Origin of the sequence: Acidisoma sp. L85 (assembly GCF_009765865.1) — a bacterium.
GTDB lineage: Bacteria > Pseudomonadota > Alphaproteobacteria > Acetobacterales > Acetobacteraceae > Acidisoma.
Window position 1 is genome coordinate 23,439 of record NZ_LMUQ01000064.1, and the last position, 54,986, is coordinate 78,424.

General features: G+C 64.9%; 61 protein-coding genes and 1 riboswitch (1 of these 62 only partly in view). Of the genes, 38 read left to right on the forward strand and 23 right to left on the reverse strand.

All coding sequences use genetic code 11. From position 1 onward, the window contains the following. Positions 1-708: ABC transporter permease subunit (locus tag GSQ83_RS22000; protein WP_158805031.1), on the reverse strand; the 708-nt coding region annotated here is incomplete at its 3' end. 145 nt (positions 709-853) lie between these two features. Between GSQ83_RS22000 and GSQ83_RS22005 the strand changes: the two genes are divergently transcribed. From GSQ83_RS22005 to thiL, 6 genes are all read left to right on the forward strand, one after another. Then, positions 854-1,798, forward strand: a complete 945-nt coding sequence (locus tag GSQ83_RS22005) for an aliphatic sulfonate ABC transporter substrate-binding protein (protein ID WP_174246716.1) — start codon at positions 854-856, stop codon at positions 1,796-1,798. A gap of 105 nt (positions 1,799-1,903) precedes the next feature. Continuing rightward, entirely contained in the window at positions 1,904-2,521 is a 618-nt protein-coding gene (locus tag GSQ83_RS22010; protein WP_158805032.1) for a riboflavin synthase, read from the forward strand. Continuing rightward, positions 2,518-3,666, forward strand: coding sequence for a 3,4-dihydroxy-2-butanone-4-phosphate synthase (gene ribB / locus GSQ83_RS22015; RefSeq protein ID WP_158805033.1), 1,149 nt, complete (start codon positions 2,518-2,520; stop codon positions 3,664-3,666). The genes GSQ83_RS22010 and ribB overlap by 4 nt, the downstream gene beginning before the upstream one ends. Further along, entirely contained in the window at positions 3,663-4,142 is a 480-nt protein-coding gene (ribH, locus tag GSQ83_RS22020) for a 6,7-dimethyl-8-ribityllumazine synthase (RefSeq protein WP_158805034.1), read from the forward strand. Before ribB ends, ribH begins: the two co-directional genes overlap by 4 nt. Continuing rightward, entirely contained in the window at positions 4,142-4,639 is a 498-nt protein-coding gene (gene nusB / locus GSQ83_RS22025; RefSeq protein WP_158805035.1) for a transcription antitermination factor NusB, read from the forward strand. The genes ribH and nusB overlap by 1 nt, the downstream gene beginning before the upstream one ends. Positions 4,640-4,660: 21 nt before the next feature. Next, positions 4,661-5,653 carry a thiamine-phosphate kinase gene (gene thiL, locus GSQ83_RS22030; RefSeq protein ID WP_158805036.1) on the forward strand — a complete coding sequence of 331 codons (993 nt, stop codon included), beginning with the start codon at positions 4,661-4,663 and terminating at the stop codon, positions 5,651-5,653. A gap of 42 nt (positions 5,654-5,695) precedes the next feature. Here thiL and GSQ83_RS22035 read toward each other — a convergent pair whose 3' ends face one another. After that, on the reverse strand, positions 5,696-6,145 hold the full coding sequence (locus GSQ83_RS22035) for an outer membrane protein assembly factor BamE (RefSeq protein WP_158805037.1): 450 nt from the start codon (positions 6,143-6,145) through the stop codon (positions 5,696-5,698). Between the two features lie 210 nt (positions 6,146-6,355). Here GSQ83_RS22035 and GSQ83_RS22040 point away from each other — a divergent pair, with 210 nt between their 5' ends. The 7 genes from GSQ83_RS22040 (at position 6,356) to GSQ83_RS22070 (ending at position 12,194) form a co-directional block, all read left to right on the forward strand. Beyond that, positions 6,356-6,883, forward strand: a complete 528-nt coding sequence (locus tag GSQ83_RS22040) for a DUF177 domain-containing protein (protein WP_158805038.1) — start codon at positions 6,356-6,358, stop codon at positions 6,881-6,883. Positions 6,884-7,021: 138 nt separating this feature from the next. Next, positions 7,022-7,225 (forward strand): 50S ribosomal protein L32, encoded by a 204-nt coding sequence (gene rpmF, locus GSQ83_RS22045; RefSeq protein WP_158805039.1) that lies wholly within the window; start codon positions 7,022-7,024, stop codon positions 7,223-7,225. A 12-nt stretch (positions 7,226-7,237) separates the two neighbouring features. Continuing rightward, positions 7,238-8,362: a phosphate acyltransferase PlsX gene (gene plsX / locus GSQ83_RS22050; protein ID WP_158805040.1), complete on the forward strand. Its 1,125-nt coding sequence runs from the start codon at positions 7,238-7,240 to the stop codon at positions 8,360-8,362. A gap of 9 nt (positions 8,363-8,371) precedes the next feature. Continuing rightward, positions 8,372-9,367 carry a beta-ketoacyl-ACP synthase III gene (locus GSQ83_RS22055; protein ID WP_256367126.1) on the forward strand — a complete coding sequence of 332 codons (996 nt, stop codon included), beginning with the start codon at positions 8,372-8,374 and terminating at the stop codon, positions 9,365-9,367. Between the two features lie 115 nt (positions 9,368-9,482). After that, a complete protein-coding gene (locus GSQ83_RS22060; protein WP_158805041.1) occupies positions 9,483-9,797 on the forward strand; it encodes an integration host factor subunit alpha in 315 nt (104 codons plus the stop codon). After that, positions 9,794-10,387 carry a MerR family transcriptional regulator gene (locus GSQ83_RS22065; RefSeq protein WP_158805042.1) on the forward strand — a complete coding sequence of 198 codons (594 nt, stop codon included), beginning with the start codon at positions 9,794-9,796 and terminating at the stop codon, positions 10,385-10,387. The genes GSQ83_RS22060 and GSQ83_RS22065 overlap by 4 nt, the downstream gene beginning before the upstream one ends. A gap of 193 nt (positions 10,388-10,580) precedes the next feature. Further along, complete coding sequence (locus GSQ83_RS22070; RefSeq protein ID WP_158805043.1) at positions 10,581-12,194, forward strand: inorganic phosphate transporter; 1,614 nt, start codon at positions 10,581-10,583, stop codon at positions 12,192-12,194. Between the two features lie 68 nt (positions 12,195-12,262). Here GSQ83_RS22070 and GSQ83_RS22075 read toward each other — a convergent pair whose 3' ends face one another. Together GSQ83_RS22075 and GSQ83_RS22080 are read right to left on the reverse strand one after the other, a co-directional pair. Beyond that, positions 12,263-12,526 (reverse strand): hypothetical protein, encoded by a 264-nt coding sequence (locus GSQ83_RS22075; RefSeq protein ID WP_158805044.1) that lies wholly within the window; start codon positions 12,524-12,526, stop codon positions 12,263-12,265. Between the two features lie 165 nt (positions 12,527-12,691). After that, positions 12,692-12,901, reverse strand: a complete 210-nt coding sequence (locus GSQ83_RS22080; protein WP_158805045.1) for a hypothetical protein — start codon at positions 12,899-12,901, stop codon at positions 12,692-12,694. Positions 12,902-12,986: 85 nt separating this feature from the next. Between GSQ83_RS22080 and GSQ83_RS22085 the strand changes: the two genes are divergently transcribed. The 6 genes from GSQ83_RS22085 to GSQ83_RS22110 all read left to right on the forward strand — a co-directional run bounded on the left by GSQ83_RS22085 (position 12,987) and on the right by GSQ83_RS22110 (position 18,774). After that, positions 12,987-13,868: a TIGR01459 family HAD-type hydrolase gene (locus GSQ83_RS22085; RefSeq protein WP_158805046.1), complete on the forward strand. Its 882-nt coding sequence runs from the start codon at positions 12,987-12,989 to the stop codon at positions 13,866-13,868. Positions 13,869-13,870: 2 nt separating this feature from the next. Then, on the forward strand, positions 13,871-14,098 hold the full coding sequence (locus GSQ83_RS22090; protein WP_158805047.1) for a hypothetical protein: 228 nt from the start codon (positions 13,871-13,873) through the stop codon (positions 14,096-14,098). Positions 14,099-14,507: 409 nt separating this feature from the next. Continuing rightward, on the forward strand, positions 14,508-16,094 hold the full coding sequence (locus tag GSQ83_RS22095) for a glycosyltransferase (RefSeq protein ID WP_158805048.1): 1,587 nt from the start codon (positions 14,508-14,510) through the stop codon (positions 16,092-16,094). Next, positions 16,087-16,788, forward strand: a complete 702-nt coding sequence (locus tag GSQ83_RS22100) for a hypothetical protein (RefSeq protein ID WP_254065839.1) — start codon at positions 16,087-16,089, stop codon at positions 16,786-16,788. The genes GSQ83_RS22095 and GSQ83_RS22100 overlap by 8 nt, the downstream gene beginning before the upstream one ends. Beyond that, complete coding sequence (locus GSQ83_RS22105; RefSeq protein ID WP_158805050.1) at positions 16,781-17,833, forward strand: glycosyltransferase family 2 protein; 1,053 nt, start codon at positions 16,781-16,783, stop codon at positions 17,831-17,833. Before GSQ83_RS22100 ends, GSQ83_RS22105 begins: the two co-directional genes overlap by 8 nt. Next, the gene (locus tag GSQ83_RS22110) at positions 17,830-18,774 is read left to right on the forward strand and encodes a glycosyltransferase (RefSeq protein WP_158805051.1); all 945 of its coding nucleotides are present in this window, start codon (positions 17,830-17,832) and stop codon (positions 18,772-18,774) included. Before GSQ83_RS22105 ends, GSQ83_RS22110 begins: the two co-directional genes overlap by 4 nt. Here the strand turns inward: GSQ83_RS22110 and GSQ83_RS22115 are convergent. Then, positions 18,771-20,207, reverse strand: a complete 1,437-nt coding sequence (locus tag GSQ83_RS22115) for a hypothetical protein (protein WP_158805052.1) — start codon at positions 20,205-20,207, stop codon at positions 18,771-18,773. The genes GSQ83_RS22110 and GSQ83_RS22115 overlap by 4 nt on opposite strands. A 207-nt stretch (positions 20,208-20,414) precedes the next feature. Here GSQ83_RS22115 and GSQ83_RS22120 point away from each other — a divergent pair, with 207 nt between their 5' ends. Then, complete coding sequence (locus GSQ83_RS22120; RefSeq protein WP_158805053.1) at positions 20,415-21,785, forward strand: hypothetical protein; 1,371 nt, start codon at positions 20,415-20,417, stop codon at positions 21,783-21,785. A 73-nt stretch (positions 21,786-21,858) separates the two neighbouring features. After that, positions 21,859-22,613, forward strand: a protein-coding gene (locus GSQ83_RS22125) for an IS5 family transposase (RefSeq protein ID WP_254065840.1) whose coding sequence is annotated in 2 segments (ribosomal slippage) — positions 21,859-22,189 and positions 22,189-22,613 — 756 coding nt in all. Because the reading frame shifts where the segments join, the coding sequence is not laid out codon by codon here. A 9-nt stretch (positions 22,614-22,622) separates the two neighbouring features. On the opposite strand, the gene GSQ83_RS22130 is transcribed toward GSQ83_RS22125, so the two are convergent. The 5 genes from GSQ83_RS22130 to miaA all read right to left on the reverse strand — a co-directional run bounded on the left by GSQ83_RS22130 (position 22,623) and on the right by miaA (position 28,720). After that, on the reverse strand, positions 22,623-24,020 hold the full coding sequence (locus GSQ83_RS22130) for a hypothetical protein (RefSeq protein WP_158805054.1): 1,398 nt from the start codon (positions 24,018-24,020) through the stop codon (positions 22,623-22,625). A gap of 106 nt (positions 24,021-24,126) precedes the next feature. After that, a complete protein-coding gene (ilvC, locus tag GSQ83_RS22135) occupies positions 24,127-25,146 on the reverse strand; it encodes a ketol-acid reductoisomerase (protein ID WP_158805055.1) in 1,020 nt (339 codons plus the stop codon). A gap of 190 nt (positions 25,147-25,336) precedes the next feature. Beyond that, positions 25,337-25,852 carry an acetolactate synthase small subunit gene (gene ilvN, locus GSQ83_RS22140; protein ID WP_158805056.1) on the reverse strand — a complete coding sequence of 172 codons (516 nt, stop codon included), beginning with the start codon at positions 25,850-25,852 and terminating at the stop codon, positions 25,337-25,339. Then, the gene (locus GSQ83_RS22145; protein ID WP_158805057.1) at positions 25,852-27,666 is read right to left on the reverse strand and encodes an acetolactate synthase 3 large subunit; all 1,815 of its coding nucleotides are present in this window, start codon (positions 27,664-27,666) and stop codon (positions 25,852-25,854) included. The genes ilvN and GSQ83_RS22145 overlap by 1 nt, the downstream gene beginning before the upstream one ends. A gap of 64 nt (positions 27,667-27,730) precedes the next feature. Then, positions 27,731-28,720 (reverse strand): tRNA (adenosine(37)-N6)-dimethylallyltransferase MiaA, encoded by a 990-nt coding sequence (gene miaA, locus GSQ83_RS22150; RefSeq protein WP_371418053.1) that lies wholly within the window; start codon positions 28,718-28,720, stop codon positions 27,731-27,733. A 29-nt stretch (positions 28,721-28,749) separates the two neighbouring features. On the opposite strand from miaA, the gene serB reads away from it, so the two are divergent. The 4 genes from serB (at position 28,750) to GSQ83_RS22170 (ending at position 31,256) form a co-directional block, all read left to right on the forward strand. Then, complete coding sequence (gene serB / locus GSQ83_RS22155) at positions 28,750-29,625, forward strand: phosphoserine phosphatase SerB (protein WP_158805059.1); 876 nt, start codon at positions 28,750-28,752, stop codon at positions 29,623-29,625. 15 nt (positions 29,626-29,640) lie between these two features. Continuing rightward, complete coding sequence (locus GSQ83_RS22160) at positions 29,641-29,805, forward strand: hypothetical protein (protein WP_158805060.1); 165 nt, start codon at positions 29,641-29,643, stop codon at positions 29,803-29,805. 24 nt (positions 29,806-29,829) lie between these two features. Continuing rightward, on the forward strand, positions 29,830-30,552 hold the full coding sequence (locus GSQ83_RS22165) for a haloacid dehalogenase type II (protein WP_158805061.1): 723 nt from the start codon (positions 29,830-29,832) through the stop codon (positions 30,550-30,552). Between the two features lie 191 nt (positions 30,553-30,743). Next, on the forward strand, positions 30,744-31,256 hold the full coding sequence (locus GSQ83_RS22170) for a DUF1697 domain-containing protein (protein WP_158805062.1): 513 nt from the start codon (positions 30,744-30,746) through the stop codon (positions 31,254-31,256). A gap of 585 nt (positions 31,257-31,841) precedes the next feature. Here the strand turns inward: GSQ83_RS22170 and truA are convergent. Genes truA through def form a run of 3 tightly spaced genes read right to left on the reverse strand, consistent with a single transcriptional unit; the run spans position 31,842 to position 34,103 of the window. Beyond that, the gene (gene truA, locus GSQ83_RS22175; RefSeq protein WP_158805063.1) at positions 31,842-32,615 is read right to left on the reverse strand and encodes a tRNA pseudouridine(38-40) synthase TruA; all 774 of its coding nucleotides are present in this window, start codon (positions 32,613-32,615) and stop codon (positions 31,842-31,844) included. Further along, on the reverse strand, positions 32,612-33,526 hold the full coding sequence (gene fmt, locus GSQ83_RS22180; RefSeq protein ID WP_158805064.1) for a methionyl-tRNA formyltransferase: 915 nt from the start codon (positions 33,524-33,526) through the stop codon (positions 32,612-32,614). Before fmt ends, truA begins: the two co-directional genes overlap by 4 nt. A 43-nt stretch (positions 33,527-33,569) precedes the next feature. After that, positions 33,570-34,103, reverse strand: coding sequence for a peptide deformylase (def, locus tag GSQ83_RS22185; protein WP_158805065.1), 534 nt, complete (start codon positions 34,101-34,103; stop codon positions 33,570-33,572). Between the two features lie 173 nt (positions 34,104-34,276). Between def and GSQ83_RS22190 the strand changes: the two genes are divergently transcribed. Together GSQ83_RS22190 and GSQ83_RS22195 are read left to right on the forward strand one after the other, a co-directional pair. Then, positions 34,277-34,786, forward strand: coding sequence for an Hsp20 family protein (locus tag GSQ83_RS22190; protein WP_158805066.1), 510 nt, complete (start codon positions 34,277-34,279; stop codon positions 34,784-34,786). 46 nt (positions 34,787-34,832) lie between these two features. Further along, positions 34,833-35,084 carry a DUF1150 family protein gene (locus GSQ83_RS22195; protein WP_158805067.1) on the forward strand — a complete coding sequence of 84 codons (252 nt, stop codon included), beginning with the start codon at positions 34,833-34,835 and terminating at the stop codon, positions 35,082-35,084. Here GSQ83_RS22195 and GSQ83_RS22200 read toward each other — a convergent pair. Genes GSQ83_RS22200 through GSQ83_RS22215 form a run of 4 tightly spaced genes read right to left on the reverse strand, consistent with a single transcriptional unit; the run spans position 35,077 to position 37,654 of the window. Then, on the reverse strand, positions 35,077-35,691 hold the full coding sequence (locus GSQ83_RS22200) for a thiamine phosphate synthase (protein WP_216850485.1): 615 nt from the start codon (positions 35,689-35,691) through the stop codon (positions 35,077-35,079). The genes GSQ83_RS22195 and GSQ83_RS22200 overlap by 8 nt on opposite strands. Further along, positions 35,688-36,458, reverse strand: coding sequence for a thiazole synthase (locus GSQ83_RS22205; protein WP_158805068.1), 771 nt, complete (start codon positions 36,456-36,458; stop codon positions 35,688-35,690). The genes GSQ83_RS22200 and GSQ83_RS22205 overlap by 4 nt, the downstream gene beginning before the upstream one ends. Positions 36,459-36,462: 4 nt before the next feature. Further along, positions 36,463-36,660 (reverse strand): sulfur carrier protein ThiS, encoded by a 198-nt coding sequence (gene thiS, locus GSQ83_RS22210; RefSeq protein ID WP_158805069.1) that lies wholly within the window; start codon positions 36,658-36,660, stop codon positions 36,463-36,465. Beyond that, the gene (locus tag GSQ83_RS22215; RefSeq protein ID WP_216850502.1) at positions 36,629-37,654 is read right to left on the reverse strand and encodes an FAD-dependent oxidoreductase; all 1,026 of its coding nucleotides are present in this window, start codon (positions 37,652-37,654) and stop codon (positions 36,629-36,631) included. Before GSQ83_RS22215 ends, thiS begins: the two co-directional genes overlap by 32 nt. Before the next feature lie 34 nt (positions 37,655-37,688). Further along, positions 37,689-37,803: riboswitch (TPP riboswitch) on the reverse strand. A gap of 129 nt (positions 37,804-37,932) precedes the next feature. Here GSQ83_RS22215 and GSQ83_RS22220 point away from each other — a divergent pair. The 11 genes from GSQ83_RS22220 (at position 37,933) to GSQ83_RS22270 (ending at position 48,814) form a co-directional block, all read left to right on the forward strand. After that, entirely contained in the window at positions 37,933-38,763 is an 831-nt protein-coding gene (locus GSQ83_RS22220; RefSeq protein WP_158805070.1) for an FkbM family methyltransferase, read from the forward strand. Positions 38,764-38,858: 95 nt separating this feature from the next. Then, entirely contained in the window at positions 38,859-40,373 is a 1,515-nt protein-coding gene (locus GSQ83_RS22225; protein ID WP_158805071.1) for a replicative DNA helicase, read from the forward strand. A gap of 125 nt (positions 40,374-40,498) precedes the next feature. Further along, positions 40,499-41,791: an NAD(P)/FAD-dependent oxidoreductase gene (locus GSQ83_RS22230; protein WP_158805072.1), complete on the forward strand. Its 1,293-nt coding sequence runs from the start codon at positions 40,499-40,501 to the stop codon at positions 41,789-41,791. A gap of 4 nt (positions 41,792-41,795) precedes the next feature. Beyond that, positions 41,796-42,884 carry an alanine racemase gene (alr, locus tag GSQ83_RS22235; RefSeq protein WP_254065841.1) on the forward strand — a complete coding sequence of 363 codons (1,089 nt, stop codon included), beginning with the start codon at positions 41,796-41,798 and terminating at the stop codon, positions 42,882-42,884. Continuing rightward, positions 42,881-43,666 carry an ABC transporter permease gene (locus GSQ83_RS22240; RefSeq protein ID WP_158805074.1) on the forward strand — a complete coding sequence of 262 codons (786 nt, stop codon included), beginning with the start codon at positions 42,881-42,883 and terminating at the stop codon, positions 43,664-43,666. Before alr ends, GSQ83_RS22240 begins: the two co-directional genes overlap by 4 nt. Further along, positions 43,663-44,451, forward strand: a complete 789-nt coding sequence (locus GSQ83_RS22245; protein ID WP_158805075.1) for an ABC transporter ATP-binding protein — start codon at positions 43,663-43,665, stop codon at positions 44,449-44,451. The genes GSQ83_RS22240 and GSQ83_RS22245 overlap by 4 nt, the downstream gene beginning before the upstream one ends. A gap of 151 nt (positions 44,452-44,602) precedes the next feature. Next, on the forward strand, positions 44,603-46,024 hold the full coding sequence (radA, locus tag GSQ83_RS22250; RefSeq protein WP_158805076.1) for a DNA repair protein RadA: 1,422 nt from the start codon (positions 44,603-44,605) through the stop codon (positions 46,022-46,024). Beyond that, positions 46,021-46,599 carry a CvpA family protein gene (locus GSQ83_RS22255; RefSeq protein ID WP_158805077.1) on the forward strand — a complete coding sequence of 193 codons (579 nt, stop codon included), beginning with the start codon at positions 46,021-46,023 and terminating at the stop codon, positions 46,597-46,599. The genes radA and GSQ83_RS22255 overlap by 4 nt, the downstream gene beginning before the upstream one ends. Before the next feature lie 39 nt (positions 46,600-46,638). After that, positions 46,639-48,123, forward strand: a complete 1,485-nt coding sequence (gene purF / locus GSQ83_RS22260; RefSeq protein WP_158805078.1) for an amidophosphoribosyltransferase — start codon at positions 46,639-46,641, stop codon at positions 48,121-48,123. Positions 48,124-48,182: 59 nt separating this feature from the next. Further along, positions 48,183-48,422, forward strand: a complete 240-nt coding sequence (locus GSQ83_RS22265; RefSeq protein WP_158805079.1) for a type II toxin-antitoxin system VapB family antitoxin — start codon at positions 48,183-48,185, stop codon at positions 48,420-48,422. Beyond that, positions 48,419-48,814, forward strand: coding sequence for a type II toxin-antitoxin system VapC family toxin (locus GSQ83_RS22270; protein ID WP_158805080.1), 396 nt, complete (start codon positions 48,419-48,421; stop codon positions 48,812-48,814). Before GSQ83_RS22265 ends, GSQ83_RS22270 begins: the two co-directional genes overlap by 4 nt. Here GSQ83_RS22270 and GSQ83_RS22275 read toward each other — a convergent pair. The 6 genes from GSQ83_RS22275 to GSQ83_RS22300 all read right to left on the reverse strand — a co-directional run. Continuing rightward, a complete protein-coding gene (locus GSQ83_RS22275) occupies positions 48,806-49,798 on the reverse strand; it encodes a hypothetical protein (protein ID WP_158805081.1) in 993 nt (330 codons plus the stop codon). The genes GSQ83_RS22270 and GSQ83_RS22275 overlap by 9 nt on opposite strands. A gap of 128 nt (positions 49,799-49,926) precedes the next feature. Beyond that, positions 49,927-50,706 (reverse strand): class II aldolase/adducin family protein, encoded by a 780-nt coding sequence (locus GSQ83_RS22280; RefSeq protein WP_158805082.1) that lies wholly within the window; start codon positions 50,704-50,706, stop codon positions 49,927-49,929. Between the two features lie 15 nt (positions 50,707-50,721). Next, positions 50,722-51,132 carry a carboxymuconolactone decarboxylase family protein gene (locus tag GSQ83_RS22285; RefSeq protein WP_158805083.1) on the reverse strand — a complete coding sequence of 137 codons (411 nt, stop codon included), beginning with the start codon at positions 51,130-51,132 and terminating at the stop codon, positions 50,722-50,724. A 70-nt stretch (positions 51,133-51,202) separates the two neighbouring features. Then, positions 51,203-51,574 (reverse strand): VOC family protein, encoded by a 372-nt coding sequence (locus GSQ83_RS22290; RefSeq protein ID WP_158805084.1) that lies wholly within the window; start codon positions 51,572-51,574, stop codon positions 51,203-51,205. Between the two features lie 167 nt (positions 51,575-51,741). Further along, positions 51,742-54,288 carry a DNA ligase D gene (ligD, locus tag GSQ83_RS22295; RefSeq protein ID WP_158805085.1) on the reverse strand — a complete coding sequence of 849 codons (2,547 nt, stop codon included), beginning with the start codon at positions 54,286-54,288 and terminating at the stop codon, positions 51,742-51,744. Continuing rightward, positions 54,288-54,986, reverse strand: partial view of a Ku protein gene (locus GSQ83_RS22300; protein WP_158805086.1) — the 3' portion only. 231 nt of this gene lie beyond the right edge of the window; the window shows 699 of its 930 coding nt (coding positions 232-930); the start codon falls outside the window, past its right edge; it ends in the stop codon at positions 54,288-54,290. Before GSQ83_RS22300 ends, ligD begins: the two co-directional genes overlap by 1 nt.

Here is a 54,986-nt window from a genome sequence, read left to right on the forward strand (position 1 = left end):
CAGGAAGTCACGCGCATTCATGATGAGATACCCGATGCCACTGCTCGCATTGACCTGTTCGGCAACCACTAGCGTCAGCCAGCCGATGCCCACGGCATAGCGCAGCCCGGTCAGAAAGCCGGGCAGGGCGCCCGGTAGCACCACATTCCAGATAATTTCGGAGCGCGTAAGCTCCAAAGTTGTCGCGGCCTCGAGCACTTTGCGGTCGACGCCCCGGATGCCGGCGAAGAGGTTGAGGTAGATCGGGAAGACGGTGCCCAAGGCGATAAGCGCGATCTTCGGCGTCTCGCCAATGCCGAACCACAGGATGAACAACGGAATGAGCGCCAGATGGGGCAGGGTGCGCGCCATCTGCAAGGTAGCGTCAACGGTATCCTCACCGAGCCGCGAAAGCCCGGCGATCAAGGCGAAGATCGTGCCCAGCGCCACGCCGATCCCGAGGCCAACCGTGACCCGCACCAGCGACACGAGAAGGTTCGTGATAAGCTGCCCGGTGACGAGCAATTGCCAGAAGCTTTCCGCCACTGTGATGGGCGAAGGCATCAAACGCGTCTGGATTAGCCCGGCCGAGGCCAGACCCTGCCAGATCGCCAGGATCGCAACGGGTACCGCGACACGATGCGCACCGGTGCCCAACTGGCGTAGACCGCTCCAACGGAACGGCGCGCGGGACGTGGCGGAGCGCGAGGAGGAGAGGGCGAGGCTCATCGGACGGAGATGCTCCAACGGGAGGAGAAATCAAGAAAGCACGATTGACCGCGCCTGTATGGTTCAAATACCACAATTCTCACGCGGGTGCAGCATTAGCTGCCTCGCGCGGCTTGCAATCCCCGATTCAACTTAGGGTATCCCGATGATCCCGCGCCGCTCGCTTCTCACTCTCGCCCCTGCCGCCGCACTCGCCGGGTTGGTGGCCTCGCCCCGGCCAGCGGCTGCCGCAAGCGGCACCGTCCGCATCGGCTATCAGAAATACGGCACGCTCATCCTCCTCAAAGCCGCCGGTACCCTCGAAGCGTCGCTGGCGCCGCTCGGCTTTGGCGTGAGCTGGCACGAATTCCTGTCCGGCCCCCCGATGCTGGAGGCGATCAATGCCGGTGCCGTGGATTTCGGTATCACGGGCGAGACGCCGCCGGTCTTTGCCCAAGCCGCCGGCACGCCCTTTGTCTATGTCGCGGCCGATCCGCCGTCGCCCAGCGGCGAGGGCTTCGTCGTTCCCGGCTCCAGCACCGCGAAGTCGGTCGCGGATCTGCGCGGCAAGCGGATCGTCACCACGAAAGGCGCGAACGCCAATTATCTCCTCGTGGCGGGTCTCGATAAGGCGGGGCTGAAGCCGGGCGACGTCAAAATCGTCTATCTCGCCCCCCCCGACGCGCTGGCCGCTTTCCAGAGCGGCAGCGTCGATGCCTGGGTCGCCTGGGACCCTTTCTTCGCGACCGCTGAGCTGACGGGCGCGCGCCTTTTGGAAGACGGCACCGGCCTCGTGCCGAATCGCCAGTTCTTCCTGGCCGCCAAGAAATTCGCCGATGAGAGCCCAGCGGTGATCCATGCTTTGCTCAAAGCGGTGGGCGAGACCGAGGCCGCGGTGAAAGCGGATCCCGCCGCCGCAGCCGCCAAGATCGGACCGGTGACGGGTATTCCTGTGCCGATTCTCGTCCGTTCCTTGAGCCGTCTCGGTTATGGTGTGGGTCCGATCACGCCTGACATGATGGTCGATCAGCAGAAGATCGCCGATACCTTCTTCGGCCTTGGCCTTATCAAACAGAAGGTGACCGTGACGGATGCGGTCTGGAAAGGCTGACGGCGCGCCAATCAGCCCGGCTGTCGCACTGCATGGCTGCCGCGATCTTGAAAATGCCGGCGCGCGGTCGTTTCTGGCGGCTGCAGCCAGTCAGAGTTTGAAGCCATGTTCACGGGTATCATCACCGGCGTCGGGACGGTGTCCGAGATCGCCGCCATCGGCGAAGGCAACGACATGCGCCTGCGCCTCGCCGCACCCGAGGGCAATGCCGACTGGCAGGGCCTGCCGAACCTGGCGCTGGGCGCCTCCGTCTCCTGTTCCGGCTGCTGCCTCACCGTCGTCGAGAAAGGCGAGACCTGGTTCGCCGTCGATGTCTCGGCCGAGAGCCTGTCGAAGACCACGCTGGGCGGCTGGAAACCCGGGCGGCGCGTCAACCTCGAACGCGCGGTGCGGATGGGTGACGAATTGGGCGGCCATATCGTCTCCGGCCATGTCGATGGGCTGGGCGAGGTGCTGTCTGCGACAGCTGAACACGGCTCGACCCGCTGGCGGTTTCGCGTGCCAAAGGATATCGCGAGTTTCATCGCTCAGAAGGGCAGCGTCTGCGTCGATGGCGTCTCCTTGACCGTGAACGAGGTTCGGGGCGATGTGTTCGGCGTGAACATCATCCCCCATACGACGTCGGTCACGACCTTCGCGGATATGCGTGAAGGCGACGCCGTGAACATCGAAATCGACATGCTGGCGCGCTACGTGGCCCGGCTAGCGGAGGCCAGCGCATGAGCCTGATGGAAAGCCTCTCCCTGCACGACTACATCACGCCCGCCGCCGACCTCGTCGAGGAAGCGCGCGCCGGCCGCATGTTCATCCTGGTTGATGACGAGGATCGCGAGAACGAGGGCGATCTCGTTATCCCCGCGCAATTTGCGACGCCGGATGCCGTCAACTTCATGGCGCGCCACGCCCGAGGCCTGATCTGCCTCGCCATGACGCGCAGCCGGGTCGAGCAGCTCGGCCTGCCGTTCATGAGTTCCCAGCATCGCTCGCGCCACGCCTCCGCCTTCACGGTATCGATCGAGGCGCGGCACGGCATCAGCACGGGCATTTCGGCCGCCGACCGCGCGCGCACCATCGCGGTCGCGATCAACTCCGACAACCCGCGCGACGACATCGCGACGCCGGGCCATATCTTTCCGCTGTCGGCGCGGGACGGCGGCGCGCTGGTGCGAGCCGGCCATACCGAAGCGGCGGTCGATATCGCGCGCCTCGCCGGTCTCAACCCTTCGGGCGTGATCTGCGAGATCATGAACGACGACGGCACGATGTCCCGGCTGCCGGAACTGGTCGCCTTCGCGCAGCGCCATAACCTCAAGCTCGGCACCATCGCAGACCTCATCCGCCACCGCCGCCGCACCGAGAAGCTGGTCCGCCGCGCGCATGAGGGCTGGACGAACGAACTCGAAGGCGGCTCCTGGGCCGTGAAGGTCTTTGCCGACGAGATTTCTGGCACTGAGCACATTGCCTTGGTCAAGGGCGATGTCGCGGCACCCGGCCCGATCTTCGTGCGCGTCCATAGCGTGGAGCCCGTGGGTGATCTCTTCGGCACGGGGCGCGCTGCCCTCGCGGCCTCCTCGCGGATGATCGCGAATGAGGGGCGGGGCGTCATCGTCCTGCTGCGCGATACCTCGCCGGGCGCCGTTGCCCGCAAGCTCGGCCTAACCGAGGCCGCGCGTATCGAGGATCACGTGCTGCGCGATTACGGCATCGGCGCTCAGATCCTGATCGATCTCGGCGTGCGTGAGATGGTCCTGCTCACCAACCACCCGCGCAGCCTGATCGCGCTCGAGGGCTTCGGCCTGAATATCATCGACCAGCGGCCGCTTGAGCAGTTTCCCCTTGAACTCTGGACGGCTGGCAGCGGCGTATGAGCACCGCCGATTTCGTTCTCGGCGATATACCAAGCCTCGAAGGTTCGCCGCCCGAGGTCCTCATCATCGCGGCACCCTATTACCGCGACGTGGCGGACGGCATGGTTGGCGGTGCCCGGGCTGTGCTGGAAGAGGTCGGCGCCTCGCATGAAACCGTTGAGATCGCGGGCGCCTACGAGTTGCCCCAGGCGCTGCGCCTTGTCGCCACCGGGCGCCGCCGCTTCGACGGCTTCATCGCGATCGGCTGCGTCGTGAAGGGCGAAACCGATCATTACGACTTCATTTGCCGCGCGGCGATGGACGGGATGATGAATGTCGCCCTCGACCACGCCCTTTGCTTGGGCACTGCACTCCTGACGGTCGACACGCTCGACCAGGCGCGGGCGCGGTCGGGTTCAGAGCACAACAAGGGTGCGGAGGCGGCGGTCGCGATGTTGCGCCAGATCGCGCTTGCCCGCCGGCTGGGAAGCGCCTGATGGCCAATGCCCCGCGCCGCCCCCGCACAGCGTCGCGCGTCGCCGCAGTGCAGGCTCTGTTTCAGACCGAGCAGGCCGGCGAAAGCGCCGAAACCGTGATCGACCAATTCGCTCGTCATCGGCTGGGCGCGACCGAAGGCGGTTTCGAGGATGGCCGGGTGCCTGACGCCGATGTCCGGCTTTTCGCGGCCATCGTGCGGGCGGCCTCTACCGATCAGCCGCGTATCGACGACCTGATCTCCGAATGCCTGCCGCCCGAATGGGCCTTCCAGCGTCTTGATCCAGTCCTCCGTGCCCTGCTGCGCGCCGGTGCCGCCGAGCTTGCCATGGCGGGAGGGCCGCCGATCCGCGTGGTCATCAACGAATACCTCGACGTCGCGCACGGCTTCTTCACCGGCGACGAGCCGCGCATGGTCAACGGCATGCTGGACGCGCTGGCCCGCCGCAGTCATCCGGGCGAATTCGCCACGTCCCAATCCGGAACCCTGCCCGGTTGAACGTGACGCAGCTCGCACCCCATGACGGCTGAGACGGACGGCTCGGCTATGCCGATCATCGATCCAACGACTATTCCCTCCGAGTTCAGCCTGATCGGCCGGCACTTCCGGCCGTTGGCCGGGGAGGGCGCGCTCGATCTCGAGGACGATGCCGCCGTGTTGGCGCCCCCGCCGGGCCGGGAACTGGTGATGGCGGCCGATGCCATGGTCGCTGGCGTTCACTTCTTCCCCGACGACCCGCCCGACGGCATCGCGCGCAAGCTATTACGGGTCAATCTGTCGGACCTCGCGGCCATGGGCGCGGCGCCGCTGGGCTATCTGCTGACGGTCTCGGCCCCCCAATCGACGGCCGATGATTGGTTCGCCGGTTTCGCCGCCGGTCTGGCGGCCGACCAGGCCGAGTTCGGCCTGTCGCTATTGGGCGGTGACACCACCAGCACGCCAGGCCCCATCACCCTCTCGCTCACCATCATCGGCCATGTGGCGCCCGGTCGCGCGATCCGCCGGCGCGGAGCGCGTCCCGGTGATGAGGTTTGGGTCACCGGCACAATCGGCGACGGCGCGCTCGGCCTTGCCGTTTCGCTTGGCCGCCTGGACGACCCGACCGGCTACCTCAGAGCGCGCTACCGCGTGCCGAGCCCGCGCCTCGGGCTGCCGCTGGCCGGCCGCGTGCGCGCGGCGATCGATGTTTCGGACGGGCTGCTCCAGGATCTCGGCCATCTGTGCCGGCTTGCCGCTTGTGGTGCCGAGGTGGCAGCCGATCAACTTCCGCTTTCCCCCGCCGCGCGCGTCGCCGGTCCTGCCTGGCTGGCGGACTGCCTTGGCGGCGGCGACGATTACGAATTGCTATTGGCGGTGGCGCCCGGCGAAGGCGAGGCGCTCGCCGCCGACTGCGCCGCCCTTGGCGTGCCGCTCACCCGCGTTGGCCGCTTCGTGCGGGAGACAGGCGTCAGTGTAGTGGACAAGGATGGCGCGCCGCTGGCGATATCCCACCACGGCTGGAGCCACTTTTAGACCATCGCCGAACGGCCAATAGGCCAGACGCAGGCTGCTTTCCTACAGCGAGCCGCCCGAGAGGCCGCTACCCGGCCCGTTGCTGCTCGGGGTCTGGTTGAAGCGCCCCACATTGCCGAAGAGCTGCTGCAGTACCGAGGCACTCGAACCCGGCGACGGCGTCGAGCCTGGCGCCATCGATACCGACTTGGCGTCGCGCTTGTTGTAGGTCTTTACCTGCCGCAGTGTGCCGTTCGGATCGAAGGTCAGAACCACGACCCGCTGCGTCAGCACACCCGGCAGTCGTCCCACCCGCGGCTGGGTGATCTGACTGATATAGACCCAGCTGTTGTCGTCGAAGGTCTCGCGCGCTGTCGGTGAACCCAGCAGCGACGTGGCATCCGCGGTCGTGGACGTTCCCGGGATGAGCTGCTTCAGCGAATCCCGGTCCACAGGATTGCCGCGCACCGTAGTATTCGCAGCGAAAAGGCTGCAGCCTCCGAGGGATAGCATCAGGGCTACACCAGCAATCGCACCAAAGCAGCGGGCGGATCGCGCAGTGGATGAGGAACGCAGGACCACGCGGCGGGATCTCTCTAAGGTCTAGCGGGGCTGGGTGTCATGCCACCGATCCCCTGTCAACGCCTGAGCGACCATCCGGAATGTGTAAGAGCCGTTGAGGAAGCGGCTGCGGCCTTCCGCGTCGGGCGCTATAATCAAGTGATGTCGAAAGCCGCCACACCCCAAGAGCCTGCTCCGGAGTTCAGCCGCCTCCTGCCCGTCGGGCAGATCGGCGCCCTCGGAACCGAGCGGGAATTGACCGCCACGCCAGAGGAACGCGCGCTCATCGCCAAGCGCCTTGGTCTTGAGGGGTTGCCCATGTTCTCGGCGACTGTCCGAGTCGCGCAGCAGAAGCGCGGCGGCGGTTTCCTGGCGGAGGGACGGCTGCGGGCAAGGGCGCGGCGGGTCTGCGTCGTCTCGCTCGATACATTTACCGAGCCGACCGACCACACCTTCTCCCTGCGCTTCGTCACGGAGGACAAGCTCTCGGAACTTGACCCAACGGAGAGCGAATTGCCGGATGAGGTCGTCTATGACGGCGAGGCGATCGACCTCGGCGAGGCGCTGGTCGAGGAATATGCCTTGGCCCTTGCTCCTTATCCGAAAAAACCCGGCGCCAAGCTGCCAGTGATCGAGGAGCCGGAGGCCAGTCCTTTCGCGGTTCTCAAGAACCTCAAACTGCCAAACTGAGGCCGCCGCACCCCAGCCGGTGACCGCATTGGCTTGCTCCTGGCGGAACCGTCTGGTAAGGGGCGCGCCTCCATCAACACGACAGGGTGATGCGGTTTAACCTGCCGCGCATCACGCGAAGCGAAAGGGGTTTCGGCAATGGCCGTTCCCAAAAGAAAGACCTCGCCGTCCCGCCAAGGGATGCGCCGTAGCCATCACGCGATCCCGACCGAGGCTCACGCCGAGTGCGGGAACTGTGGTGAGCTGAAGCGCCCCCATCATATCTGCAGCCACTGCGGTCACTATGACGGCCGTGAAGTTGTAGGTGCGGGCAAGGCGCTCAAAGGCACGGTCCGGGTCTGATCCTCGGCGGCCATGGTGATGCCGTCCGCGACGACCGATACCGCAACGCTCCCATATGCGCTCGCCGTTGATGCGATGGGCGGGGATGACGCCCCGGAAATGGTCGTCGCCGGCATAGCTTTGGCTGCGGAACGTCATCCCGGCAGCCGCTTCCTGCTCATCGGCGACGAGACCCAGCTTGCGGCGCTGCTCGAGCGCTATCCGCGCGCGCGTGCCGTCTGCACGCTGCGCCACGCGGCCGAGGTCATCCTCAACGAGATGAAGCCGACCGCGGCCTTGCGGTTGCGGGACTCCTCGATGCGTGTCGCGATCGATGCGGTGGCGCAAAGCGAGGCGAGCGCCGTCATTTCGGCCGGCAACACCGGCGCCCTGTTGGCGCTGGCCAAGATTGTCCTGAAGACGCTCCCCGGCATCGACCGGCCTGCCATGGCGGCGACGGTACCCTCGGCGCGCGCCGATGTCGTCATGCTCGACCTCGGCGCGAATGTCCTCTGTGACACCCGCAACCTGGTCGAATTCGCCGTCATGGGCGAGATGTATGCCCGTACCGTGCTTGGCATCCCTAATCCCACCATCGGCTTGCTCAATGTCGGTTCCGAGGAACTCAAGGGTGACGAGCGGCTGCGGCAGGCGGCCGAAATCCTGCGCGCCAGCCATATGGGTCCTCGATTCCACGGCTTCGTGGAGGGGCACGACATTGCTGCCGGTACGACCGATGTCGTGGTTACGGATGGCTTCACTGGCAATATCGCGCTGAAAACCGGGGAGGGCGCGCTGCGCCTCGTCGGGGGCCTCCTGCGCCAGGTCTTTACCAGCAGCCTTTCGGCGAAGCTTGCTTATCTTCTGGCGCGCGCGGGGCTCGACCGACTGCGCGAATGGCTCGATCCCCGCCGCTACAACGGCGCCGTGCTGGTCGGCCTAAACGGGATCGTCGTGAAATCCCATGGCGGCACCGATGCGCTCGGCTTCGCCCATGCTATCGACGTCGCCATGAATATGGTGGCCCATGGCTTTACCGCCGGCATCCGGGACGGCCTGCTGCGCATCGCCGAGCTCGACGCCGCGGCGGCGCTTCTGGCGGCAAGCGAGGCGGCTGCTCAGGACGGGCCGCTCTCCACGCTCGCCGTCGCGACCTAGGCCGCGATCTTGGGCGCCTCAGCACGATCGGTCCTGGCAGGCGTTGGTGGCTTTCTGCCCGCGCGGCTGGTGACGAATGCGATGCTCGCCGAGACCCTCGACACTTCGGATACCTGGATCCGCGAGCGCACTGGGATCCGCCAGCGCTACCTCATCGGCCCGGACGACACCACGGGCTCCATGGCGACGGAGGCGTCGCGCCGGGCTCTAGCGTCGGCAGGGATAGCGGCTGACGAGATCGACCTCATCATTGTGGGCACCAGCACGCCCGACCAGGCTTTCCCATCGGTCGCTGTCCGCGTCCAGGCTGCCCTCGGCATCCCCGGCGGGTTCGCCTTCGACATCTCCGCCGCCTGCGCCGGCTTTGTCTACGCGCTGTCCCTGGCCGACGACCTCATCCGCGCGGGCCGCGCGCGCGGCGCGCTGGTCATCGGCGCCGAAGCCTTTTCGCGCATCCTGGATTGGACGGATCGCGGAACCTGCGTACTGTTCGGCGACGGTGCCGGCGCCGTGGTCCTGCGCGCGGCGCCCCCGAGCGACGGCGTCGAGCAACCCGGCATCCTCTCCACTCACCTGCACGCTCAGGGCTCCCTGGGCGACATCCTATACGTCGACGGCGGCGTTGGCGTGACCGACAGCGCGGGGCTGCTGCTTTCCGGCAAGCTTCGCATGAACGGCAGGGACGTCTTTCGTCACGCGGTCCAACGCCTCTCGGAGAGTGTCGAGGAGGCCCTCGCCGCGAACGGCCTCTCCCACGACGAGATCGACTGGCTTGTGCCCCATCAGGCGAATATCCGGATCATCGAAAGCATGGGCCGCAAGCTGGGCCTGCCGCCCGAGCGTGTCGTCATCACCGTCGATCGTCATGCCAATACCTCCGCCGCTTCAATCCCTCTGGCCTTGGCCGAGGCATGGACGGACGGCCGCATCCAGCCGGGTCAACGGATTTTGATGGAGGCCTTGGGAGGCGGCTTGGTCTGGGGTTCCGCGCTGCTGCGCGTCTAGCACCGAGGCGCTGCTGGCGGCGGCGGCAATACAATGCCGCTGCGATCCCTTCATCCAATGTGTTGAAGCTGTTGCATTTCGTTGACTCGCCTCGCGAGAATGTTAACGTTGTTTCATGAGTACCGTGACCCGCGCGCAGCTTGCCGAGATGATCTACACGCAGGTTGGGCTGTCACGGAACGAATCCGCAAGCCTCCTGGAATATGTTTTGGAACGTATCGCCCGCGCTCTCGAGGCCGGAGATTCTGTTAAAATCAGTGGTTTCGGAACCTTTTCTGTTAGGCAGAAAGGGCGTCGCGTCGGTCGCAATCCTAAGACCGGCGTCGAGGTTCCGATCCTGCCGCGGCGTGTCCTCGTCTTCCGCCCTAGCCAAGTACTCAAGGGCGTCGTTAACGGCGAAATCGTTCTCGATGATGGAGAAGACCTATGAGCCAGGCTGTCATTATGCCGGCGGAAGAGGATCTGCTCGGCAGGCAGAAGATCAAGAAAGCACCCAGCGCTTTCCGAACTATCAGTGAGGTAGCGGACGATCTTCACATACCGCAGCATGTTCTGCGCTTCTGGGAAACGAAATTCACCCAGGTGAAACCGCTCAAGCGTGGCGGCGGCCGGCGCTACTACCGTCCGGAGGATATCGCGCTGCTGCGGCGGATTGCCAATCTGCTCTACACCCAAGGCTATACGATCAAGGGCGTGCAGCGCCTGCTGCGCGAAGGTGGCGGTCGCCTCGCGGACGATATCCCGCCGCCTCCCGTCGATGAGCATGACGTCGAAACCGATATGCCCGAGGTTGAGCGCGCCGTCAGCGAAACCGCGTCGGTTCCGTCGCCATCGCCGCCGCAACGACTGCCGCTGCGCTTCGTGCCGAGATCGGCCGCGATCTTCGCGCCGATTCCGCTGCATGGCACGCGGCCTCTTGAGGCTGGCACTGCCCAGTTCGATGAGGTCGTGCGTCTGAAACGTGTTCTGAGCGACACCCTCTACCAGCTGGAGACGCTGAAGGACTTGCTGGCGCCGTAGAACCGGGCGGTCGTCACAAGTAATTATATCTCCATCACCCTCGGCGACCGTCGGGGGCGCCGTCTATTGCGCGGTCGAGCGCGACCCATATCCGCTCGACCTGATGGCCGGCCGAAAGCGAGTGTCATGGAACTGACACGGACAGCCACTTAGCGCGCAGGCTATGGAGCCGCGCAGAAGCTAAGGAATTGGCATGTCAGACGCGACGATGGGCTCCGCGCCCGCCGCTGGCCGCGATCTCAGCAATGATACGCATCCGGCAACCATACCGGTTTTCGTCCTCCTGCTCGTCTGCGGGATCGGCTACGCCGTTTACGGCCTCCTCTCGGATATCAACAACACCGGCCAGTCGCCGCTCGCGATAGGCGCCTTCGTGCTGCTCGGCCTGGCGCTGCTGATCGCGCTGGGCTTCGAGTTCGTAAACGGCTTCCATGACACTGCGAACGCGGTGGCGACCGTCATCTACACCAATAGCCTGCCGGCGCCGGTCGCGGTGGTCTGGTCGGGGATATGGAATTTCCTCGGCGTTCTCACCTCCTCGGGCGCGGTCGCCTACAGCATCATCGCGCTTTTGCCGACCGATCTCGTGCTCAATGTCGGCAGCGGTTCCGGCTTCGCCATGATCTTCGCGCTGCTCATCGCGGCGATCATCTGGAACCTCGGCACCTGGTGGCTGGGCCTGCCGAATTCCTCCTCCCACGCGCTGATCGGCTCGGTGATCGGCGTCGGCCTCGCCAACCAACTCATGGCACCGAGCGGCCAGGCGGCGGCCGGGGTGCAGTGGGGCGCCGCCATCGGCGTGCTCAAGGGCCTCATCTTCAGCCCCATCGCCGGTTTCATCCTGGCGGCGTTGCTTTTGTTGATCCTCAAATTCCTGGTGCGGAACAAGACGCTCTACACCGCGCCGGAGGGGAAGAAGCCCCCGCCGCTTTGGATCAGGAGTATCCTGGTGCTGACCTGCACCAGCGTCTCCTTCGCCCATGGCGGCAACGACGGGCAGAAGGGCATGGGCCTCATCATGCTCATCCTGATCGGCGTCGCGCCGACGGCCTTCGCGCTGAACCGCACTATTCCCGAAAGCAGCACGCCGGGCTTTCTCAAGGTCAGCGAGCAGGCGTCTCAGGTGTTCAAGACTCACTCCGCCGGGCAGGCGGCGGTCGATCCCTCAGCCGCGCGGCACTTAGTGGACGATGCGCTCAATCGAAAGGACGTCGTTCAGCCGCAGGTTTTCGCCGCCCTCAGCGTGATTACCGATGACATCCGCAACCAGGTGAAAAGCTACGGTGCCATTCGCCATGTCCCCGCCGCGCAGACCACCAATATGCGCAACGACATGTATCTGGCGGACAGCGCCGTCACCGCCATCGGCAAGGAGAAGGGTGCCGTCTCTGGCCCGGAGGCCTCGACCCTGAAATCCTACAAGAGCGCCCTGGAAAAGGGCACGCGGTTCATACCAACTTGGGTGAAGGTTTCGGTCGCCATCGCGCTTGGTCTTGGCACCATGGTCGGCTGGAAGCGCATTGTGAAGACGGTGGGCGAGCGGATCGGCAAGACTCACCTCACTTATGCTCAAGGCGCCGCATCCGAGATCGTCGCCGCGGGCACCATCGGCCTCGCCGAAGCCTACGGCCTGCCGGTCTCAACCACGCATATCCTTTCGAGCGGCGTCGCCGGCACTATGGCGGCGAATGGTTCGGGCCTGCAGTGGGGCACGGTGAAGGCGCTGGGGGCGGCCTGGGTTCTGACATTGCCGGCCGCGATCACCATCTCGGCCTGCCTGTTCTACATTTTCCGCCATCTCTTTTGAGGCCGCCGAACGCCAAGGGGCTGCCCGCGAACGGACAGCCCCATTTTTTCAAGCCCAAAAACCTCAGGCTAGGTTCCGCCGGAAGCCCCCGCCGATCCGGCGCCGGATGAGCCGCCGCTGCCAGGTGCCGCCGGCGCGGCACCGACAGTGTTGGTTCCTGGAACGGTGCCGGTCACCGGGTTGGTCGGCTGCGCTGCGGCTGGCGATGCGGCGGGCGACGGTTCAGTCGCCGGTATCTCTTTGGCCGTTGTGCCTTCCGTGTCATTGCAGGCGGCAAGACCAAGCAGCAGAGCCGCCGCGGCGGCGGCCTTCATGATGCGCGCGGATGTCATTGCGATTCCTCCTTTGAACGACGCCTCGGCCGAGACCGGATTGCCTGGACCAATTGACGATTCATGCAAGGCGATCTGAGGCCTCGAAAGCGTCTGTCAACATTCTGGTTTCCCAGAACATTTATCTCACGCGTTCGTGCACACCCGTGTCACGTCCAACAATTGTTACGAAGGCGAGGTCGGTGAAGCGCCCGACGAGTTAGGTCCCGGAACCGTGCCGGTGACCGGATTCGTCGGCGCCGAGACGGCCGGGGAGGCTCCCGGGACGGGCGAAGTCGGCGCCGGTTCTTTCGCGGTCACGCCATTGTCCTGACACGCGGCGAGCGACAGCAGCGCGAAGGCCGCTGGTGCGGCGATCCAGAGGTGAGACTTCATTGGAGTGGCTCCCAAACGGCTTATGAACCCGGAAAGTTGGGCCTTTCGCCTTGCGGTCAAATCGCAAGATCGTCATAGGCGAGGAATGAGGCGCCTCCAGGATCTCGGTGCGATCATCGGCGAGGCGGATGCTTTCCTCCTCGATCAGTTCGGCACCCTGCATGATGGAGCGGCGCTCTATCCCGGCGTTGCGGCGGCGCTGCGGCGAGTGCGGGCATCTGGCGCGCGGGTCCTCATTCTCTCTAATTCAGGCAGCCGCGCATCCCGCAATGCGGCGCGCCTGGCGAGGCTTGGTCTTTCGCCCGGCCAGTATGACGGCTTTCTGAGTTCGGGTGAGGTCGCGTGGCGGATGCTCTCCGGGCCTCGGCCGCCGAGCCTGCGCGGCGCCCGCCGCTGCCTGGTGCTGGCGCGCGGTGATGGCCCGGACCTCCTGAATGGCCTCGATCTGCTCCGCGTCCAGGACGCGGCCGAGGCTGACCTCATCCTGCTGCTTGGCAGCGAGGCGGACCGACTTGGCCTCGATCACTACCGGGAGCGCCTGCTGCCTGCGGCTCGGCGCGGCATTCCCTGCCTCTGTGCCAACCCGGACCGCCTCATGGTTCTCCCGGGTGGCGCCGAGGCCGCTGCCGCCGGCACGATTGCCGAGGCCTATGAGGCGATGGGCGGCCCGGTGATCTGGATCGGAAAGCCTCACGGCGCGATTTACGATGAAGCCTTCGCCACCCTGGGCGGTGTGCCGCGGGCGCGCATCTGGGCGGTGGGCGATAGTGTTGAGCATGACGTGGCGGGCGGCGCCCGGCAGAGCTGCCGGAGCGCGCTCGTTTTGACCGGCATCGCGGCGGCGCTGGACGCGATCGGCCTGGAAGCCGAGATTAAGCGCTTTGGTGCGAGTCCGGACGTCGTGCTACCCGCCTTTATCTGGCCGGAAGCGCAACCATGCTCTGGCTCGGCGACTGAGGGGAGATAGCGATGCGCATGCCGCGACTTCTGAAAGCGGGCTTGGCTCTGCTCGTTGCGAGCGTCGTCACCGCCTGCTACCCGCCGCCACCGCCGCACTACTACAGACCGCCACCGCCGGTTTATCGCGTGCCACCGCCGGTCTATCGCGCGCCGCCCCCGCCCGCCTATTATCGGCCGCCGCCTCCTGCCTATCGTCCCCCGCCACCGGGGGCCTATTACCGTCCGCCGGGGTATTGAACATGCGCTCCTTACTTTTCGTTATGACCGCACTTGTCGGCTTCGGCCTGGCTGGTTGTGGTGATTCGGATTCCCTTGCGAAGATGGGATTCCACGGCTCGACGGCAGCTAAACCGGATGGCGGGCTGCCAGCGGGTGCCTCCGCGTTCAGCGGCGGCCCTTCGGCTTCCAATGCGCCAAGCCCGATGTCACCGCAGTGACCATGCCTGTGCCGAGGGCGACTAGATAGCCCGCACTCTGTGCAGGTCAGCAACCTTCTGGACAGGGAAGTCGCAATAGGACAGACAGCCGGTCGCGGCCCCTTGATGTGGCCAGTGGAAGGGGATGGCTGTGCGAGGTCGAAAGCGGTCAGATGCCGGATGATGTTACAATCGGCGACGTCGCCGGTCATCCTTCGACGGAATCCGTGATGCCAGCTTCAACGTCGGGTTCGGAGATTCGCGAGGCTGTGCTGCGCCGAGAGATCGCGCAACTCACCCGAGAGCGAAACAAATTTGTTGGTGAAGTCGAAGAATTGACACGCCAGGTGGCGCTTTCCGGCGCGTCGCCGCAACGCCAGCCGCTCGCACATCCTGTCTCTGCTGCCGATCCCTTTGCTGCGGCACTGGAGCTTCATGCATTGCGCGAGAGCGGCGCCGCGAAGGATGCTTTGATCAGGGCTCTTTATAGTTCAACCTCCTGGCGCGTCACCGCGCCGCTCCGGGCGCTGTCCGCAATGCTTGGTCGCGGCACAGCGCTGAACCCAGAAGAAATGCTGGAACGCACGAACCTGAAGTTCGGCACTTCGCTGCCGCCCGGACGGGGCGTGGCCAAGCCCGAGCCAGCGCTGCGTATCGCGGCGCGCACCCGGAGTTCCACAGAGCCCGAGAAACAAGGCGGCGTTCTGGTCGTCGCGGACTACCTGCCCCTGTTCGACCAGCAAAGCGGCGGCCTCCGCTTGAAGACCATCATCGGCCTGATCATCGGCCTGGGCTGGGACGTGACATTCTGCTCCTTCCTCACAGCGGAGGCGTCGCCTGGCCCGCTCGCGACGCCTGAGGGAATCGCGCGCTACGAGACCGCGCTGCGCGACATTGGTGTCTCCCGCTTCATCTACGGCACCGAAGCGGCACGCGTTTTCCTGAATGAATCCGGCACACGCATCCGCCACGCGCTGGTGAGCTTCCCGATCGTCGCGACCGAATTCATCCCGATCATCCGCCTGCATTGCCCCTGGGCGAGAGTTATCTTCGACACCGTCGACTTCCACTATCTCCGCATGAATCGCGAGGCGGAGCTGCGGCAGGACGACGGCATGAGGCAGGACGCGCGCGTGATGCTGGAACAGGAACTCGCTTGCGTCCGCAGCGCTGACCTCACATTCGCCGTCACGGCGGCGGAGCGCACGGCGCTGCTCGATTTCGCGCCCGACTCCGTGGTCGAGGTATTGCCGAACGTCTTCACGGTGTCCGGGACCCCGCCCGGTCCCGAGGGCCGCCAGGGCCTGCTCTTTGTCGGCGGCTTCTGGCATCAGCCGAATGGTGACGCGGTGCTCTGGTTCGCCACGGAAATCTGGCCTTTGTTGCATGCCGCCGCACCCGATCTGGTCTTTCGTATCGTCGGCGCCAATCCGACGAGCGAGATCCTGGCGCTGGCGAGGCAACCCAATATCGAAGTGCTTGGCTATGTGCCCGAACTCTCGCCTTACCTCGACAATTCGCGGGTCTTCGTGGCACCGCTCCGCTTCGGCGCGGGGATGAAGGGCAAAGTTGGGCAGAGCCTGGCGCATGGACTGCCTGTTGTGGCCACGCCGGTCGGCGCCGAAGGCATGCAGCTGGAGGACGGCGTTCATCTCCTCGTCGCCGAAACGCCGGAGGCTTTTGCCGAGCAGGTGCTGCGGCTGCTGCAAGACGACGATCTCTGGACCGCGCTGCAACGGGAAGGCAGGACGCTCGTCCAGCAAACCCTCTCGGAGGATGTGATCCGCGAACGGCTCAATGGCGTGCTGCGTGGCTAATATTCTCGTCGCTGGAATCTACCTCGCCGGCCGGCCCAATACCGCCTCGCATCTGGTGTACGAGTTCGCCACCAGTCGCGCGCATCGGGTGACACAGAGATGGGTCGCCCTTGCGCTCGAAGGTCAGGATGATTGCGATCTGCCCTTTACCGTTTCCATTTGCACGCGGCGTACGCCGAAGTTCCTGCTCGTCAACGAACTCATCGCCGATGCCGCGGCTTTCGACTGGATCCTGTTGGTCGATGACGATGTCGAGCTGCCGCCGTATTTTGTCGATAACTTCATTGCTTTCGCCGATCGGTTCGACTTTGCCCTGTGCCAGCCGGCACGCACCACGGATAGCTATATCGACCATATGATCGTGATGCAGAGTTCCGGCTTGCTCGCTCGCCGCACGCGCTTCGTGGAGATCGGGCCAGTCACCGCGATCCGTCGGGATGCAGCCCGGCTGATCCTGCCGGTCGCCGAGGAAAGCGGCATGGGTTGGGGCCTCGATTTCGTCTGGCCGATGATCATGGAGAAAGCCGGTCTGCGCATGGGCATCGTGGATGCGACGCCGATCGCCCATCGCATGCGCCGCCAGGTCACCGGCTACAATTACGACGAAGCCGCCCGCGGAATGTCCGAGGTCCTCGCGACCAATCCCTTCATGCCGAGAGACCGCGCCTTCACGGTGCTCGAAACCTATGTCTGAGGTGGTGTTGCCGGAAGCGCCTGAGATTTCGGCGCTGCTCACCACCTACAATCGTGCGCATCTTCTGCCGCGCGTGCTGGCGGCTCTCGCCGCGCAACGCCTCGGGCATGATCGCTTCGAGGTCATCGTCATCGACGACGGATCGACGGACGAGACCCAGGCGGTACTTAGTTCCTGGGCCAATCGACTGCCGATGCGCATCGCGCGCCAGTCGCAAAGCGGACTCGCCGCGGCGAAGAACCTGGGCATCTTCCTCAGCCGCGCGCCGATCCTGGTCTTCCTCGATGATGATGATGTCGCCGATCCCAATCTGCTCGTTGGTCATCTGGCCGCGCATCTTCGTCATCCGGATTTCAATGTCGCCGTGCTCGGTCACACGGATCTCGAAGCCGAGGTAGCGCGGCTGCCAGTCATGCGGCATGTGACCGGCAACGGCGGCCAGCTCTTTTCTCATGGCTGGATGAAGCCGGGCCAGATGCTCAGTTTCCGCGAATTCTGGGGCGGCCGGAGTTCGTGTAAACGCTCGCTGCTCATCGACCATGGTGTCTTTAACCCGATCTTTCGCTTCGGCTGCGAGGACATTGAACTGGCCTGGCGCCTCAACAAGGTCGGCCTGCGCGTGGTCTATGAGCCCTCCGCGCGAGCGACGATGATCCGAGGACTTACCTTCGACGATTTCTGCCGCCGCGCGATGCGGCAGGGCCGCTCGCAGTGGGCCTTCGCGACATTGCACGGTACGCGGGAAGTGCGGGAGTATTGTGAGATCGACCGCGCGCTGGTCACCTGGCCGCAGGTGAAGACGGATTTCGCGGCCATCCTGCGCTGGGCGGCGAGCCTCGACCGCATGATGCTTCAACGTGGAACCTCGGCACCCCCGCTTTCCGGGGCGACGCAGGCGGAACTCGACGAAGCCTATTCCACAGCCTTCTTCCTCTGCCGCGCCAAGGGCATTGCGGATGCAGTGTTTCAGCCTCCCATCTTTCGCAGGCCGGAAGAGTTGCCCGTCAGCCGCATGGGTTTCCTGGATTGGGGCGTCCGCGCGTGACGTCTCTCGCCGAGTTCCGCGTCGCCGTTCTCATTCCCTGCTACAATGAGGCCATCACCATCGGTGGCGTCGTCGCCGATTTCCAGTCCGCGCTGCCCGGCGCCCGGATCTATGTCTACGACAATAACTCCTCGGACGACACGGTGGAACACGCGCGGGCGGCCGGCGCCACTGTGCGGATCGAGCGTCGCCAGGGTAAAGGCTATGTCGTCTGCCGCATGTTCGCCGATGTCGAAGCCGACGCCTACGTCCTTGTCGACGGCGACGGCACCTATGACGCGGCCGATGCCTCCACCATGATCGCCTTGTTGCTGGACCAGCAGCTCGACATGGTCACCGGCACGCGCATCGAGACCGCGAAGGAAAGCTACCGGCGCGGCCATCGCTTCGGCAACCGGCTGCTGACGGGTCTGGTGCGCGCGATCTTCGGCAGCGGCGTCGCCGATATGCTCTCTGGCTACCGCGTCTTCAGCCGCCGCTTCATCAAATCATTTCCCGCACTCTCGACGGGCTTCGAGATCGAGACTCAATTCACCGTCCACGCCCTCGAACTCGACATGCCGGTGGGCGAGGTGCCGACGAGCTATAGTGAACGCCCGCTCGGCTCAGCCTCCAAGCTCCACACGTACCGGGACGGCTGGCGCATCCTGCGCACCATCATCGCCCTCGTGAAGGACGAGCGGCCGCTGCGGTTCTTCATGATCTGCGCCGCCGCTCTCGTGCTCTTCGCTTTGGCGCTAGGGCTGCCCGTGGTGTCCGAATTCATTCGCACGGATCGTGTTCCGCGCCTGCCGACTGCGGTTCTCGCCGCCTCACTGATGGGCGTCGCCAGCCTTTCCGCCGTCTGCGGCCTTGTGCTGGACTCAGTGCAGCACGGCCGCAAGGAAGCGAAACGGCTGGCTTATCTCGCGATCTCAGCCGCTAGTCTTCGATCAGACTAACCGCGGGGTCGTACAAGGCTCAAAACCGCGAGGCCGATCAGCAGGTAGCTGATGACGATGGCGGCAAGGACATAACGCGCGATCAAATAGTTGCTGTAGAGGGGTGCCGCTGCGAGATCGGCGAGCAACCCCGCACTCAGGACGACGACGCAGGGGCGTCGCCGCTCGCGGACAAGGAGCAACAGCGCCGCGCATATCCCGAGGCCGAGTTGCACGGGGTAGGCGAAGGATACGAAATCGTAGAATCGAATGAGAAGAGAACGAACCTTGGTAATGTCCGGGGTGATCTTTGGAACGGAATAGCTGTTTAACATGCTGACAAAATCATCCGGCAGTGGCCGCGAGAGCCCCATTTCGCCATAGACCATCCGGTGCCATTCGGCGGGTTGCAAATACAGTTCGGAACTCCGCGCATAGACAATGGCCAGCGACAGCGGATCGCGAAGGAAGGCGCTCTCAACGAGCGCGCTCGCCGCGTGATCGACCTTAGCGGTGTAGTCCTCGTGAACATTCAGCTTGTCGCGGAGAAACTGCTGCAAGTCGTCCGGTGACTGGCCCCAGACCTGTGTGACCCGCTTGTCATAGTCGCCAAGCTTGAGGCTTTGAAATTCGGCGGGCGTCACTTCTAGGCCGGCATGCCGGAAATCGGCGATCTGCAAAGCAGGCGCGAAGACGCCGGCAAGGAAGACTCCCGACAATTTGGTCGCAAAGACCTCGCCGTGGAACCGCTGCGCGAATACCAGACTATTGGCCGCGAGGAGAAGGCCGACCGCGACGAAGGGTATGGAGGCGGCGAGCGCCAGCTCAATCCACTGCCGGGCCGAAAGCCGCAGGCACCACATAGCGGCGATCAAGACCACCGTAAGTTCCATGATCAGGGCATAGGCGACCCGCAGGAATACAGCCGCGACACCCGCCGCAAGCGCCAGCATCAACCCGATCATCTCAGTCCGTATTGCTGAGCCCCGCGTCACGATCGAATGAAGGCCGAGGAGGAAGATCATGAAGCAGGCGAAAGAGGCAAAATCCGTCATGAAGAAGCGGGTGTAGATTTCCACGACGGGATCCAGGCAGACGACTGCGGCGGTGATGGCATAGAGCGTCTGCCAGGACCTGAAATCACGGAAGAACAGGCGCGTTGCCCAGATGATGCCGCCGAGCAGGATCGTCTGGATAAGGATAAAGGCACTGTAGCCGTGGCTGTGGCGCAACAGATAGTTGACGGCGAAGCCGAAGCTCCAGGAACGGTCTGGCGGAATCCAGCCATTGTGTCCTGTCGTCAGATAGGACACGGAGTCGCCCTGGAAGAACCGCGGCACAAAATCGACTAGCAGAAACGCCACAATGATCAGGGCATAGAAGAACGTCTTTGGGCGGCCCAGATTGTCGCCGTTCAATGGATCCGGCCACTCCGGATGTAAATCGTCAGCCATTAAAACACATCTCCAAGCCAGGCCAGCCCCCACACTGGCTATGCCAATAGACTTGGTGCTGCTCTTGCGCCAGTTCCTCCTGTCCATTGCTCAAACCAATATGGCAAAGCCGAGAGTCTCAGCCTATCCACAGGATGGAGACGAGGGAGTATCGGTGTGGAATCCTGGTCGAAAACGCTTTGGCCCAGTCGTCATGGTTTGACGATCGTGTTTGTCCTCGCATTGGCCGTGCAGGTTCAAGCGGCCATGACTCTGCGTGGCCTTTATGCGGACGGGGCTTTCTTCGGCACTCAGATCCTGGCGTCTCGCGGCATCGATGTTTTCCAGCCGGCGCGCTGGGTCGGCAGCGTTATCCTGCAACTGCCCGTGGTGACCGCGATGGGCCTGGGGGTGCGCGGCACGCATAGGCTGATGCTGGCCTTCAGCCTCTCCACCAATCTGCTGCCTGGTCTCGGCTTTCTGCAGTGCCTGGCGATCCTGCCGAAGCTAGACCGACGTTTTTTCGTCTTCCCCGCCTTTGTCTACTTTGCCGGAACGCTCAGCGCCGGCTTTGCGAGCGTGACGGAGGGGCTGGTTGCGACCGCCTATCTCTGGGTGCTCCTGTGCCTGCTCGTCTTTGGGCGGAGCACGCTATGGCGGTCCCTCGCGATCCTGTCGCTCTCGATCGGCACGCTTCGCTTGCATGAGGAGGTGCTGTTTCTCGGCCCTATCCTCGCGGCGGCGAGCTACTTTCGTCTGAAGACCGAATCGCGCCGCTTCGATCGTGCCATCCTCGTCGTCGCGACGGTGGCGTTGCTGGGTGGTGCCGCGATCGGGGCGGCCGGAGTCGTTTTTCCCCGCTATGCGGGTGGACCCGGTGATTTTGCCTCGAACTTCTTGCACTTCCATTGGCTCTACGTGCCGGGAGCCGGCGTGAACCTGCCGGCTCTGCTCGGCATCCTGGCGGCGCTCGCCATGCTGCCAGCCATTGCGGTCCCCGCAATGGCTGGCGCCGCCTTCGGCGTCTTCACGGTGGTCGCCGCGGTGCTCTCCGTCGCGGCCTTCCGGTTCGACTGGCTGACTGTCCCCGCGGCGCAGTTCTTCGCGCGGGACAACGCCGCCTTCATTTCCTTGGTTCTCATGATCCTCCTGCTCGTCGCGCGGCGTCATCCGATGCTTGCCGATCGGCTATTCACGGCGCCGCTGGGCGGCATCGTGATGGCATTGGGTCTCGCCGTCAGCCTTTGGCACGTCTCCGCGACTGTAAAGTGGGACACCTTCCGCGAGGCTTTCGCTCAAAGATTGGCGGCCGAGACGGGAGTCATCCCCTGGTCGCGGATGCTGATGCCACCGGGGTCGCGAGACGCGAAACTCTCCGCGATGATGGTCTGGCCCTGGACCAACCCGGATCTCAGCCTTCTCGTCCTGCCGCGCCACTGCGTGAGATCGATTATTGCCAACCCGCGGCCATCGAGCTGGCAGCCCTACAACCCCGCCGATCCGCGAACCATGCCCGCGATCCCGGGCATTAAATACGTCTACCTCCTGCCGCCGGATCACCAATCCGCGGCATGCGCCGACGCTCGATCAGCGCCCTAGGCTCCGGACCCATAAAGTTGTTGGAGCGACGCGGGCGCTGTGATCCACCCTTTCCTGCTGAGGGGAGAGGATGATGGCGCAAGGGTTTTGGTTGAGCGATGCTCAGTGGGAGCGGTTGTCGCCGCTGCTGCCGAACAAGCCGCGTGGTGCGGCCCGGGTCGATGATCGACGAGTGATCAGCGGCATCGTGGTGGCGCTTCAATCGGGCGGGCGGTGGATCGACGTACCGGCCGAGTATGGCCCGCGCAAGACGCTCTACAATCGCTTCGTGCGGTGGTCGGCCAAAGGCATCTGGCGGCAGCTATTCGAGACCTTGGCCGCCGCTGGTGGCCCACCTGCCGAGGTACTGCTCGACAGCACCCACGTGAAAGCGCACCGCTGTGCTGCTGGAGGAAAAGGGGCTTCAGCGCCCACGCACTGGGCATCAGCCGAGACGGACGCACGACCAAGATCCACGCGCTAAGCGATGGCCAGGGGTGGCCGCTGGCGTTCCTGCTGACGGGCGGACAGGCAGCGGACTGCCGCGCGGCCGAAAGCCTGCTGCGGGGCCTTGCCCCATCCACTCTGGTCATGGCCGACCGGGCCTATGACACCAACGCCGTTCGTCAGCAGATCGAGAACCAGGGTGCGGTTCCGAACATTCCATCCAAGCGCACCCGCCGATGGAAGAGTTGCTTTAGCCCCGTGCTCTACCGCGGCCGCAACGCCATCGAGCGCATGTACTGTCGCTTGAAGGACTATCGCCGGATCGCGACCCGCTACGACAAACTCGCAGCCAATTTCATCAGCGCTATCTACCTCGCCGCAACCGTCAGCTTTTGGTTATGAGTCCGGACCCTAGCTGGCACACCCACCCGCCGCCGCGCGCGACTGGAAGGGTGATGGCCAAGTGCCCGGACGATAGGGATCCATCGGCTCCCAGCCGCCGGTAAAGGGGCTCGCGATGAGGGTGTGAATCTTGGGCTGCGGCGCCAGCACCAGGCTCATCAGCCCGCTGGTCCAGGGCCAGGAGAAGCGAGCGATGGCCTCGGCCTGCTTGGGCGGGAGCCGCCTCACCAACTGGGCAAGCGGCACCACGCCGCGCTCCGTCCGCAGCGCGGTCTCGAAGCCGCTGATATAACCGCGCCAATCGCGTGTGGCACGAAAGTCGATCACGGCGAGAGCGAGAGCGAGCATCGCGCCTAAAAGGAGCGGGAAGGCGAGGCTCGTCGGCCACCGCCCGGGGTGATTCGCCAATACCAGGCAAAGCCCCATCGCCGGCAGGCTGAGCAAGGCACCGTTGTTGCGGGCGGCAAAGGCGGCGGCGGGCGCCGCCGGCAATTCGCCTGCCGCGACGGCCACGGACGCACCCGTCGCCGCGATCGCAAAAGCCAGCACTCCAAACCACCGCGACGGCCGCCAGGACGCCAGCGCGACAGCGGCGAGACCCAAAAGGCCCAACAAGGCCGGAACATTGAGACCCTGCTCGGTCGCGAAAAACCATCGCAGCGACAGCACATCGCTCACGAAGCTTGCTCGGTTGCCCGGCGTATGGGGAAGCAGGATGTAGCCCAGTTCGACCGCACTCGACAGCGCCAGCAAAGCCGCCACGACCAGCAGTCCTCGCTCATAGGGCGTGCCGACAAGCTTGCGGCGGCGCAGGCAGGTCGCTGTCAGGATCGGTCCGAGATAGGCCATCGCCTCATGCAGCCGAAGCGCGCCCAGGCTCAACACAAGGATCGCCGCCGCGTGACCGGGGGTGAGCGGCGCAAAACGCAGGAGGAAGAACAGCACCCAGGCGTAGGCGGCTGCCGTCGCGCCGTCCGCGACGCTCGCGAAGGCCGAACCCATCGAGCCGCCGAGGAAGACGAAGACCGGGAATAGGAAGAACCGCCGCTCAGTTTTGGGCAGCAGCCAGAAACACGTCGCGGTCAGGAGCAGTGGCACCAGATTGGTCGAGAGGCTGAACAGCAAAGCCACGCCGCGCGGGCTATCCAGCCCGAAAGCCATCCCTGCCGCGACCGGCGCCTGCATGATGAATTGTGCTGTCCAGCGGGACGGTTCGACGATCGCCATGGCGCCATGGGCATAGATGCGCGCCGCATAGAAGACGCCATCGGCATAGAGGCCACGCAGCGCTATCCCGGCATCGATCTGCGCCGCAAAGAGCAGGCCGAGGCCCGCCGCGAGACACACCCAGCCGAAGGCTTCGAGCGAAATTTGTCGATAGCTTAGAAGCAGGATTCGATCCATCACGATAAACTATCGTAACGGATCGAGATCGCAATATGAAGTCAGGCTACAACCGCGTGAGAAAACTCCTGGACGGCTCGCCCGCGCGCGCCGTCCACCGTAACGAAAGTTAGTTCTTGGTCTTGTCGACCAGCGCGCCCTTTTTGATCCAGGGCATCATCTCGCGCAGCTTGGCGCCCACTTCCTCGATCGGATGCTCGGCGAGGCGGCGGCGGGTCGCCTTGAAGCTCGACTGGTTGACGCGGTTTTCCAGCATCCAGTCACGCGCGAAACGGCCGGACTGGATATCGTCCAGCACCCGCTTCATCTCGGCCTTGGTCTCGGCATTGATGATGCGCGGACCCGTAACGTATTCGCCGTATTCGGCGGTGTTGCTGATCGAGTAGTTCATGTTGGCGATGCCGCCCTCATAGATGAGGTCGACGATCAGCTTCACCTCGTGCAGGCACTCGAAATAGGCCATCTCGGGGGCGTAGCCGGCTTCCACCAGCGTCTCGAAACCCGCCTTGATGAGCTCGACCAACCCGCCGCAGAGCACGACCTGCTCGCCGAACAGATCGGTTTCGCATTCTTCCTTGAAGGTCGTCTCGATGATGCCGGCGCGGCCGCCGCCGATGCCGCTGGCGTAGGAGAGCGCGATTTCCAGCGCATTGCCGGACGGATTCTGTGCCACCGCCACCAGGCTCGGCACGCCGCCGCCCTTCTGATACTCGCTGCGCACCGTGTGGCCGGGGCCTTTCGGCGCGATCATGAAGACATCGATATCGGGGCGCGGATCGAGCAGGTTGAAATGGACGTTCAGCCCATGCGCGAAGGCGAGCGCCGCGCCTTCCTTCATGTTCGGTGCCAGCTTATCGCGATAGAGATCGCCCTGGCCCTCGTCGGGCGTCAGCACCATGACGACATCGGCCCATTTGGCGGCCTCGGCCGGGTCCATGACCTTGAAGCCTGCTGCCTCGGCCTTGGCGACGCCAGCCGAGCCTGGGCGCAGTCCGATGACGATGTCCTTCTGGCCGCTGTCCTTGAGGTTCAGCGCATGGGCATGGCCCTGGCTGCCAAAGCCGATGATCGCGACCTTCTTGCCCTTGATCAGGTTCACGTCGGCGTCGCGATCGTAATAGACACGCATGATGCGTTCTCCTTGTGGCGTCTAGAAAGTTTAAGGCGAGGTCAGGCTAGGCTAGGCGGTGGGGCGTGTACATCCGTCATGGCACGCGAAGGCGTGCCATCCACGCCTTCTTCGTCGGGCAAGCAAGGCGTGGATGCTCGGCCTGCGCCGAGCATGACGATGGTGGTGGAGTTGACCACGTAAAGGCGCACTACTCGATCGTCCGCGTGCCGCGAGCGATCGCGGCGATGCCGCTGCGGGATAGCTCGACGAGGCCGAGCGGGCGCATGAGGTCGAGGAATGCGTCGATCTTCTCCGTCGCGCCGGTCAGCTCGAAGACGAAACTCTCGATCGAGGTATCGACGATTTTGGCGCGGAACGCCTCGGCGATCCGCAGCGCCTCCATGCGCGGCTCACCTCGGCTGACGACCTTGATCAGCGCCAGTTCCCGCGCGACATGCGGACCCTCGACGGTAAGGTCGGCGACCTTATGCACAGGAACAATCCGGCTGAGCTGCGCCTTGATCTGCTCGATGACCTGCTCGGTGCCACGCGTCACCACAGTGATGCGGCTGCGGCCCTTGTCGTCGATCGGTGCGACCGTGAGGCTGTCGATATTGTAGCCGCGCCCCGAGAACAGCCCGATCACGCGCGCCAGCACGCCGGCCTCGTTCTCAACCAGCACGGCGATGGTGGCGGAGCGCAAGGCCCCGGTCTCGCCGAGCATCAGACCAGCACCATGCCCGCATTGGTAACTTCGGCATTGTCGCGGTTCTTGTCGGGCCCCAGCAGCATCTCGTTATGGGCGGCGCCCGAGGGGATCATCGGATAGACGTTCTCGCCCTGATCCACCGCGATATCCGCGATCACCGCCTTGTCGCAGGCGATCATTTCCAGGATTACCCGGTCGAGATCGTCGATCGTATTCGCGCGCATCCCCACGCCGTGGAAAGCGTCCGCGAGCTTCACGAAATCCGGCAGCGCCTCGCTGTAGCTTTCGGAATAGCGGCCGCCATGCAGCAGCTCCTGCCACTGCCGCACCATGCCCATGTACTGGTTGTTCAGGATGAATACCTTCACCGGCAGGCGATACTGCGCGACTGTCGCCATCTCCTGGATATTCATGAGGATGGAGGCTTCGCCCGCGATATCGATCACCAGTGCGTCGGGATGAGCCACTTGCACGCCCATCGCGGCCGGCAGCCCATAGCCCATGGTGCCGAGGCCGCCGCTGGTCATCCAGTGATTCGGCTTCTCGAAGCCGAAATGCTGGGCGGCCCACATCTGGTGCTGGCCGACCTCGGTCGTGATGAAGGTCTCGCGGCCGCTCTGCTGCGTCAGCTCATAGAGGCGCCGGACCGCATGCTGCGGCTTGATGATCGCGCCCGTGGCCCGCGACTGCTCGAATTTCAGGCTTTCGCGAGCGCGCCAGCCATCGATCTGCCGCCACCACGTCGCCAGCGCCTCCCGATCGGGGCCGCCGTCACTGCGGATCGCGGCCAGCAGCGCCTCCAGCACCAGCCGCGCATCGCCCACGATCGGCACGTCCACCACCACATTCTTGTTGATGTTGGAGGCGTCGATATCGGCGTGGATCTTCTTGGAATTCGGGCTGAAGGCATTCAGCCGCCCCGTTACCCGGTCATCGAAACGGGCGCCGATATTGATGAGCACGTCGCAGCCATGCATGGCCATATTGGCCTCGTAGGTGCCGTGCATCCCCAGCATTCCGAGGAAATGCGGATCGCTCGCCGGCAGGGCGCCGAGGCCCATCAGCGTATTGGTGCAGGGGATGCCAGTCTCCGCCACCAGCTGGGTGAGCAGGCGGGACGCCTCCGGCCCGGCATTGATGATGCCGCCGCCGGTATAGAGCATCGGCCGATGCGCCGACCGGATCAGTGCAGCGGCGCGGGCGATCTGCTCGCCATCCGGCGCGGTGCGCGGACGGTAGCTGCGGTGGCCGTTCGCAGATGCCGAAACGTAAGGCGCCGGGTTGATCAGAATATCCTTCGGCAGATCGACCACCACCGGGCCCGGCCGCCCGCTGGAGGCCACATAGAAAGCCTCATGCACCACGCGGGCGAGGTCTTCCGGCTTTTTGACCAGGTAGTTGTGCTTCGTCGCCGGCCGGGTGATGCCGACGGTATCGGCTTCCTGGAACGCATCATTGCCGATCAGATGCGTCGGCACCTGGCCCGTCAGGCACACGACGGGGATGGAATCCATCAGCGCATCCACCAGCCCCGTCACCGCATTGGTGGCGCCGGGACCGCTCGTCACCAGCACGCAGCCGGTGCGGCCGGTGCTGCGGGCATAGCCTTCGGCCGCATGCACCGCCGCCTGCTCATGGCGCACCAGCACATGGCGAATGGCGTTCTGCTTGAAGATCGCGTCATAGATCGGCAGCACCGCGCCGCCCGGATAGCCGAAAATAACCTCGACGCCCTGTTCCTTCAGCGCGCGCAGGAGGACCTCGGCACCCGGTGCCAGGTCTGCGTTCGGGAAAGGGCCGGTCGAGCCGGCGTGCGGGGTGGCGGTCATAACGGCGTCCTTGCCTAGGCGGGAATAGGGTGGGCGCCGGTAATGACGGGCTGGGAAAGCCGCGTCAACGCCTTTCGACAATAAAACGCGTCAGATCAGCCATTCGCCTTTCCGAAAGTTGCGTGACATCGCCAATTCGCGAACTAATCATTACCGTATCCTGGATTTCGGCGAGAGGATGATGCCGGAACCAGGTCGATTGCCGCTTGACGTAACGATTGGAGTTGGTGACTGCACGCTGCACCGCCTCGGCGATCGGCAGCTCGCCCCTCAGATGCGCCGCAAGCTCCGGCACGCCAAGGGCGCGCATGGCCGGCAAGGCCGGATCGAGCGCTTGGCCCATTAAAGCCTCGACCTCCGCGAGCGCTCCGGCCTCCACCATCTTGCCGAACCGCAGGGCGATTGCCGCTTGGAGCTCCTCACGCGGCGGGTCGAGTTGGATAGCGGCGAACCGCCAGTCGGGTGAGGCGAGGGCAGGGCTCGCTTGCCACGCGGCGAGGCCACGCCCGGTCGCCAGTAGCACCTCATAGGCCCGCGCGATCCGCTGGCCGTCGTTTGGAATGAGCCGCGCCGCCGTCTGCGGATCCTTGATGGTGAGACGGGCGTGCAGCGCGGCAGGGCCAATCTCCGCGAGCATCGCCCGCGCCTGCGACCGGATCGCAGGGTCGATCGCAGGGATATCCGCCAAGCCCTGAAGGAGAGCCGAGAAATACAGCCCCGACCCACCGCAAATAATGGGCAACCGCCCCGCGCCTCGCGCTTCCGCCTTCGCCCACAGCGCCGCCCCGCGCCACCAGGCCACGTCACCCGGCAGCGCCGCCGGTCGAACACCATACAACGCATGCGGCACCCGCGCTTCGTCTTCCGGCGACGGCCGCGCCGTCAGCACACGAAGCTCTCGGTAAATCTGCATGGAATCCGCGTTGATCACAGTTCCGCCCAGCCGCTCGGCCAGCACCAGAGCGAGAGCCGACTTTCCGCTGGCCGTCGGACCGGCGATGAGCAGGGCGAGCGGCGTCTCAGCCACGCCACGGCGTTCCGGCTCTTGCGTCAACAGGGCCGCGCCGCCAGTCTCCGCGCCCCATGCGCTATATCCTCACCCTCGTCGCCGACCGCCGCGCCACCACGCTCTCCCCTGCCATGATCGACCGGGTTCGGGAAGCGGTGGTAGGCGCCGAGCCCGTCATTCTCAGCCGTGGCGAGGCCGCCGATATTCCCTGTGCCGAGTTGCCGGATCCCATCGCCATCCAGCGCGCGCTGGAGAACGCCCCGGTCGATGCCATCACGACCAAGGCGCGGGGCCGCCGCAAGGGCCTGCTGATCGCCGACATGGACAGCACCATCGTCACCAGCGAGACCCTCGACGAGGTCGCGGCTTTCGCCGGGCTCAAGGACCAGATCGCCGCCATCACCCGCCGCAGCATGAATGGCGAGATCGATTTCGCGGATGCGTTGCGCGAGCGTGTCGGCATGCTGCGTGGCCTGGGCCTCGACGCGCTCGACCGTACCTGGGCGGCGACGAAACTGACTCCGGGCGCGCGCGAACTCGTGGCGACAATGCGGGCGCATAACGCTGTCACCGCCCTGGTCTCTGGCGGCTTTACGTTTTTTACCGAAAAAGTCGCGGCGCTGGTTGGCTTCGACGTCAACCGCGCGAATATTTTGGAGGATGACGGCACGTCGCTGACCGGCCAAGTGCGCGAACCGATTCTCGATCGCGACGCCAAGCGGGCGACGCTTGAAGAATTGGCGGCCGCCCGCAATCTCAAGCTTGCGGCGACTTTGGCGGTGGGGGATGGCGCCAATGACCTTACAATGTTGGCGACGGCGGGTTTGGGCGTCGCCTTCCATGCCAAGCCGATCGTCGCGCGCGAGGCCCGCGCCCGTGTCGATCACGCCGATCTGCGTGCGCTCTTGTTCGCCCAGGGCTACCCTGCCTCAGCCTTCGTGACGCCCTAACCGAGGATCATCGCGATGACAGAGACCCCTATCCGCGACTGGATGCTGCCGAAACTCGCAGCACTAATCGTTGACGCCGAGGCGCAGGGCTTCGACCGGGACGCGATTATCGCCGTCATCACCGACATCATCGAAGGCCCGGAATACAACACCGCGATAATCCTGCCGGACGGTGGTTGAGAGCGCGGGTCAGACGAAACGATCATGGCATTGGAAACCGTCCGAGCCCTGGTCTTCGACGTTTTCGGCACCGTAGTGGATTGGCGCGGCGGCGTCGCCCGTGAGGCAGCACCGTTCCTGGAGCGGCATGGCGCCGCAAATACCGATCCGCTGAGTTTCGCGGATGCCTGGCGACGCCACTACGCGCCGGCGATGGAGGAAGTGCGCAGTGGCCGCCGACCCTTCGTCCGGCTTGACGTGCTGCACCGGGAAAACCTCGTTGCCATCTTGCCGGAATACGGCATCGACCCCGCGCGTGTTCCATCCTCGGAACTCGACACGCTGAATCTCGCCTGGCACCGGCTCGATCCTTGGCCGGATGTAATCGCGGGGCTTCAGCGACTGAAGCCGCGTTTTATCCTGGCGCCACTCTCCAACGGCAACATCATCCTGATGCTCGACATGGCCAAACGCGCTGGCCTGCCTTGGGACGCGATCCTGGGTGCCGAGATTGTCCAAACCTACAAACCCGCGCCAAGAGCCTATCTCGGCACGGCCGAGGTTCTGGCCATGCGGCCCGACGAGCTTTGTCTCGTGGCCGCCCACAACTCAGATCTCGCGGCGGCACGAAGCTGCGGCTTGCGCACGATCTTCGTGCCTCGTCTGCAAGAACACGGCCCGGCGCAAACCATTGATCTCCGCGCAGAGCAGGATTGGGATCTGCTGGCGGAGGATTTCGTTGACCTTGCGACGAAGCTCGGAGCCTAGGACAAGATGTTCTTTAAACTGAACCGCGCGTATTCCACCCCGTCATGCTCGGCGCAGGCCGGGCATCCACGCCTTCGCTTGCTCGACAAAGGCAAGGCGTGGATGGCACGGGGTGCCCCGCACGCCTTCGCGTGCCATGACGAATCTCTGGATGGCACTTCAGTCTTAGATCATCACGCGTAGAATGCGCGGTGACGGTTTATGTCGCACTTCTCCGCGCTGTGAACGTCGGCGGCACGGGCACGCTGACGATGAAGGATTTGCGCGCGCTCTGCACGGGACTTGGCTTCGAAAACGTTCGGACTTACATCCAGAGTGGCAATGTCGTCTTCGAGAGCAAGCTATCCGCGGCCGCGCTGCAAAAGAAGCTGGAGACGGCCTTGTCGGAGAAAACGGGCCCGCAGGCCGGTGTGCTGATCAGGACCGCAGCCGAATTGAGTGCGGCTCTCGAGGCCAATCCCTTTCCCCGCGCAATGCCCGCGCGGGTCGCGGTGGTGTTTCTGGACAAGCCCGCACCGAGCAATCTGCTCAGCGGTCTTGTCATCCCGGGACGAGAAGAGGTGAAGGTGGTCGGCCGTGAAATCTTCGTCCACTATCCGGACGGGATAGGGCGATCGAAACTCAAGCTACCGCCTCTCGCGACACAAGGCACCGCCCGCAATCTCAATACGGTCGGCAAGCTGGTTGTGTTGGCGGAGACATAATGGCGACTCGTGGCTGATAGGCTCGCGCTACGCACTACAGACGGTCGATACCTATAGATCAGATGGTAATACTGCGGGGACGGGGACGCCGCGGTGGTGTCCGTGCAGACTGAACGTATGACGAGTACACTTGTCTTACCCTGCGACCAATACAATGACCCGCAGCGGCAGCGCCGACAACGCATGCGGCAGGAACGATAAGAGGGACTGCATACCACAATGCATAGTCGAGGAGATGCGGGTCGTACTGAGTGTCTGCCGCCCAATAGCTGTTTGCGGGCGAGTGGGAGATCACGTTAGACATCGAGCTGCACCTAGCCGTCACGGTTGTTGGAGCGCGCCACTGATATCCGTCTATAGCAGCCGGAGGCAAGCCATGATGCGCCTACAACAAGGTGACAATCCGCCGCAGTCGTTGACTGCGGGTGAGGTGCTTCACAACAGTCGATAGCATTAGTGAATCGCCGCATAATCTGGAGTAGTGCAGCGCTTACGACGCCGAAGGTGAGGTCGTTCTCATCAGGCGGTACTTATCGCGTCCCACACAGAGGCGCTGGAGGCTGGTTTGAGTCCGTGCGAGTAACATCATCCACCCGCCTCCGGAAAAACCGCGACCGCGTAATCTACGCCCGTCAGCGTCAGCCCATCCGGCGGCGCCGTCGGACCCGCCGCGGCGCGGCTCAAAGCCGCAAGCGCCACCAGCACGCGCTCCGGCGGCCAGGTTCCGTCGCCGACCAGCTTTAGCGTGCCGACCATGTTGCGCACCTGGTGGTGCAGAAAACTCCGCGCCTCCACCTCGATCACCACGCGGTCGCCCTGCCTAGTCACCACCAAGCGGTCGATCGTCCGGATCGGCGACTTAGCCTGACAGGCGCTCGCGCGAAACGACGTGAAATCGTGCCGTCCAAGCAAATGCACCGCACCCGCCGCCATCGCCTCGGCGTCCAGCGGATTGGGCAAGTGCCAGACTTGACCCATCGCGATCGCCGGCCGGGCGGGGCGGTTGAGGATCACGTAGCGATACCGTCGCGACACCGCCGCGAAGCGCGGGTGCCAGCCCTCGGGTGCGAAGGCCGCCGCCACGACCGCCACCCGATGCGGCAGCATGTGGAAATTCAGTGCCGCCTGAACCCGCGCCGGCGGCAGCGCCCCCGGTAGCGAGATCATCCCCACCTGTGCAGTCGCATGCACCCCGGCATCGGTGCGGCCTGCGATCGCACACGCCACCGGAACTCCCCTCGCCAGATGCGAAGCGGCCTGTTCAACCACCTGCTGGATCGAAAGCCCGTTGATCTGTCGCTGCCATCCCACAAAGCCGCTGCCGTCATATTCGAGGCGGAGCGCATAGGCCGACGTCATTCCGGCCCCAGCCGCGTGCCTGCTAGAATCGCGAACCCGCGCAGAAACGCGTCCGCCGCCGCCGGTGCCCGCCCCGCGCGCTGCAAGCGCAGAATCCGCAACGCGCTTTCCCCGCAAGAGACCGTCAGCCGATCGTCCAGCACGATCCCCGGCGGTCCCGGCGGCGAAGTCACGACTTCGGCGTCCAGCAGCTTGAGGGTCTCGGCACCGAAGGTCGTGAAGGCGCCCGGCCAGGGATCGAAGGCGCGGATCTGCCGCTCGATCTGTGCCGCTGGCTGCTCCCAGTCGATGCGACCATCCGACCGGCTGAGTCGAGGGGCATAGGTCGCGCCCTCGGCTGGCTGGGCTACCGCGGGTGGATTGCTCTCCAGCACCTCGCAAACCAATCGGGCGCCGAGGCTGGAGAGCGCGTTGTGCACCTCACCCAGCCGGACCTGTGGCCCAAGAGGGAGGCGACCCACCGCCAGCATCGGTCCGGTGTCGAGGCCCGCATCCATCCGCATGATGGTAACGCCGGTCTCCGTATCGCCGGCCAGGATGGCGGCGTGGATCGGCGCCGCACCGCGCCAGCGCGGCAGAAGGCTCGCATGGATATTGATGCAGCCGCGTCCCGGCACCGCCAGCCAGTCGGGCGGAAGGATGAGGCCATAAGCCGCCACCACGGCTGCCTCCGGGCGCAGCGCCTGGAAGGCCGCGAGCGCCTCCGCATTGCCGCGCAGCCTCGTCGGATGCCGCACCGGAATGCCTAAACGCTCGGCGGCGACCTGCACGGCACAGGGCTGCGGTTGATGGCCACGTCCGGCCGGGCGTGGCGGCTGGCAGTACGCCGCGATAATCTCATGCCCCGCCGCCTGTAGCGCCGTCAGCGCCGGCACCGCGAATTCCGGGCTGCCCATGAAGACGATGTGCATGTCGGCCGCCTCTAAAGCAACTTCAGGAACGCCGCCACCAGGATCAACCCGCTTTGCGGAGCCGGTTCTCCTTGGCCATTTTGCGCATGATCATATTGCGCTTCAGCGCCGAGAGATGATCGACGAACAGGATCCCGTCGAGATGGTCGATCTCATGCTGCAAGCAGGTCGCCAATAGCCCATCCGCCTCGATCGTCTGCTTGCGGCCGTCCAGATCCTCATAGGACACGACAACCCGCTCCGGCCGCGTCACATCAGCGTAGTGGCCCGGCAGCGAGAGGCAACCCTCCTCCCGCGTCGTCAGCGTTTCGCTGACCTGCTCGACCGCCGGATTGATCAGAGTGATCGGCGCCGGCTTATCGTCGGGCATGAGGTCGATCACCGCGAAACGCAGGTTCAGCCCGACCTGAGGTGCCGCGAGCCCGATGCCCGGCGCCGCGTACATAGCCGCCATCATGCGGGGCAGCACGGCGCGGATCTCAGCCAGATCGTCCGGCCTGACCCGCCGGGTCTTGCTCTTCAGCCGCGCATCGGGCGCGCGCAGGATGGGCAGGGGGTCAATCTCGGGCTCGGCCATCGCGGCGATGTAGCGGCACCGGCCCGGCCGATCAATGATACGCGCGGCTGGTCAGGTATCGCTGCCCATTCCCGGCAGCCCTTGCAAGCGCACCCCACAATAACCACAATAGCTTGCGGTGATGGCGCCTAACGGGCCTCGCCTGCTTCGCTCTTATGAGGAGGCTCGGCTAAATGAGTTCACGTGTCTTCACGTCGCCCCTGTTCCTGGGCTTCGATCATCTTGAGCAGATCCTGGAGCGCGCTTCCAAAGCGCAATCCGACGGGTACCCGCCGTATAATATCGAGCAGACGGGTCCCTCGGGCCTCCGCATAAGCCTCGCCGTGGCTGGCTTCAGCATGGAAGACCTCCAGATCACGCACGAGGACAATCAGCTCGTCATCCGCGGCCGGCAATCCGAGGACGCGCAGGGCCGGGTGTTCCTCTATCGAGGCATCGCAGCGCGCCAGTTCCACCGCGCCTTCGTTCTCGCCGAGGGAATTGAGATCAAGGGCGCATGGCTGAATAACGGCCTGCTCCATATCGACCTTATCCGTCCCCAGCCTGAGACCCGTATCCGCACGATCCCGATCGATTCCGGGTCGCAGCGTGAGGCGGCGCCGGCACGGCCGAGGCGCGAGGTACGCGACTCGGCGGATGTGGTCGCCGCCGCGGGCATCGCCCGCATTTCCACGACGTCTTGAGCGGGCGAAGCCTAAGCGCTTGGCACGCAAACGAGGAGTAACGACCATGGCGAACCAGAACCGATCATCCGAGCCGGTCGGCAGTATCCGGGCGATCGACATTCGCCAGATCACGACGGATCAACTCATGCACCTTGGTGTGTCGCGGCTCGCCTATATCAAGCCGGTGACGGTCGAGGGTGAGGATCTCTTCGCCATTCACGCCGCGGACGGCACGCCGATGGCCGTCGCCCCGAACCGCGAACTGGCCTGGGGCGCGATTCTCGAGCACGAGATGGTTCCTAGCCTGGTCAATTGATCGCCTCCATCGCGGTAGCCGCGATCCATTCGCGGAGCCGCGCCGGCGGGTCGGGATTACGCAACACATCGGTCACCGCCGCCACGCTATCCGCGCCAGCCGTCAATGCCGCCACTCCACGCTCCGGTGTCAGGCCGCCGATTCCGACCAGAGGCGTCTCGCCGACGCGGCGCTTCCAGTCGGTAACCTTGTCCAGCCCCTGCGGCTCCCAAGTCATGGCCTTGAGCACCGTCGGGTAGATCGGCCCGAGCGCCACGTAGTCGGGCGCGAAGCTCAAAGCGCGCTCCAGCTCCGCCTCGTCATGCGTGCTGAGACCCAGACGGATCTCGTGTCGCCGCAGGGCCGGGACATCCGCCGTATCCAGATCCTCCTGCCCGAGATGCACGAAATCGCAGCCTTCATCGATTGCCGCCTCCCAATGGTCGTTGATGACGAGCTGGGCGTCGAACCCCTCGCACAGAGCGCGCGCCTGCCGGATCTGGCGCCGCAACTCGAGTGGCGTCGCCTCCTTCACCCGCAACTGCACCAGCCGCAGCCCTTCCGGCAGAAGCCGCACCAGCAGCGCCGCATCGTCGATGATGAGATAGAAGCGGGGCAGGGCGATCATCCGCGAAACGCCAAGCCCAGCACCGGTGTCGAGGGCACCGCCATGTCCCGCATCGGCATGGGTTCGGCCAGATAGGCCTGCCGCCCAGCCTCAATCGCCTGGCCGAAGGCGGCTGCCATGAGCGCCGGGTCACCCGCCCGCGCGACCGCCGTATTCAGCAGCACCGCATCATAGCCCAGCTCCATCGCGGCTGCGGCCTGAGATGGCAGCCCGATCCCGGCATCAACAACCAACGGGATATCGGGGAAATGCGCCCGCATGGCACGCAACCCATAGAGGTTGTTGAGCCCGCGCCCGGACCCGATCGGAGCACCCCAGGGCATCAAAACCCGGCACCCAGCCTCGACCAGCCGCTCACCCACCACCAGATCCTCGGTCGTATAGGGAAACACCTCGAAACCGTCGGCCGCCAGAAGGCCGGCCGCTTCCACCAGGCCGAAAACATCGGGCTGAAGGGTGTCGTGGTTGCCGATCACCTCGAGCTTGATCCAACTCGTGCCGAAGACCTCGCGCGCCATCTGCGCCGTCGTCACCGCCTCGCGCACCGTATGGCAGCCGGCGGTATTGGGCAGTACGCGCACGCCCAATTCGCGGATGAGCGACCAGAACCCCTGGCCCGCCCGTTCCGCCCCGGATTCCCGCCGCAGAGAGACCGTCACCACCTCCGCGCCCGAGCGCCGCACGGCCTCCGCCAGGATCGCCGGGGAGGGGTAGCCAGCTGTGCCAAGCAGGAGACGCGAGCCGAGGGCGACGCCGTAGAAATCCATCGCCTCACCCACCCTGCATCGGCGCGAGCACTTCGACCGCATGACCATCCCGCAGCATCATCGAAGCCCGCTTTCGGGCGGGCACGAAATCACCATCGACGGCCGTGGCGACAACCGCGTTGCCAAAGCCAAGTTGCTCCACCGCATCCGCAAGGGAAGGCCCTGCGATCTCACGCGCTGCGTTGTTGACGAGGATCTTCATCCATCACCTCCGGATATTGCGTGCCGTGCAGCACATAATCGGCCGCCCGCGCCGCCAGAGCGGGCGACAACAGAAACCCGTGGCGGAACAGGCCGTTCACGTAGAGCGTCCGGCCAAGCTGCCGAAGCCGCGGCAGATTGTCGGGAAAGGCCGGCCGCGCATCGGCGCCAAGCTCCAGGATCTCAGCCTCCGCGAAGGCCGGATGCAGCGCATAAGCGGCGTTCAGCAACTCCACCACCGACCGAGCAGAAACGCGCCCGCGTTCCGCGCTCTCGATCATCGTCGCGCCCAGCATGAAGACGCCGTTACCGCGCGGCACGATGTAGATCGGAAAACGCGGATGCAGCAGCCGGATCGGCCGCGACAGCGTGAGCTCAGGGCAGCGCAACAGCAGCATTTCGCCTTTAACGCCCCGCAGATCGGGCAGCGCGTCAATCGCCGCGAGACCACAGCAATCGACGATGGGTTCCGAGCTGGTGCCCGGCCTGAAGGTGGTATCGAAATGAATGGCAACGCCGCGCGCTTCGAGCAGCGATGCGAGCGAAACCAGAGCAGCGCGCGGATCCAGATGCGCCTCCAGCGGGAAGAACAGCGCCGCCCGGAAGCGTCCACCAAGATCGGGCTCGAGCCTCGCGATACCCTCCGCATCGAGCCGCTGGTGGCCGGTGGTGCGCCGCGCGAAACGGTCGAGATCGGGCGCATCGCGCGCCGGCGCCATTACGAGGGTACCGCGCTGGCAAGTCGCCGCATGACGTGCTGGCCAATAGGCCAGTGCCTCCATCCCCCAATCGGAGATTAGCGGCTCCGCGCTTTCCTGCTCGCAACCGGGCGCAAGCATTCCGCCCGCGAGCCAGGAACAGGCGCCGACACCCAATGCCGGGCCACGTTCGATGACACTTACTTCGGCGCCACCCTCGCTCAACGCGAGCGCAGTCGTCAGCCCCGCCACCCCTGCGCCGACCACCGTGACACTCACGCCGCCACCCCGCTTCATACGGCAGGCCGGCGGAGAGACGGATCGCGCCGCTGCGCGGTTGAGAACCCATCCCTTCGCCAGCATGACCTGGATCAGGTTCGAAGGGTCGCCGCCCCGCAAGTGCGAAGACGGCCTCTCAGCCCCTAAGGGCTCCCCTTGGTATTTGTGAGTTTAGGGCCGCGCCATGGCCGCGTCAAAGAGACGCCGGTGGTCCGCCATCTTCTCATTTGATTGCGATAGTGATACGATTTGGTGACTGGCTTCGTTCCAGCGGCCAGAAGTTTGGGACAGTCACAGTGACGATATCGTCGGCGCTTGCGGATTTGCCTCCCCACCTCGGCCTGGTCCGTACCAAAGACGGACCTATGGTCTATTTCAAATACGATCATTACATCGGCCGATCCTTGGAGACGTACGGGGAATACAGCAAGCAGGAAGCTGACCTGCTAGCGCGGATGATTTCGCCGGGGGACGTTGTCGTTGAGGCTGGTGCAAATATCGGTGCTCACACAGTCTCACTTGCGCACCGGCTCGGTCCGCTTGGCCGCCTCTACGCTTTCGAGCCCCAAAGGATCGTGAACCAGCTGCTCTGCACCAACGTGATGCTGAATGGGCTCCTCAATGTCTGGGTTTTCCGTGCCGGAATGGGCGCGACCGCAGGATCGCTCGGAGTTCCGGAAGCTGATTTCATGAGCAGCCACAATTTCGGAGGCATCGGGCTCGGAGATGATCTCGGACGCGAATTGGTGCCAATTATGACGCTCGACGGTCTTGCCCTTGACCGGCTGAGACTTTTGAAAATCGATGTCGAAGGTATGGAGGAAAATGTTCTGCAGGGCGGGCAGGAGACGATCGCACGCCTACGGCCAATACTATACGTCGAGAATGATCGGGAGGATCGATCGGCAAGTCTTATCCGACGCATTCTCGGCATGGACTATCGGCTGTGGTGGCACCTACCGATGCACTATACTCCCAACAATTTTCGTGGCGTCGAGGAAGATATTTTTCCGGGTGTCGCTTCTATCAACATGATTGGCGTAGCGCGAGAGCAACCGGTGGACGATACGGGCTTTCACCCCATCCTGGACGACACGTCCGACTGGCGGAACTGCTTACCGTCTTAAGTGGTCAGAGGCATGACGGAGCCGGCTGTCTTATCCCCGATCTCCACAGGTGATGGCCGCAGACCCGGGACCGTGATCCGAACTATGATGGGGCGATGGATCAGATCGACTCGCCGCTCCTCGGCCTCAGCCAGCGCCTCCCGCCCAGCAACCTACAGGCCGAGCAAGCCCTGCTCGGGGCGCTGCTCGCCAACAACAAGGCTTATGAACGGGTGTCGGAATTCCTGGCACCTGAACATTTCGCGGACCCCATCCATGGCCGCATCTTCCAGTCGATTTCGCGCCGAGTCGAAGCCGGGCAGCTCGCCGATGCCGTGACGCTGAAGGCCGAGTTCGAGCATTCCGGCATGCTGGAGGAGGTCGGCGGCACAGCCTATCTCGGCCAATTGCTGACCGCGATGATCGGCATCATCAATGCCGGCGACTACGGCCACACGGTGCACGACGCCTGGCTGCGCCGCCAGCTCATCGAGGTCGGTGAGGTCCTGGTCAACCGTGCCTTCGGCGCCGAGCCGGAGCTTGATGGCCGTCAGCAGATGGAGGCGGCCGAGCAGCAGCTTTTCGACCTTGCGACTCGCGGCGGCTCCGAAGGCGGCTTCATCACCTTCGAGAAGGCGCTCGTTCTCGCGATCGAAGGGGCGGAGCGCGCTTTTCAGCGCTCAGGCACGGTTTCAGGACTCACGACCGGTTTGCGAGACCTCGACGCTAAAACCGGTGGCATGCATCCGTCGGATCTGGTCATCGTTGCCGGCCGGCCGGGCATGGGGAAGTCGGCGCTGGCCACGAAGATGGCCTTCGGCGCCGCTCGGGCACTTTTGAATGACGCTCGGGCGGCGGAGGGGCCGAACGCCATACCGAAAGCCACCGTCGCCATTTTCTCGCTCGAAATGAGCTCGGAACAGCTCGCGTCGCGCCTGCTGGCGGAAGAGGCCCGGATCAGCGGCGACCGTATCCGCCGAGGGGACATCGGACCCAAGGACTTCGACCGTTTCGTGGCCGTCAGCCGGGACATTTCGGCGCTGCCGATGGAGATCGACGATACGCCTGCCATTACGCTATCCGCGCTGCGCACGCGCTGCCGCCGGCTCAAGCGTAGCAAGGGGCTGGCGCTGGTGGTGATCGACTATCTGCAGCTCATGCGCCCCGCCGCCGGCACGCGGCCCGAGAGCCGGGTGCTGGAGATCAGCATGATCACCCAGGGCCTGAAGGCTCTGGCGAAGGAGCTTTCGGTGCCGGTGATCGCGCTCTCCCAGCTCAGCCGCGCGGTGGAGAGCCGCGAGGACAAGCGCCCGCAGCTCTCGGATTTGCGGGAGTCCGGCTCGATCGAGCAGGATGCGGACTCGGTCATGTTCATCTACCGCGACGAGTACTACCTGTCGCAACGCGCGCCCAAGCAAATGGCCTATGATTCCGAGGACAAGTTTCAGACAGCTCTGGAGAAATGGCAGCAGGACATGGAGCGGGTGCACAACAAGGCCGAGCTCTACCTCGCCAAGCAGCGCCATGGGCCGACCGGCAAGATCGACCTCTTCTTCGAGGGCGAATTCATCCGCTTCGCCGATCTGGATCAGCATCACGACCATGATCACGACCATGATCGCAGGGGCTGAGGTGCGGTTCTGACGTCAAAACTGGGCAGCTTGGTGACAGTCCCCGTGAGTTCTTACTCCGATTCGCCGGTCGCGGCGAAGGGCGTGCCGAACGACCGCCGCCGCATCGGCATTGGAGCCATGGGATGACCGATGTCGATGTGGCGATCGTCGGCGCGGGGGCGGCGGGACTGGCTGCCGCAACCATGCTGCGGGAGGCGGGACGCTCAACCCTGATCCTGGAAGCGTCGTCGGCGCCCGGCGGCCGGGCACGCACCAGCTTTCCGCCGGTGCTCGGTGGGGCCTGGCTCGATGAGGGTGCGGCCTGGCTGCACCAGGCTGAGCAGAATCCGCTGGTGCCCCTGGCTCGCCAGGCTGGCCACCGTCTAACCCCGGCCTTTCGAAGTGAAAGCCGCCTCTATATCGACGGGCGGCTCGCCACAGCGGCCGAACACGCCGCCTATGAGCGCGCCGAGGCGCGATGGACCGAAACCGTCATCGCGCGCACCGCTGAGGGCGGCCCAGATATCGACGTCGCCACCGCGGCGGGTCCACTTCGGCTCAGCGACCCCTGGGTGCCGACCCTGGAAGCCTGGAGCGCCAGCCTGATTGATGCGGTGGATGCGCCCCGTCTCAGCTTGGCGGATTGGAACACGAATCAGCTCGATGGCACGAACCTGAATCCGCCTAATGGTCTTGGCCGCCTGCTGCGCGACCTTCTCGAAGAGCCCGCCGGTCCAATCCGTTACGGCGCGGTCGTGCGTCGCATCGGCTGGAACGGCGGCGGCGTGGCGGTGGAGACGGCCGAGGGCAGCGTCTCGGCCGGGGCGGTCATCGTGACGGTCTCGACGGGAGTCTTAGCCTCCGGCCTAATCGCTTTCGATCCCGTATTGCCGGCGGAGGCCCAGGCGGCGATCGCCGATCTGCCGATGGGTCTGCTGAGCAGGGTGGTGCTGCGGGCGTCCGGCGACGATCGGTTGGGGATGGATGCCGGGACGATGGCGTTCCGGCAGGTGCGGCGGTTCGGTGATCCCTTCATGTCCTTCATCGCCTGGCCGCGCGGCACCGATCATGTTATCGGCTTCGTGGGTGGCGACGCCGCCTGGAAGCTCGCGCCCGATCCCGCCGCCGCCACCGATTTCGCCCGCGCGGAGTGGCGCGCTCTTTTCGGCGCGGAGGCCGACAGCAACTTCGCCCCCGGGAGTTTCACGACCGACTGGGGCACGGACCCCTACAACCTCGGCGCCTATAGCTATGCGCGGCCCGGAGGCGCAGGCGCGCGAGCGGCACTTACTCTGCCGCTCGGCGATGGGCGGTTGCTTTTCGCGGGCGAGGCTTGTCGCACGGATGGCTTGGCCGGTACGGTGGGCGGCGCGGTGCTGGACGGCCGAAGGGCCGCAGCCGCGATCCTGGAACAAGGAGCGGGCGGCCATCGCTGAGTCGTTGGACAGCCGGGGAGCGGTGCTGGAAATCGACCTCGACGCGATCGCCGCCAATTGGCATCTGCTCGCGGCGCGGCATGGCGGAACGGCAAAGACCGCCGCTGTCGTCAAGGCCAATGGCTATGGCCTCGGCGCGGTCGAGGTGTCGCGGCGCCTCCACCGCGAGGGCTGCCGTCATTTCTTCACTGCCCACCTGGCCGAAGCGATCGAGATCCGCCCCCATCTTCCGGGCGCGATGGTCTGCGGCCTGCATGGGCTTGAGGGCGTGGCGGCCGATGAGGTGCTGGGCACCGATATTCTCCCAGCGTTGAGCAGCGCGGATGAGGTCATCGCCTGGACCGCGGCCGGGCGGCGGCTTGGGCGGCCGCTTCCGGCGCTGCTGCATGTCGATACGGGGATGCATCGCACCGGCCTTATGCCCGCTGACCTGGGACGGGTGATGGCGAAGACCGAGGGTCTCGCCGGTCTCGACTTGCGTTACCTCATGACCCATCTCGTCTCGGCCGATACGCCCGAGGCGCCGATCAACGGCGGGCAGCTCGCGATCTTCGCCCGGGTGCGCGCGAAATTTCCCGGCGTGCCAACCTCGATCGCCAATTCCGCCGGGATCTTCCTGGGCGCGGCCTTCGCCTCCGACCTCGCCCGGCCGGGTGTGGCGCTTTATGGCATTGCGCCGGTCGCGGGCGAGCCCAATCCGATGCGTCCCGTGGCGACGCTGCGGGCGCGCATCATGCAGTTGCGAGACGTGCCGACCGGGCAGGGCGTCGGCTATGACCACACGTGGCGGGCGGCCCGCCCCAGCCGCATCGCGACACTGCCGCTCGGTTATGCCGACGGCTATCATCGGGTGCTGGGCAACCGGGCGGAAGTGGCGCTGCGCGGCGGCCTCTATCCGTTGGTTGGCCGCGTCTCGATGGACCTCGTCACCATCGACGTGACCGACTGCCCGGGTGCCGCGATCGGGGACTGGTGCGAGGTTATCGGACCCTCGGTAAAGCCGGAACGGCTCGCGGCGCTAGCCGGAACGAATGCCTATGAGATCCTCACCTCCCTGGGCAGACGCTTCAAGCGGGTTTATCGAGGCGTATGAATTCGATCTTAAGGGCCGTCGCTGCGATCGGCCGCAGCGCGATCAGTGTGTTGCGGGTTGCTGGCGACTTGGCGATCTTCGCGGTCACCGGCGTTATCAATATCCTTCTGCCACCCTATTACCCGCGGCTCGTCCTGCGAGCGCTGTTCACGATGGGGTTTTTGTCCCTGCCGGTGGTGGCGCTGACGGCGATCTTCGCGGGCATGGTGATTGCGCTGCAATCCTATACCGGCTTCGCGCGCTTCTCGGCCCAGTCGGCGACCGCGAGCATCGTTGTGCTGTCTGTGACGCGGGAGCTTGGGCCGGTGCTGGCCGGGCTCATGATGTCGGGCCGCGCCGGCGCCGCGATGGCGGCCGAACTCGGCACGATGCGGGTCACGGACCAGATCGACGCGCTGACCACGCTCAATACCAACCCGATGAAATACCTCGTCGCACCCCGGCTGCTGGCCGGTGTGATCGCGATGCCGCTGCTGGTGATCGTGGCGGATATCCTGGGCGTGCTGGGCGGCTTCATTGTCGCGACGGTGAAGCTGGGCTTCGTGCCGGCTTCCTATATCCACAACACCTTCATCATGCTGACCACCGAGGACGTGGTGTCCGGCCTCGCCAAGGCTGCGGTCTTCGGCTTCGTGATCGCGCTTTCCGGCTGCTATCATGGCTATCGCAGCCGTGGCGGCGCGGAAGGCGTGGGATCGGCGACAACCTCCGCGGTGGTGATGGCCTCGGTGCTGATCCTCGCGCTGGATTATGGGATGACGGAGATCTTCTTCAGCCGATGAGCGCCTCACCCCCCACGGGCTTGCCGAAGATCCGCGTGCGCGGGCTGCGCAAGGCTTTCGGCGCGAAGCAGGTGCTGGACGGTATCGACCTCGATGTCATGCCGGGCACTTCGATGGTCGTGATCGGCGGGTCTGGGACCGGCAAGTCGGTGCTGATCAAATGCATCCTCGGGCTCATCGAGCCGGATGCGGGCAGTATCGAGATCGACGGGGTCGATCTGCTGACCGCCGGCCGGAGTATCCGCAACGCGGCGCGCAGCGAGATTGGCATGCTGTTCCAGAACGGCGCGCTGTTCGACAGCCTGACCGTGCGCCAGAACGTCGCCTTCGGGCTGATCGCGCGTCGGCACATGGGCGGACGGCTCGCGTCCCAGCGAGCGGATGAGGTGCTCGGCCAGGTCGGGCTCGCCGCCAGCGTCGGGGACCTCGCGCCATCGGAGTTGTCGGGCGGCATGCAGAAGCGCGTGGCCCTGGCGCGGGCCATCGCGGCCAACCCCTCCATTATGTTCTTCGACGAGCCAACGACAGGGCTCGACCCGATCATGGGCGCGGTGATCGACGGTCTCATTGTCGATTGCGTGCGGCGGCTGGGCAGCACGGCGGTGGCGATTACCCATGACATGGCCAGTGCCCGGCGGATCGGCGACAGGGTGGCGATGCTGCATCGCGGGCGGATCATCTGGGAGGGGCCGGCGGCGGAATTGCTCGATAGTCACGACCCGGTGGTGGACCAGTTCACCCATGGCCGCCGCGAGGGGCCGATTCAGATGGAATTGAGGCGTTGAGGACAGGCGCCATCTCCCCTCCTTCTCAGGGAGGGGCCGGGGGTGGGTTGACGTGCTCGCGGGTTGTGGTTGTGGGCGGGGCCACCCACCCCCGGCCCCTCCCTGAGAGGGAGGGGAGATGGTTCGCGCTGGCTTCTTCTAGGGCCTAGCGGTGGCTCGCGCGGCGTCTCGGTATGTTTGCCAAAATTGCGGCGCTGTTCATGCCAAATGGGCCGGGCGGTGCGAGACCTGCGGCGCCTGGAACAGCATCGTTGAGGAGGCCGCGCCAACCGCTTCGAGCGGTGCAGCGAGGACCGGACCTGATCGGCGTATTACTCTCGTCGGCATGCAAGGTGAGGCGGAGCCGCCGCCGCGGCGTGTGCTGGGGCTCGCCGAGCTTGACCGGGTGCTGGGCGGCGGTCTGGTGCCGGCCTCCGCTATTCTGGTCGGCGGCGATCCCGGCATCGGCAAATCGACCCTGTTGATGCAGGCAGCAGCGAGCCTCGCGCAGTCGGGCGGTCGGGCGATCTATATCTCGGGCGAGGAATCGGTCGATCAATTGCGGATGCGCGCGCGGCGGCTTGGTCTCGGCGATGCGCCGGTGGAACTGGCGGCGGCGACCCAGGTGCAGGATATCGCGGCTACGCTGACGGAGGCAGGGCGCGGTGCGTCCGGCAAGCCCGTCGCGCTGGTCGTCATCGATTCGATCCAGACCATGTCACATGAACTGCTCGACTCGTCGCCCGGCACGGTGGGGCAGGTGCGTGCCTCGGCGCTCGAATTGATCCGCCTCGCCAAGTCCCAGGGCTTCGCGCTGGTGCTGGTCGGTCATGTCACCAAGGACGGCGCCTTGGCCGGGCCGCGCGTGATGGAGCACATGGTCGATGCGGTGCTCTATTTCGAGGGCGAGCGCGGCCACCAGTTTCGTATCCTCCGCGCCGTCAAGAATCGCTTCGGCGCCACCGACGAGATCGGCGTCTTCGAGATGACCGAGCAGGGGCTGGCCGAGGTCACCAACCCCTCGGCGCTTTTCCTGGCGGAACGGCGTGGCAATATTGCGGGCAGCGCGGTGTTTGCAGGGCTTGAGGGCACGCGCCCGGTGCTGATGGAGATCCAGGCGCTGCTCTCCCCGAATCCCGGCGGTGCGCCGCGTCGATCGGTGATCGGCTGGGATGGCGGGCGACTCGGCATGCTGCTGGCGGTGCTGGAGAGTCGCGGGGGTCTGCGGCTGGCGCAGCAGGACGTATATCTCAATGTCGCCGGAGGGCTGAGGATCAGCGAGCCTGCGGCTGACTTGGCGGTCGCCGCCGCTATCGCCTCGGCCGCGGCGGGGCAGCCGACCGATCCGAGCCTTGCCTTCTTCGGCGAGATCGGGCTTTCCGGGGAGGTGCGGCAAGTGGCGCAGGCGGAGGCTCGGCTGAAGGAGATGGCGAAGCTCGGCTTTACCTCGGCGGCGATGCCGCGCCGGGTCGGCGGCGGCACACGCAAGCCGCCCAGCCTGCCGCCCGGCCTCGGCGTCATCGAGATCGGCCATGTCACGGATTTGCTGAGCCGGTTTCGGGAGAAGCCGCCAGTCGTGAAGGCGGCGGAATGACCTGGTTCGATTTCGCGATGCTGGCGGTGCTGGCGCTTTCCGCACTGCTCGCCTTCTTTCGTGGCTTCGTGCGGGAGGTGCTGGGGGTCGGCGCCTGGGTCGGCGCGATCATCATCAGCATCTGGTTCTTCCCCTTCGTCAGCCCGCGATTCGAGCAGTGGATTCACGCCAAGGAATTCGCCGATCCGGCGGCCTATGGCGCGGTTTTCCTGGTGGCGCTGATCGTGCTCTCGGTCGTCAGCAGCTGGGTGGGGGCCTTGGTTCGGGGCTCCGCCTTGGGGGGCGTCGACCGCACGCTCGGTATTGTCTTCGGCCTGGTGCGCGGCGCGGTCCTGCTGGTGTTCTGCTACTTCGCGGCCGGACTCTTTACCACGCCGCAGGAGTGGCCTGTGCCAGTACGGGATGCGCGCTTCCTGCCTTATGTGTATGAGGGGGCGCGCGACCTGGTGACCTATCTGCCAGCGGGTTACCGGCCGCATGTGCCCGAGCCGCCGGTGACGGCACCGCCCAGCCTGGGCGATCTGCTACAGCCGACGCCAAAGGGCTCGGCTTTGACGCCCACCCAGAAGCAATAGACGTGCGGCAATGACTTGCGGCAGAGGGACAGTGACCTGATGGACGCTTCTTCCACCGAATTGCCTTACGAAACCGGCGACGACGACAAGCTGCATGAGGAATGCGGGGTCTTCGGCGTCTGGAACGCGATCGACGCGGCGGCGCTGACTGCGCTTGGGTTGCACGCGCTACAGCATCGCGGGCAGGAGGCGACGGGCATCGCGAGCTATGATGGCGACCGGTTCCATCTGCAAAAGGGTCTGGGACTCGTCGGCGACAATTTCGGGGATGCCAAGGTCATCGCGAGCCTGCCCGGCCATCGCGCGATCGGGCATAACCGCTACGCGACCACGGGCGACACGGTGCTGCGCAATGTGCAGCCGCTCTATGCGGATTTCGAGTTCGGCGGCTTCGCGGTGGGGCATAACGGCAATCTTACCAATGCGCTGGCGTTGCGGAAGCAGCTGGTTCGGCGCGGCTGCCTGTTCCAATCGACCACGGACTCCGAGGTCTTCATCCACCTCATCGCGATCAGCCTCTACTCGACGGTGGTCGATCGGCTGATCGACGCGCTGAAGCAGGTGGTGGGCGCCTACTCGCTGGTGGCACTGTCCCGCGAGGCGCTGATCGGGGTGCGCGATCCGCAGGGTGTGCGGCCGCTCATCCTAGGACGCTTGCCGCAGCATGATGGCGGCTTCGGCTGGGTGCTGGCGAGCGAGACCTGCGCGCTGGAGATCGTCGGCGCCGAATTCGTGCGGGACGTGGAGCCCGGCGAGATTGTGGTGATCGACGAGCAGGGCGTGCGGAGCATCAAGCCTTTCAGCCGCACCCGCTCGCGCTTCTGCGTCTTCGAGTATGTGTATTTCGCCCGCCCGGATTCCGTGATGGAGGGCAAGGCCGTGTACGATGCGCGCAAGCAGATCGGCGCGGTGCTGGCGCGCGAGTCTGGCGTCGAGGCGGATGTGATCGTGCCGGTACCGGATTCGGGCGTGCCCTCGGCGATGGGCTATGCGGCGGAGAGCGGCATTCCCTATGAGTTGGGGATCATCCGCAACCACTATGTCGGCCGGACCTTCATCGAGCCGACCGACCAGATTCGGAATCTGGGCGTCAGGCTGAAGCATTCCGGGAACCGGACGGTACTGGCGGGCAAGCGGGTGATCCTGGTCGATGATTCGATCGTGCGCGGCACGACCAGCCGGAAGATCGTCGAGATGGTGCGCGCCGCTGGGGCGACCGAGGTGCATATGCGGATTTCCTCGCCGCCGACGACGCATTCCTGCTTCTACGGCATCGACACGCCGGAGCGCGGCAAGCTGCTGGCGGCAAGGCACGATGTGGCCGAGATGACAGCGCTTATCGGCGCGGACAGCCTGGCCTTCATCTCGATCGACGGACTGTATCAGGCGCTTGGCCAAGCGAAGCGGGACGCGGCCGAGCCGCATTTCTGCGATGCGTGCTTCACCGGCGACTATCCGATCCCTCTACATGACCTTGAGGGCAAGGCCGAGCGGCAGATGAGCCTGCTGACGGCGGTCGCCTAGCGAAGCTTGATTCGGCGGATATCCGATCCTATCATTTGGATATCCAGCCGGAAGCGAACATGCCGCTTTATATCAAGGATGACCTGACGGCGGCGCTTGTGGGCGAACTGGCGAAGCGGCGTGGCGTCTCCAAACAGGATGCCGTGAAGGCGGCGGTGCAGGCGGAACTCGACCGGCTTTCTGCGGCTGTCCCGTTGCGGGAACGCCTGGAGGCGTTCTGGGCGGCCAATCCGCTTCCAGCCAAGACGGGGCTACGGGCCGATAAGGCCTTCTTCGACGCGCTGTCCGGCGAGGAATGACGCTCTTCGTTGATGCCTCCGCAATGATTTGCATGATCGCGCGAGAAGCTGAGGCGCGGCGGCTGGTCGAGGTGCTCAGGACGGATCCGGAGCGATTGTGCTCCGCGATGTCGAACTGGGAGACCATGGCGGGGCTGTGCCGTTCCTACGAGCTGCCGCTCTCTGATGCCCAGGTGCTGGTCCAGCGCTTTGTCGATGAGATCGGACTGCGTCTTGTGCCGATCGGACAGCCCGAATGTGATGCGGCTGCCGAGGCCTATCGCCGCTACGGCAAAGGGCGCCATTCGGCGGCCCTGAATATGGGCGATTGCTTCGCCTATGCCTGCGCCAAAGCGAACGAGGCGCGGCTGCTCTACATTGGAGATGATTTCAGCCGGACGGATTTAGGGTGAGACGACGGCCGCTACAGGTGGCAGGCGCCGGTTGAGCTGCCAGAGGACGACGGCAAGCACCAGGACGATGATCCCGGCCGCGAGGACGGTGAGCGGTGTGGCGCCCAGATGCTCAAACCACTGGGTGTAGAAATGGATCGCGCCGAAGACGACGGCGAGGTTGAGCACCCAGCGCCGGTTCGCCCAGCCAGCCCAGAGGGCCGCGCCGAACAAGGCAATAGCCCAGCCGAGCGCGAAAGCGATGGGCGAGATCGTGACGGCGGGATTGTGACCCAGCCAGCTCACGTCATCGCCCCATAGCGAGCCGACCCAGAAGCCGAGATTGGTCAGAAACAGCGAGACCCGCGCGACGGTGGTCGCCAGCCGCTCCCAGTCGTGGGTAAGGCTGCGCGAGACGAGGTGAGCGATCAGGGCCAGGGCCGAGAAGACTAGGACCGTGGCCAGCGGCTGGTTTACTTCGAGGCCGTAATAGGCGGTTTCATAGGCCGTGGCGCCGCCGAGGGCCGCGAATAGCATCAGCACCGTCAGTCCGGCGAGCAGGCTGCTCCGCGCCAGTACGGCCGCAGCGGCGAAGAGGACCGCGACGATCAGATAGGAGGCCGCCAAGCTAAGCGGCGGCTTGCTGACGGGGTCGAAGACGCCTGAGAGCTGGGCGAGGCCCTGCCCGAGCAGAATGATGCCGGCGCCCAGCAGCAACGCGGCGACGAGGATGCAGATATTAGCGAGCACGCTCCATTGCGCGCGGCCCGACAGGATGAGGCCGAGCCCCGCCGTCATGAGAATGGCGCCAAGTATCACGCCGGTCAGGGCATTCGGCACCAGGAGCAGCGCGCCGCCGGTGACCGCGATTACGCCGAAACCGATCAGGGCGTTGATGAGGACCATGCCGGTGTCGCGCCGTCCCAGGCGCGCCAGACGGTCATGCTCCTCGGCGGTGATGGCGCCGTCTCGGAGCAGCTTCGACAGATCGAGCGTGACCTTCATGGCGTTTCTTCAGCCTGGGATGTTCGGGCCAAGGTAGCGCGAAAGGCCGCTACCATCCGGTAAATCGCCGCACCAGCGATATTGCCCCATCGACGAGCGCGGCGGTTTGCTTCCGGCTGGTGCTGGTCTCAGTCCCGGTAGCTGGGCTGCTCCCGGTCGAGTTTGCGGCGCATCGCCTGCCAGACGAGCCAGCCGCCGTCATTATTCTCGACGAACTGCTTGGTCGTGCGTTTCTGCACCGCCTCGGATGGAATCGACAGGGGTGCGCCGGTGCACTGCGCGGCGACCTGGATGCGGCAGGCCTGTTCCAGATAGTACATGCGGTTGAAAGCCTCGGCGACGGTGTGACCAAGTGTCAGCAGGCCGTGGTTGCGCAGGATGACGCAGCTCTTGTCGCTGCCGAGATTCCGCACCAGCCGGTCGCGTTCGCTGAGATTGTCGTCGTCGGCGATGCCTTCGTAGTTGTGCACCACCGTCTGTTCCAGGAACTCCATGCTGATCTGGTTGAGCGGCAGGATGCCGCCGGTCTGCGCGGCCACCGTCATGCCGGCGAGGGTATGGGTGTGCATGACGCAATGAGCATCCGGCCGACCGGCATGGATCGCCGAATGGATCACAAAGCCGGCGGGGTTGACCGGCCAGCGGGTCGGCTGGGCGGGTTCGCCATCGGCATCCACCTCGACCAGCGAGCTGGCGGTGATCTCCTCGAACAGCAGCCCATAGGGATTGACCAGGAAGCGGTTGCCGTCACCCGGCACGCGGACGGAGAGATGGGTATAGACGGTGTCGGACATGCCGAAATGGGCGATGAGCCGATAGGCCGCCGCGAGATCCTCCCGCAACTCACGCTCGCTCGCGATGTGGTCGGCGGCGGGGGCGGCTGGCAGCGACGATGGCAGATGGTTCATGGGGGCTCCTCCTTGTCAGAGCGTGGATGCAGCCTCGATGAATTTGGGATCGCTGTCCACGCGATAGGCATTGACGAGGCGGTTGGTGTTGTTGGCCATGCCGATGACGGCGATGAGCTCCTCGCGCATTTCCTTGGTCATCCCGGCTTTCCGGGCTGCGGCCGTATGGGAGACGGTGCAGTATTCGCAGCCATTGGTGATGGAGACCGCGAGGTAGACGAGTTCCTTGGTAAGTGGGTCGAGCGCACCGGGCGCCATGATTTCCTTGAGGTCTTCCCAGGTGCGTTTCAGCGTCTTGGGGTCGTTCGCGATCATCTTCCAGAAATTGTTGATCCAATCCGTGCCGCGCGTCTGTTTGATGTCGTCGTAAACAGCGCGCACTTCTGGCGAGGCGTCCGCTTCCTCGATATATTTGCCGAGCGGCATTGGTCTATCTCCCATTGTCGGGGAGCAGCTTTGGCTGGGACGGCGGGGTAGGGTCAAGCGGCTGGCGATGTCAGGCGATGGGCTCGTGGCAGACGGCTTCGATGTTGTGGCCGTCGGGGTCGAGTATGAAGGCGCCGTAGTAATTCGGATGGTATTCCGGCCGCAGGCCAGGCGCCCCGTGGTCCCGCCCTCCGGCGGTGAGCGCGGCGTTGTAGAAGTGATCGACGGTGACGCGGTCGGGCGCGGTGAAGGCGATGTGGACCCCGGTATGCACGGCGTCCCGCAACGCGATCCAGAAGGCGGCTTTGCCCGCGACCGCGTAGCCCGCGTAGGCGTCGCCAACGGCATAGGCGCGTGCGATGCCGAGCGGTTCAAGGGCCGCGTCGTAGAAAGCCTGCGACTTGGCGAGATCGGTGACGGGGATGGTGACATGGTCGAGCATGAGTTTCTCCCGTGATGGGGGTTAGTGGAGCATGGGTGTGGTTTGGGTGGAACCGTCGTGCGGGGCGTCATACCGATCCGCGTGGCGTGTCTCCCCACGTCATCCTCGGCCTTCGCCGAGCATGACGGTAGTGACCGTCAATGGATTGATGAATGCGTCGGTCGGCGTTACTTGTCGGATACCGCCGCAATCGCGCTCTTCGTGAGATTCTGTGTGATCTTCGCGTAGTCGTCCCAAGGGTTGGGTTCGCCGACGGCCGCCATCGCTTTCGGCAGGGTCATGACATTGGCGGCTTTGGTCTTCGCCAATTCATCCCAGGAGAGCGGCCAGGCGATTGGGGCGCCTTCGCGGGCGCGCGGGGAATAAGGCGCGATGGCGGTCGAGCCGCGTTCGTTGCGGAAATGGTCGATGAAGAGTTTGCCCTGACGCTTGGCCTTGCTCATCGTGCCGACATATGTGGCGGGCTCATCCGTCACGATACGATCCACCAGCGCGGCCGAGAAGGCTTTCACCACGGGCCATTCGTGTTGCGGACGAATGGGGACGACGACATGGACGCCCTTGCCGCCGGATAGCAGCGGCAGGCTTTGCAGGCCGAGCGCATCCAGCACGTCGCGTAAACGGACGGCGGCGGTTTTCACGCGTTCGAAACCGAAGCCCTCGTCGGGATCGAGATCGAAGACGATACGGTCGGGCTTTTCCAAAACCTTAAGCGCGCTGCCCCAGATATGGAGTTCGATGACGCTCCATTGCGCGCCCGCGATAAGCGCGCGAGGTTCCTCGATATAGAGGTATTCCTCGTTCTGGTGCGTGGTCTTGACGGTCGTGTGCAGCCAGGCGGGATCCATGCCGCGCATCGGATGGCGCTGAAAGAAACGCTCATGCGCGATGCCGTCCGGGCAGCGGACCAGGCTTAGCAATCGGCCTTGCACGAAAGGCATCATGCGCGGGGCGGCGAGAGCCAGGTATTTCGCGAGATCCTGCTTGGTGATGCCGGCATCGGGAAAGAGCAGCTTCTCGGGATGCGTCAGGCGCACGCCGAGATCCTCGGGTTCCGCTGTCATTTTCTGCGTCTTCGCGGTTTTCGGTTTTGGCTTGGCGGGCGCCGAATCGGCCTTCGCCGGCGTCTCGCGGACCACTTCCTCGGCGGGCTTATCGGCGCGCTGGCCGAGATAGTGGCCCTGGCGGATCTGATTGTCGCGGGTCCAGCCGTTGAAGGCGATTTCGACCACGATATCGGGCTTTACCCAGCGCGCCTCGCGGATGATCTCGCGCGGGATCTCGATGGCGGGCGGCGTCTTGATGGCGCTTTTCGCAAAGGCCTCGCCGAGCGTGTTGAGCGTTTCCTCGGAGAAGCCGGAGCCGACGCGGCCGGCGTAGCGTAATTTTTCACCCTCATGGACGCCGAGGATCAGGGAGGAAAAGGGGCGCGCCTTATCCGATGGTCGGAAGCCGAGCACGACGAATTCCTGGCGATGCGCGACCTTGATCTTGAGCCAAGCTTCGCCGCGTCCGGAGCGATAGGGGCGGTCGGCGCGCTTCGCGATGACGCCTTCAAGGCCCTTCTCCCGCGCCATTTCCAGCATGGCGGCGCCATTGCCGTCGATGTGATCGCTATAGACGAGAACGCCTTCTTTTTGCGCCGGTGCGAGAATCTGCTTCAAGCGTTCCTTGCGTTCGAGCAGGGGTTTGCCGCGCCAATCGGTCTTGCCGTCTTGCAACAGGTCGAAGGCGTAGTAGACGAGATTGTGGCGGTCTTCCGTCAGGGAGTTTTGCAACGCGCCGAAATTGCTGCGGCCCTCGGAATCCAGCACGACGATTTCGCCGTCGATCAGCACGCGGTCGAGGTCGAGGGATTTGACGGCGGCGATGATGTTGGGAAATTTCTCGGTCCAGTCGAGACCGGTGCGGGTATAGGCGTGCACGTCATCGCCGCTGGCCGCGAGTTCCGTGCGGTAGCCGTCATACTTGACCTCGAAGAGCCAGCCGTCGCTTTCCGGCACCGCATCGACGAGGCTCGCGAGTTGCGGCTCGACGAAGACCGGGCGTTTGCCGCGCTTGCCCTGTGCCTTGGCGGGTGCTTCGCCGCCCTCCTTGCCGCTGCGCCAGGCGCTGCCGGTGGCGGCGATGGCGTCGAGATCCCGGCCGCTGACGACGCTGTCGGGTTTCTCATCCACCAGGCTACGGGTCTCGTCGGCTTCCTCGTCGCGTTCCTTAATGAGCAGCCAGTTCTCGCGCTTCTCGTCGCTGGCGTGGCGCATCAGGACCAGCGCCCAGCGGCCGCGCATCTTTTGGCCGAAAAGGTTGAAGGCGATCTTGCCCTTTTCGAGTTCGGCATGGGGATCGCCGATCGGCTCCCAGCGGCCGGTATCCCACAGCATGACGGTGCCGGCACCGTAATTGCCTTTCGGGATGATGCCCTCGAAGCCGCCATAGTCGAGCGGATGATCCTCGGTCCGCACCGCGAGGCGTTTATCCTTGGTGTTGAGGCTGGGGCCTTTCGTGACGGCCCAGCTCAGCAGCACGCCATCGAGTTCGAGGCGGAAGTCGTAATGCAGCCGCGTCGCCGCGTGTTTCTGGACGACGAAGATGCCGATGCCGGGCTCGGTCGATTTGGCGCGCTTGGCCGCTGGCTTTTTGCCCTCCGGTTCGGGCGTCTCGTTGAAGCGCCGTTTCGCGTTGTAGGTTTCGAGCGAGCCGCGCGCGGTGGCCATCAGCTTGCCTTGCGCCGGGGTGCCGCTTTGGCTGGGGCGCGTTTGGGCTTCGGCGCGGGATCATTGGCGGGTGCCGCGGCAATCTGCTCGTTTTTCTGGGCGAGGCTGCGCTTGAGCGCGGCCACGAGGTCGATGACCTTGCCACTGCCCTCCGACTTGCCGTCATCCTCATCAACCGCGAGCGGTTTGCCGGTTTTGGCCTTTTCCTCGATGAGGTCGCGGAGGGCCTCGGTGTATTTGTCGTGGAATTTGCTCGCGTCGAATTTCGCGGATTTGCGGGCGATCAACTCCTTGGCGAGATCGAGCAGTTCGGCATCCGCGTCGACATCGCTGATATCCGCGAAGAGCGGGGCGGCGGAGCGCACCTCATCGGTGAAGCGCAAAGTCTCCAGCATGAGACCGTCGCCGCAGGGCTTGAGGGCGGCGACATATTCGCGGCCACGCATGACGAATTGGCCGAGGCCCATTTTGTTGGTGGCCCTGAGCGCGTCTCGGAGGATGCAATAGCCTTCCTCGGCCAGTTCACCGTCCGGCAGAACGTAGTAGGGGCGGTCGAAGTAGATAGGATCGATTTCGCAATGGTCGACGAATTGCACCAGGTCGATGGTCTTGCGGGCTTCGATCTTGACCGAGTCGAGTTCCTCGTCGCTGAGCAGGACATAGTTGCCCTTGGAGATCTCGTAGCCCTTCATGATCCG

Coding starts and splice junctions, on each gene's coding strand:
- GSQ83_RS22275 (WP_158805081.1), bottom strand. CDS start 49,798: ATGAAGGTCACGCTCGATCTGTCGAAGCTGCTCCGAGACGGCGCCATC.
- ribB (WP_158805033.1), top strand. CDS start 2,518: ATGAGCCTGATGGAAAGCCTCTCCCTGCACGACTACATCACGCCCGCC.
- ilvC (WP_158805055.1), bottom strand. CDS start 25,146: ATGCGTGTCTATTACGATCGCGACGCCGACGTGAACCTGATCAAGGGC.
- thiL (WP_158805036.1), top strand. CDS start 4,661: ATGACGGCTGAGACGGACGGCTCGGCTATGCCGATCATCGATCCAACG.
- GSQ83_RS22080 (WP_158805045.1), bottom strand. CDS start 12,901: ATGAAGTCTCACCTCTGGATCGCCGCACCAGCGGCCTTCGCGCTGCTG.
- GSQ83_RS22160 (WP_158805060.1), top strand. CDS start 29,641: ATGACAGAGACCCCTATCCGCGACTGGATGCTGCCGAAACTCGCAGCA.
- GSQ83_RS22285 (WP_158805083.1), bottom strand. CDS start 51,132: ATGCCGCTCGGCAAATATATCGAGGAAGCGGACGCCTCGCCAGAAGTG.
- GSQ83_RS22035 (WP_158805037.1), bottom strand. CDS start 6,145: ATGCTATCCCTCGGAGGCTGCAGCCTTTTCGCTGCGAATACTACGGTG.
- ligD (WP_158805085.1), bottom strand. CDS start 54,288: ATGGCCACCGCGCGCGGCTCGCTCGAAACCTACAACGCGAAACGGCGC.
- thiS (WP_158805069.1), bottom strand. CDS start 36,660: ATGAAGATCCTCGTCAACAACGCAGCGCGTGAGATCGCAGGGCCTTCC.
- GSQ83_RS22270 (WP_158805080.1), top strand. CDS start 48,419: ATGACGCTCTTCGTTGATGCCTCCGCAATGATTTGCATGATCGCGCGA.
- purF (WP_158805078.1), top strand. CDS start 46,639: ATGGACGCTTCTTCCACCGAATTGCCTTACGAAACCGGCGACGACGAC.
- GSQ83_RS22105 (WP_158805050.1), top strand. CDS start 16,781: ATGTCTGAGGTGGTGTTGCCGGAAGCGCCTGAGATTTCGGCGCTGCTC.
- GSQ83_RS22010 (WP_158805032.1), top strand. CDS start 1,904: ATGTTCACGGGTATCATCACCGGCGTCGGGACGGTGTCCGAGATCGCC.
- GSQ83_RS22195 (WP_158805067.1), top strand. CDS start 34,833: ATGGCGAACCAGAACCGATCATCCGAGCCGGTCGGCAGTATCCGGGCG.
- GSQ83_RS22075 (WP_158805044.1), bottom strand. CDS start 12,526: ATGACATCCGCGCGCATCATGAAGGCCGCCGCCGCGGCGGCTCTGCTG.
- ribH (WP_158805034.1), top strand. CDS start 3,663: ATGAGCACCGCCGATTTCGTTCTCGGCGATATACCAAGCCTCGAAGGT.
- GSQ83_RS22205 (WP_158805068.1), bottom strand. CDS start 36,458: ATGGATTTCTACGGCGTCGCCCTCGGCTCGCGTCTCCTGCTTGGCACA.
- fmt (WP_158805064.1), bottom strand. CDS start 33,526: ATGCACATCGTCTTCATGGGCAGCCCGGAATTCGCGGTGCCGGCGCTG.
- GSQ83_RS22200 (WP_216850485.1), bottom strand. CDS start 35,691: ATGATCGCCCTGCCCCGCTTCTATCTCATCATCGACGATGCGGCGCTG.
- serB (WP_158805059.1), top strand. CDS start 28,750: ATGCGCTATATCCTCACCCTCGTCGCCGACCGCCGCGCCACCACGCTC.
- GSQ83_RS22245 (WP_158805075.1), top strand. CDS start 43,663: ATGAGCGCCTCACCCCCCACGGGCTTGCCGAAGATCCGCGTGCGCGGG.
- plsX (WP_158805040.1), top strand. CDS start 7,238: ATGGTGATGCCGTCCGCGACGACCGATACCGCAACGCTCCCATATGCG.
- GSQ83_RS22070 (WP_158805043.1), top strand. CDS start 10,581: ATGTCAGACGCGACGATGGGCTCCGCGCCCGCCGCTGGCCGCGATCTC.
- GSQ83_RS22090 (WP_158805047.1), top strand. CDS start 13,871: ATGCGCATGCCGCGACTTCTGAAAGCGGGCTTGGCTCTGCTCGTTGCG.
- GSQ83_RS22040 (WP_158805038.1), top strand. CDS start 6,356: ATGTCGAAAGCCGCCACACCCCAAGAGCCTGCTCCGGAGTTCAGCCGC.
- GSQ83_RS22215 (WP_216850502.1), bottom strand. CDS start 37,654: ATGAAGCGGGGTGGCGGCGTGAGTGTCACGGTGGTCGGCGCAGGGGTG.
- GSQ83_RS22065 (WP_158805042.1), top strand. CDS start 9,794: ATGAGCCAGGCTGTCATTATGCCGGCGGAAGAGGATCTGCTCGGCAGG.
- GSQ83_RS22190 (WP_158805066.1), top strand. CDS start 34,277: ATGAGTTCACGTGTCTTCACGTCGCCCCTGTTCCTGGGCTTCGATCAT.
- GSQ83_RS22085 (WP_158805046.1), top strand. CDS start 12,987: ATGAGGCGCCTCCAGGATCTCGGTGCGATCATCGGCGAGGCGGATGCT.
- GSQ83_RS22265 (WP_158805079.1), top strand. CDS start 48,183: ATGCCGCTTTATATCAAGGATGACCTGACGGCGGCGCTTGTGGGCGAA.
- nusB (WP_158805035.1), top strand. CDS start 4,142: ATGGCCAATGCCCCGCGCCGCCCCCGCACAGCGTCGCGCGTCGCCGCA.
- ilvN (WP_158805056.1), bottom strand. CDS start 25,852: ATGCTCGGCGAGACCGGGGCCTTGCGCTCCGCCACCATCGCCGTGCTG.
- GSQ83_RS22255 (WP_158805077.1), top strand. CDS start 46,021: ATGACCTGGTTCGATTTCGCGATGCTGGCGGTGCTGGCGCTTTCCGCA.
- GSQ83_RS22280 (WP_158805082.1), bottom strand. CDS start 50,706: ATGAACCATCTGCCATCGTCGCTGCCAGCCGCCCCCGCCGCCGACCAC.
- GSQ83_RS22145 (WP_158805057.1), bottom strand. CDS start 27,666: ATGACCGCCACCCCGCACGCCGGCTCGACCGGCCCTTTCCCGAACGCA.
- GSQ83_RS22095 (WP_158805048.1), top strand. CDS start 14,508: ATGCCAGCTTCAACGTCGGGTTCGGAGATTCGCGAGGCTGTGCTGCGC.
- def (WP_158805065.1), bottom strand. CDS start 34,103: ATGGCCGAGCCCGAGATTGACCCCCTGCCCATCCTGCGCGCGCCCGAT.
- truA (WP_158805063.1), bottom strand. CDS start 32,615: ATGACGTCGGCCTATGCGCTCCGCCTCGAATATGACGGCAGCGGCTTT.
- GSQ83_RS22225 (WP_158805071.1), top strand. CDS start 38,859: ATGGATCAGATCGACTCGCCGCTCCTCGGCCTCAGCCAGCGCCTCCCG.
- GSQ83_RS22060 (WP_158805041.1), top strand. CDS start 9,483: ATGAGTACCGTGACCCGCGCGCAGCTTGCCGAGATGATCTACACGCAG.
- GSQ83_RS22240 (WP_158805074.1), top strand. CDS start 42,881: ATGAATTCGATCTTAAGGGCCGTCGCTGCGATCGGCCGCAGCGCGATC.
- GSQ83_RS22165 (WP_158805061.1), top strand. CDS start 29,830: ATGGCATTGGAAACCGTCCGAGCCCTGGTCTTCGACGTTTTCGGCACC.
- GSQ83_RS22230 (WP_158805072.1), top strand. CDS start 40,499: ATGACCGATGTCGATGTGGCGATCGTCGGCGCGGGGGCGGCGGGACTG.
- GSQ83_RS22115 (WP_158805052.1), bottom strand. CDS start 20,207: ATGGCTGACGATTTACATCCGGAGTGGCCGGATCCATTGAACGGCGAC.
- GSQ83_RS22290 (WP_158805084.1), bottom strand. CDS start 51,574: ATGCTCGACCATGTCACCATCCCCGTCACCGATCTCGCCAAGTCGCAG.
- GSQ83_RS22005 (WP_174246716.1), top strand. CDS start 854: ATGATCCCGCGCCGCTCGCTTCTCACTCTCGCCCCTGCCGCCGCACTC.
- rpmF (WP_158805039.1), top strand. CDS start 7,022: ATGGCCGTTCCCAAAAGAAAGACCTCGCCGTCCCGCCAAGGGATGCGC.